The 57671-nt window shown below is 45.6% G+C and carries 54 protein-coding genes and 1 tRNA gene (2 of these 55 only partly in view); 24 read left to right on the top strand and 31 right to left on the bottom strand.

The features are described from left to right. From ACBP46_RS02100 to ACBP46_RS02060, 9 genes are all read right to left on the bottom strand, one after another. Positions 1-350: the start of an MFS transporter gene (locus ACBP46_RS02100; protein WP_371015081.1), read on the bottom strand. 871 nt of this gene lie to the left of the window's left edge; 350 of the gene's 1221 nt are visible here — the first part of the coding sequence; it begins with the start codon at positions 348-350; the stop codon falls past the left edge of the window. A 75-nt stretch (positions 351-425) separates the two neighbouring features. Next, on the bottom strand, positions 426-878 hold the full coding sequence (locus ACBP46_RS02095; RefSeq protein ID WP_371015080.1) for a DMT family transporter: 453 nt from the start codon (positions 876-878) through the stop codon (positions 426-428). Between the two features lie 65 nt (positions 879-943). Then, a complete protein-coding gene (locus tag ACBP46_RS02090) occupies positions 944-1501 on the bottom strand; it encodes an adenine phosphoribosyltransferase (RefSeq protein WP_371015079.1) in 558 nt (185 codons plus the stop codon). A gap of 97 nt (positions 1502-1598) precedes the next feature. After that, a complete protein-coding gene (cydC, locus tag ACBP46_RS02085) occupies positions 1599-3263 on the bottom strand; it encodes a thiol reductant ABC exporter subunit CydC (RefSeq protein ID WP_371015078.1) in 1665 nt (554 codons plus the stop codon). Next, entirely contained in the window at positions 3260-4966 is a 1707-nt protein-coding gene (cydD, locus tag ACBP46_RS02080) for a thiol reductant ABC exporter subunit CydD (RefSeq protein ID WP_371015077.1), read from the bottom strand. Before cydD ends, cydC begins: the two co-directional genes overlap by 4 nt. A 17-nt stretch (positions 4967-4983) precedes the next feature. Next, positions 4984-5106, bottom strand: coding sequence for a cytochrome bd-I oxidase subunit CydX (cydX, locus tag ACBP46_RS02075; RefSeq protein WP_371015076.1), 123 nt, complete (start codon positions 5104-5106; stop codon positions 4984-4986). Between the two features lie 11 nt (positions 5107-5117). Further along, positions 5118-6278 carry a cytochrome d ubiquinol oxidase subunit II gene (cydB, locus tag ACBP46_RS02070; protein ID WP_371015075.1) on the bottom strand — a complete coding sequence of 387 codons (1161 nt, stop codon included), beginning with the start codon at positions 6276-6278 and terminating at the stop codon, positions 5118-5120. A gap of 10 nt (positions 6279-6288) precedes the next feature. Beyond that, the gene (locus ACBP46_RS02065; protein ID WP_371015074.1) at positions 6289-7857 is read right to left on the bottom strand and encodes a cytochrome ubiquinol oxidase subunit I; all 1569 of its coding nucleotides are present in this window, start codon (positions 7855-7857) and stop codon (positions 6289-6291) included. Further along, positions 7854-8417 carry a GbsR/MarR family transcriptional regulator gene (locus tag ACBP46_RS02060; protein ID WP_371015073.1) on the bottom strand — a complete coding sequence of 188 codons (564 nt, stop codon included), beginning with the start codon at positions 8415-8417 and terminating at the stop codon, positions 7854-7856. The genes ACBP46_RS02065 and ACBP46_RS02060 overlap by 4 nt, the downstream gene beginning before the upstream one ends. Before the next feature lie 237 nt (positions 8418-8654). On the opposite strand from ACBP46_RS02060, the gene ACBP46_RS02055 reads away from it, so the two are divergent. From ACBP46_RS02055 to ACBP46_RS02010, 10 genes are all read left to right on the top strand, one after another. Then, positions 8655-9650 (top strand): KpsF/GutQ family sugar-phosphate isomerase, encoded by a 996-nt coding sequence (locus tag ACBP46_RS02055; protein ID WP_371015072.1) that lies wholly within the window; start codon positions 8655-8657, stop codon positions 9648-9650. After that, positions 9650-10258: a KdsC family phosphatase gene (locus tag ACBP46_RS02050; RefSeq protein WP_371015071.1), complete on the top strand. Its 609-nt coding sequence runs from the start codon at positions 9650-9652 to the stop codon at positions 10256-10258. Before ACBP46_RS02055 ends, ACBP46_RS02050 begins: the two co-directional genes overlap by 1 nt. Beyond that, positions 10258-10860, top strand: coding sequence for an LPS export ABC transporter periplasmic protein LptC (gene lptC, locus ACBP46_RS02045; protein WP_371015070.1), 603 nt, complete (start codon positions 10258-10260; stop codon positions 10858-10860). The genes ACBP46_RS02050 and lptC overlap by 1 nt, the downstream gene beginning before the upstream one ends. Beyond that, a complete protein-coding gene (gene lptA, locus ACBP46_RS02040; protein WP_371015069.1) occupies positions 10853-11416 on the top strand; it encodes a lipopolysaccharide transport periplasmic protein LptA in 564 nt (187 codons plus the stop codon). The genes lptC and lptA overlap by 8 nt, the downstream gene beginning before the upstream one ends. Positions 11417-11418: 2 nt before the next feature. After that, positions 11419-12180: an LPS export ABC transporter ATP-binding protein gene (gene lptB / locus ACBP46_RS02035; RefSeq protein ID WP_371015068.1), complete on the top strand. Its 762-nt coding sequence runs from the start codon at positions 11419-11421 to the stop codon at positions 12178-12180. Between the two features lie 185 nt (positions 12181-12365). Then, on the top strand, positions 12366-12698 hold the full coding sequence (gene hpf / locus ACBP46_RS02030) for a ribosome hibernation-promoting factor, HPF/YfiA family (protein WP_371015067.1): 333 nt from the start codon (positions 12366-12368) through the stop codon (positions 12696-12698). A gap of 147 nt (positions 12699-12845) precedes the next feature. Further along, on the top strand, positions 12846-13325 hold the full coding sequence (locus ACBP46_RS02025; protein ID WP_371015066.1) for a PTS sugar transporter subunit IIA: 480 nt from the start codon (positions 12846-12848) through the stop codon (positions 13323-13325). After that, positions 13309-14247: an HPr(Ser) kinase/phosphatase gene (gene hprK, locus ACBP46_RS02020; RefSeq protein ID WP_371015065.1), complete on the top strand. Its 939-nt coding sequence runs from the start codon at positions 13309-13311 to the stop codon at positions 14245-14247. Before ACBP46_RS02025 ends, hprK begins: the two co-directional genes overlap by 17 nt. Before the next feature lie 12 nt (positions 14248-14259). Further along, positions 14260-15138 carry an RNase adapter RapZ gene (gene rapZ, locus ACBP46_RS02015; protein ID WP_371015064.1) on the top strand — a complete coding sequence of 293 codons (879 nt, stop codon included), beginning with the start codon at positions 14260-14262 and terminating at the stop codon, positions 15136-15138. After that, positions 15135-16100 (top strand): septal ring lytic transglycosylase RlpA family protein, encoded by a 966-nt coding sequence (locus ACBP46_RS02010; protein ID WP_371015063.1) that lies wholly within the window; start codon positions 15135-15137, stop codon positions 16098-16100. Before rapZ ends, ACBP46_RS02010 begins: the two co-directional genes overlap by 4 nt. Here ACBP46_RS02010 and rsmI read toward each other — a convergent pair. Beyond that, positions 16097-17023: a 16S rRNA (cytidine(1402)-2'-O)-methyltransferase gene (gene rsmI, locus ACBP46_RS02005; RefSeq protein ID WP_371015062.1), complete on the bottom strand. Its 927-nt coding sequence runs from the start codon at positions 17021-17023 to the stop codon at positions 16097-16099. The genes ACBP46_RS02010 and rsmI overlap by 4 nt on opposite strands. On the opposite strand from rsmI, the gene ACBP46_RS02000 reads away from it, so the two are divergent. The 6 genes from ACBP46_RS02000 to ACBP46_RS01975 all read left to right on the top strand — a co-directional run bounded on the left by ACBP46_RS02000 (position 17022) and on the right by ACBP46_RS01975 (position 21101). Then, the gene (locus ACBP46_RS02000) at positions 17022-17483 is read left to right on the top strand and encodes a YraN family protein (RefSeq protein ID WP_371015061.1); all 462 of its coding nucleotides are present in this window, start codon (positions 17022-17024) and stop codon (positions 17481-17483) included. The genes rsmI and ACBP46_RS02000 overlap by 2 nt on opposite strands. Positions 17484-17620: 137 nt before the next feature. Then, entirely contained in the window at positions 17621-18211 is a 591-nt protein-coding gene (locus ACBP46_RS01995; protein ID WP_371015060.1) for a phosphoheptose isomerase, read from the top strand. Further along, positions 18211-18930: a BON domain-containing protein gene (locus ACBP46_RS01990; RefSeq protein WP_371015059.1), complete on the top strand. Its 720-nt coding sequence runs from the start codon at positions 18211-18213 to the stop codon at positions 18928-18930. The genes ACBP46_RS01995 and ACBP46_RS01990 overlap by 1 nt, the downstream gene beginning before the upstream one ends. Before the next feature lies 1 nt (position 18931). Next, complete coding sequence (locus tag ACBP46_RS01985; protein WP_371015058.1) at positions 18932-19420, top strand: peroxiredoxin family protein; 489 nt, start codon at positions 18932-18934, stop codon at positions 19418-19420. Positions 19421-19503: 83 nt separating this feature from the next. Continuing rightward, complete coding sequence (gene argB / locus ACBP46_RS01980; protein WP_371015057.1) at positions 19504-20403, top strand: acetylglutamate kinase; 900 nt, start codon at positions 19504-19506, stop codon at positions 20401-20403. Positions 20404-20408: 5 nt separating this feature from the next. Further along, on the top strand, positions 20409-21101 hold the full coding sequence (locus tag ACBP46_RS01975) for a pyrimidine 5'-nucleotidase (RefSeq protein ID WP_371015056.1): 693 nt from the start codon (positions 20409-20411) through the stop codon (positions 21099-21101). Positions 21102-21187: 86 nt separating this feature from the next. Here the strand turns inward: ACBP46_RS01975 and ACBP46_RS01970 are convergent, their stop codons facing one another. The 6 genes from ACBP46_RS01970 to hemA form a co-directional block, all read right to left on the bottom strand. Then, positions 21188-21877 (bottom strand): dienelactone hydrolase family protein, encoded by a 690-nt coding sequence (locus tag ACBP46_RS01970; protein ID WP_371015055.1) that lies wholly within the window; start codon positions 21875-21877, stop codon positions 21188-21190. Positions 21878-21917: 40 nt separating this feature from the next. Beyond that, on the bottom strand, positions 21918-22490 hold the full coding sequence (locus tag ACBP46_RS01965; protein ID WP_371015054.1) for a UbiX family flavin prenyltransferase: 573 nt from the start codon (positions 22488-22490) through the stop codon (positions 21918-21920). Next, entirely contained in the window at positions 22483-22812 is a 330-nt protein-coding gene (gene grxD / locus ACBP46_RS01960) for a Grx4 family monothiol glutaredoxin (protein WP_371015053.1), read from the bottom strand. Before grxD ends, ACBP46_RS01965 begins: the two co-directional genes overlap by 8 nt. A gap of 8 nt (positions 22813-22820) precedes the next feature. Further along, positions 22821-23633: a peptide chain release factor N(5)-glutamine methyltransferase gene (prmC, locus tag ACBP46_RS01955; protein WP_371015052.1), complete on the bottom strand. Its 813-nt coding sequence runs from the start codon at positions 23631-23633 to the stop codon at positions 22821-22823. Positions 23634-23648: 15 nt separating this feature from the next. After that, positions 23649-24728 carry a peptide chain release factor 1 gene (gene prfA, locus ACBP46_RS01950; protein ID WP_371015051.1) on the bottom strand — a complete coding sequence of 360 codons (1080 nt, stop codon included), beginning with the start codon at positions 24726-24728 and terminating at the stop codon, positions 23649-23651. A 79-nt stretch (positions 24729-24807) separates the two neighbouring features. Further along, complete coding sequence (gene hemA / locus ACBP46_RS01945) at positions 24808-26085, bottom strand: glutamyl-tRNA reductase (protein WP_371015050.1); 1278 nt, start codon at positions 26083-26085, stop codon at positions 24808-24810. 199 nt (positions 26086-26284) lie between these two features. Here hemA and ACBP46_RS01940 point away from each other — a divergent pair. Beyond that, a tRNA-Phe gene (locus ACBP46_RS01940) sits at positions 26285-26360 on the top strand. Positions 26361-27460: 1100 nt separating this feature from the next. On the opposite strand, the gene ACBP46_RS01935 is transcribed toward ACBP46_RS01940, so the two are convergent. The 6 genes from ACBP46_RS01935 to ACBP46_RS01910 all read right to left on the bottom strand — a co-directional run bounded on the left by ACBP46_RS01935 (position 27461) and on the right by ACBP46_RS01910 (position 36769). Continuing rightward, entirely contained in the window at positions 27461-28171 is a 711-nt protein-coding gene (locus tag ACBP46_RS01935; protein ID WP_371015049.1) for a M48 family metallopeptidase, read from the bottom strand. 3 nt (positions 28172-28174) lie between these two features. Beyond that, positions 28175-31243, bottom strand: a complete 3069-nt coding sequence (locus tag ACBP46_RS01930; protein WP_371015048.1) for a type I restriction endonuclease subunit R — start codon at positions 31241-31243, stop codon at positions 28175-28177. A 12-nt stretch (positions 31244-31255) separates the two neighbouring features. Continuing rightward, a complete protein-coding gene (locus tag ACBP46_RS01925; protein WP_371015047.1) occupies positions 31256-32785 on the bottom strand; it encodes a Fic family protein in 1530 nt (509 codons plus the stop codon). A gap of 14 nt (positions 32786-32799) precedes the next feature. Next, positions 32800-34065: a restriction endonuclease subunit S gene (locus ACBP46_RS01920; RefSeq protein ID WP_371015046.1), complete on the bottom strand. Its 1266-nt coding sequence runs from the start codon at positions 34063-34065 to the stop codon at positions 32800-32802. Beyond that, the gene (locus ACBP46_RS01915; protein ID WP_371015045.1) at positions 34058-35782 is read right to left on the bottom strand and encodes a type I restriction-modification system subunit M; all 1725 of its coding nucleotides are present in this window, start codon (positions 35780-35782) and stop codon (positions 34058-34060) included. Before ACBP46_RS01915 ends, ACBP46_RS01920 begins: the two co-directional genes overlap by 8 nt. Positions 35783-36211: 429 nt before the next feature. After that, a complete protein-coding gene (locus ACBP46_RS01910; RefSeq protein WP_371015044.1) occupies positions 36212-36769 on the bottom strand; it encodes a recombinase family protein in 558 nt (185 codons plus the stop codon). 431 nt (positions 36770-37200) lie between these two features. Between ACBP46_RS01910 and ACBP46_RS01905 the strand changes: the two genes are divergently transcribed. Continuing rightward, complete coding sequence (locus ACBP46_RS01905) at positions 37201-40164, top strand: TrlF family AAA-like ATPase (protein ID WP_371015043.1); 2964 nt, start codon at positions 37201-37203, stop codon at positions 40162-40164. A gap of 287 nt (positions 40165-40451) precedes the next feature. Here ACBP46_RS01905 and ACBP46_RS01900 read toward each other — a convergent pair whose 3' ends face one another. Together ACBP46_RS01900 and ACBP46_RS01895 are read right to left on the bottom strand one after the other, a co-directional pair. Continuing rightward, positions 40452-40742: a transposase gene (locus ACBP46_RS01900; RefSeq protein ID WP_371015042.1), complete on the bottom strand. Its 291-nt coding sequence runs from the start codon at positions 40740-40742 to the stop codon at positions 40452-40454. A 29-nt stretch (positions 40743-40771) separates the two neighbouring features. Beyond that, positions 40772-42148 (bottom strand): tyrosine-type recombinase/integrase, encoded by a 1377-nt coding sequence (locus ACBP46_RS01895; RefSeq protein WP_371015041.1) that lies wholly within the window; start codon positions 42146-42148, stop codon positions 40772-40774. A 444-nt stretch (positions 42149-42592) separates the two neighbouring features. Between ACBP46_RS01895 and ACBP46_RS01890 the strand changes: the two genes are divergently transcribed. Continuing rightward, positions 42593-46102: an AAA family ATPase gene (locus tag ACBP46_RS01890; RefSeq protein WP_371015040.1), complete on the top strand. Its 3510-nt coding sequence runs from the start codon at positions 42593-42595 to the stop codon at positions 46100-46102. 4 nt (positions 46103-46106) lie between these two features. Here the strand turns inward: ACBP46_RS01890 and ACBP46_RS01885 are convergent, their stop codons facing one another. Then, on the bottom strand, positions 46107-46868 hold the full coding sequence (locus ACBP46_RS01885; RefSeq protein WP_371015039.1) for a hypothetical protein: 762 nt from the start codon (positions 46866-46868) through the stop codon (positions 46107-46109). Positions 46869-47027: 159 nt separating this feature from the next. Here ACBP46_RS01885 and ACBP46_RS01880 point away from each other — a divergent pair, with 159 nt between their 5' ends. Next, positions 47028-48983, top strand: a complete 1956-nt coding sequence (locus ACBP46_RS01880) for an alkyl/aryl-sulfatase (RefSeq protein ID WP_371015038.1) — start codon at positions 47028-47030, stop codon at positions 48981-48983. A 32-nt stretch (positions 48984-49015) separates the two neighbouring features. On the opposite strand, the gene ACBP46_RS01875 is transcribed toward ACBP46_RS01880, so the two are convergent. From ACBP46_RS01875 to ACBP46_RS01865, 3 genes are read right to left on the bottom strand one after another with little or no spacing between them, the layout of a single operon-like run. After that, a complete protein-coding gene (locus ACBP46_RS01875; protein WP_371015407.1) occupies positions 49016-49378 on the bottom strand; it encodes a chromate transporter in 363 nt (120 codons plus the stop codon). Further along, positions 49267-49644, bottom strand: coding sequence for a hypothetical protein (locus tag ACBP46_RS01870; protein ID WP_371015421.1), 378 nt, complete (start codon positions 49642-49644; stop codon positions 49267-49269). Before ACBP46_RS01870 ends, ACBP46_RS01875 begins: the two co-directional genes overlap by 112 nt. After that, positions 49598-49924 carry a chromate transporter gene (locus ACBP46_RS01865; RefSeq protein WP_371015406.1) on the bottom strand — a complete coding sequence of 109 codons (327 nt, stop codon included), beginning with the start codon at positions 49922-49924 and terminating at the stop codon, positions 49598-49600. The genes ACBP46_RS01870 and ACBP46_RS01865 overlap by 47 nt, the downstream gene beginning before the upstream one ends. A 233-nt stretch (positions 49925-50157) precedes the next feature. On the opposite strand from ACBP46_RS01865, the gene purT reads away from it, so the two are divergent. Then, on the top strand, positions 50158-51357 hold the full coding sequence (gene purT / locus ACBP46_RS01860) for a formate-dependent phosphoribosylglycinamide formyltransferase (protein WP_371015037.1): 1200 nt from the start codon (positions 50158-50160) through the stop codon (positions 51355-51357). A gap of 65 nt (positions 51358-51422) precedes the next feature. On the opposite strand, the gene ACBP46_RS01855 is transcribed toward purT, so the two are convergent. Further along, complete coding sequence (locus ACBP46_RS01855) at positions 51423-51782, bottom strand: carboxymuconolactone decarboxylase family protein (RefSeq protein ID WP_371015036.1); 360 nt, start codon at positions 51780-51782, stop codon at positions 51423-51425. Positions 51783-51948: 166 nt separating this feature from the next. Here ACBP46_RS01855 and ACBP46_RS01850 point away from each other — a divergent pair, with 166 nt between their 5' ends. After that, positions 51949-53361, top strand: coding sequence for a hypothetical protein (locus ACBP46_RS01850; protein ID WP_371015035.1), 1413 nt, complete (start codon positions 51949-51951; stop codon positions 53359-53361). Positions 53362-53417: 56 nt separating this feature from the next. Then, positions 53418-53966: a methylated-DNA--[protein]-cysteine S-methyltransferase gene (gene ogt, locus ACBP46_RS01845; protein ID WP_371015034.1), complete on the top strand. Its 549-nt coding sequence runs from the start codon at positions 53418-53420 to the stop codon at positions 53964-53966. 19 nt (positions 53967-53985) lie between these two features. Here ogt and ACBP46_RS01840 read toward each other — a convergent pair whose 3' ends face one another. After that, positions 53986-54855, bottom strand: a complete 870-nt coding sequence (locus ACBP46_RS01840; protein ID WP_371015033.1) for an MOSC domain-containing protein — start codon at positions 54853-54855, stop codon at positions 53986-53988. Positions 54856-55154: 299 nt separating this feature from the next. Between ACBP46_RS01840 and ACBP46_RS01835 the strand changes: the two genes are divergently transcribed. Then, positions 55155-56318: a linear amide C-N hydrolase gene (locus tag ACBP46_RS01835; protein WP_371015032.1), complete on the top strand. Its 1164-nt coding sequence runs from the start codon at positions 55155-55157 to the stop codon at positions 56316-56318. Between the two features lie 69 nt (positions 56319-56387). Here the strand turns inward: ACBP46_RS01835 and putP are convergent, their stop codons facing one another. After that, positions 56388-57671, bottom strand: partial view of a sodium/proline symporter PutP gene (gene putP, locus ACBP46_RS01830; RefSeq protein WP_209279760.1) — the 3' portion only. It continues 204 nt past the right edge of the window; only the last 1284 of its 1488 coding nucleotides appear in the window; its start codon lies off the right edge, out of view; the stop codon is at positions 56388-56390.

Raw genomic sequence — 57671 nt, 5'->3', positions numbered from 1 at the left:
AAGGTTAAAGCAGTACCTTGTAAGAAACGCCACACCAGAAACTGCTCGATACTGCTTGTAAAAATAATCGCCACACACCCCGCCACAAAAAATAAGGCTCCGCTTAAAAATACACGACGCCGCCCTAGCTGATCCGAAATAGGCCCCCAAAAAACCGCTAATAATGCCCCACCCAATATATAAGCGGACATAGAGGTAGGGGTCCATTCTGCCCCCACCCCAAACTCTTGCGTGACTGCCAACATGGCGGGTTGAACTAAGTCATTGCCTATATAAACAGCGGCCTCAAACAAGGCAAAGGCCAAAGGAAACAATAAGGCCCTAAACGTGAGGCTTTGATAAATCTGCATACAATAAGTCTTGGGTTTTAGTCTGCGTGCTAAAAATTTTGTTTAAATAAAGAATAAGCTTGTGTTGAATGAGAGCTAGCGTTTGCCAAAAACAAACACACTCAGCCCGGCGATCATAATAATGACCCCTACAATCTTATTCCAGCTTATTTCTCGTACAGGCATGTGCAATAGGCCAAATTGATCAATAAGCAAACCACAAATAATTTGTCCCAACACCATAAAAAACAACATGTTGGCTACGCCCAGTTTAGGTGCTAAAAAAATACTGGTGAACACCAACCCAGCACCTATCATACCCCCTGTTAAATACCACCAGGGTTGCTGTGGAATTTGACCTAAGGCCTGAATAAACTGACCTCTTCCTATCACGGCTGACATGCACAGCAACAACAGAGTGCCTGTCACAAACGACCAAAATGCAGCATAAATAGGTTGAGTAAAAAGCGCTTTACCTAGCTGAGAGTTAATAGCAGCTTGCATTGCCATTCCCGCACCCGCTGTAAAAGCCATGACTAAATACCACATAAAACACATCCAATGAAAAAAGAAAGCAGCTTAAAAGCTGCTTGATTGGGTTGGGACTAAAGCGATTAATTCCCTGGGTCGTCCTCGTGAAAAGTGCAAGCGGTAAATACCGATAACCCTGTGTCGCGTACCGCCTGAGACCCGCCTAGATCAGGCAAATCAATAATAGCCGCTGCCTCTACAGTGTTGGCACCGAGCCGTTGTAATAAACGGGACGCGGCAACCATCGTACCACCCGTAGCGATTAAATCATCGATCAATAATACGCGCTGCCCTGGACGCACCGAATCAGTATGAATTTCTACTGAGGCATTGCCGTACTCGAGAGAGTAATCCTCTGCAACAGTTTTAAAAGGAAGTTTGCCTTTTTTACGTACAGGAATAAAACCCAAATTAAGCTCGTAAGCCAGCACAGAACCAACAATAAAACCACGTGCATCAATACCAGCTATTAAATCTAAGCGCTGCTGCATGTAGCGATAAACAAAAAGATCAATTAAGACTCTAAACGCTTGCGGGTTTTGTAATACAGGCGTGATGTCGCGAAACGTCACCCCAGGGTGTGGCCAATTTGGCACGCTGCGTATGGTTTGACGAATATAATCAGCTGGATCAGTATGCATAACAAAAGTAACAACCACAAAAAAGCCCAAGTGCCCCATGCACCTGCGGCAAACCTATAAGTTTACACAATCGTCGTTAAAAGCGTCTATGAAGCTATTAGCGACGAATTAAACGTCCATTGGAAAGTTGATAACGATGTTGCACGACCCCTGCTGGAATCTGAGCATGCGTGACCATGATAACGGTACGGTTTTTAGCCAAATGATGCAAGTCTTTTAACCATGCATCTGCAGTGGCTTTATCTAGCCCCGCTGTTGGCTCATCGAGTAACCACACCGAGGCAGATGTCAACAAAGTGCGTGCTAGGCTTAACCGACGCACTTGACCAGAGGAAAGCGTGTTCCCCCCTTCGCCTAGCCAGCTCTCTAGGCCTCCCAACGCCGAGATTTGCTCGTCTAGACGGACTTGTTTTAAGACCTCCCAGAGCGCCTCATCTGTTGCTGTAGGATCACCTAATAATAAATTGTGGCGTACCGTACCCATAAAAACGGCTGAGTGCTGTGACAAAAAAGCAAAACGTTGATAGAGCTCGGTCGGATTGACCTGAGATACATCCACATCGCCATAACGTATTTGACCAGCAGCTAGAGGGTAAATGTGCATAATAGCTAATAGCAATGTGGTTTTCCCGCTACCACTTAGTCCTTCGATGCTAATACGTTGCCCTTGGGGTACTACCAAATCAATGTCCTCCAACACCTTTGCCCCTGAGTCATAGCTTAGACTGACATGTTCTAACTGTAGTGTGCCCTGCTCGGGTAGAGAGGAATAGTGGACTACGGTAGACTCAAGTGACGAGGGTGTGGAGGCATTGATCTCTTGCAAACGAGCCGCAGCAGCATGAACAGCGCCCAAGCCTGCAGCGCCTCGCATAATGGGCGCTATGATTTCAAATAGCCCCATGGCTCCTAATAACAACCCAACCCAAACAGGGGCAGATAGCTCTTGCTGACTGTCTGCACTGGCTCCTAGCCATAGTAGCGCTAATACCAGCATCCCCATTAGTAACTGCTGCAGCCAATTACCTAAACTAGTTGCAGCAGCCAAACGCTTTTGCGCTCTTGCTACATGTTGCGCAGCATCCTCAAACTGGTCTTGGGCCTGTTGGGTTACATTAAATACCAATAAATCGGCATGTGCGTTTAGGGCATCATGGGTCCAAGCCCGTAATTCTGCTTGAGCGAACTGCACCGCCTGCCCAGCTTGAGCGGTGCGCTTTGCAACCAAATACGGCAACACCCCTGCAGCTAAACACAGCACCACCAATAACACCCAGCCCAGTACAGGTAATGCCACCCCCATCAGCAAACTAAACACCACACCTGAAATCAGGGCAGTAAATACAGGGGCTACCAATAACAAGAAAAAGCTATCTAAACGTTCAATATCATTAATTAAACGAGTAATTAAATCGCCATCACGATACTGTGCTAATTGGGCAGGTTTTAAACTGGCAAGGTGAGCAAAACTTTGAGTGCGTATTTCGGCTTGTAAGTCTAAAGTGACGTGATGGCCCACAATGCGCTCGGCATACCTTGACGCAATACGCCACATAGACAAACCGCGCACTAAGGCTGACGGGGCAAACAAATTAAAACTTAATGTACTGCCCGCAAGAAAAGCACCGGTTAAAAACCATCCAGCTACTGACAATAAACCAATGCCGGCGAATACGGTTGATAAAGCCAAGCACAACGCCAAGAGCACAAGTCGCCAATGCTGTTTAACCCATGGACCTGCTAACTGCCACCATAGCTTCATAAGGCGTCTCGCTGCAGCAACTGTTGGTTCTCTAATTCCCACACCTGCCCTAACTGAACAGCCACCTCTGGGTCATGCGTTGCGATGATTAGGCAGCGTTGTTGAGCAAAGCGCAAAATAGCAGCTAAGACCTGATCACGAGTGGTGCTGTCTAAATGCGCGGTAGGTTCATCCAGTAAAATCACGGCAGGGTCCGTTAAAAATAATCGCGCTAAGGCTAATCGGTGTGCTTGACCTCCGGATAAACCGTGACCACGCGTTCCAAGCTGGGTCGCCAGGCCCTTTGGCAATAGACGCACAAACTGAGCCGCTTGCGCCTGCTCAAGAGCCGCCCATAATTGCTCATCTGTTGCAGCGGGTTGTACCCGCCGCAAAAACTCGGCAATGGTTCCTAAGCCAATAAAAGGATGAGGCCCAATCAACACCACATCTGTAGGGGAGCAACTGAACCCCACATGCCCTTTCACATAAGGACGTAAGCCAACCAGAGTCTCTAAAAAGGAAGTCTTACCTAAACCACTCGCCCCCATGAGGGCTACGTGTTGCCCACGATTTAAGGTGAAATTTGTGTTTTGGAGTAATAGTGCCCCTTTGGGCGACCAAAGCCGTAATTGTTCTGCTTGAATCAAAGGCTTTGAGGTCGGTTCATAAAATCGCACTACCGGGGAGCTGGGTGATAGCGGCAGCTCTTCGGTTAAAAGCGGCAACTGCTCATACAGCTGATGCAGCGCGTTAACCGCTACTTTAGCTGTGGCCCGATCATGATAGCTAGCCGCTAGCTTACGTAAAGGGTTATAGACTTCGGGAGCCAGTAGCAAACAAAACAGCCCATGCTGCAAACTAAACCCAGTGAAGTGACTACCCAACATGCCTAAATAGCTAAGGCCGATGTAGACCGCAACGCCCGCTACCCCTAAAGCGGCAAAGAGCTCAAGCACGGCGGATGAAAGAAATGCAATACGCAAAACTTTCATAGTGGTTTGGCTTAACGCTACGCTAGCTGAGCGTACTGAACGTACCTCGTCTGAGGTGCGCCCTAACAAAGCTAAGGTAAATAAGCCACGAATTCGATCGGAAAAAACCCCTGATAAGCGACTCAGCACACGTTGGTGTTTTTGGTTAGCGGCCTCGGCACGCATACCAATTAATGCCATAAACAAAGGAATTAATGGAGCGGTAACAATAAACAATAAAGCAACCACCCAATCCACCGGCAACACGACCAGAGCAATAGCTAAAGGAAGAATTACCGCACTCACTAAAGCAGGCAAATAACGCTGCAAGTAACCGTCCAGTGCTTGTACCTGATCTAATAAAGCAACAGTTAAAGCACCCACGGGGTGCTGTTTTGACCAGGCAGGCCCTTTAGATAGAGTTAAGGCAAAAAGTTGACGCCGTATTTGCAGCTTGATGGTTTCAGCCGCATGGCTAGCTGCCTGCTCTCCAGACCAATTAATACTGGCACGTAGAACAATAAGCCCAGCAATGGTAGCCATGGCCCCTAATAACTGGACGGGCGCAATAGAAAGACGGATGGCTTGGTCCAAGGTGTTAGCCAAGAACCAAGCCTGTATGATCATAAAAGCCCCATCTAGAAGCGGTGCGCATACAGCCCAGAACATGGCTGTAGGTGCTTGGCGCCCCACCCCTGAAAGCCAACGGCGTTGCACCGCAGCTTCCGATTTAGATTGAGTTTTAGACATACACACAGATGAGAGGGTTAAGGTTTAGTTAATGCTTCCTGTTCTCTTTTGCTAACTACACGTAGCTCGAACCACATCGCATTCAATATAGAAAAAGCACACGCTAAACCCAAGCCCAAAATCCAAGAAAAATACCACATACCATGACTCCTTAATAAGAGTGTGGGGCCGAATCAACCGACTCCGATGTTACTTTGCCGCGCATAATGCTATAGACCCAAGAGGTGTAAGCAATAATCAAGGGCAAAAACACCACAGTGACTAAAAGCATAACCCACAGACTCCAATGGCTAGCTGATGCATCAAAAAGAGTTAAGCTTGCTGCTGGCTGTGAAGACGAAGGTAACAAAAACGGATAGGTTGAAAACCCAAAGGTAAAAATCACACCTGCAATGCTGAGTGAGGACATAATCACGGCCAGTAAACTACCGCCACCCACTAAAACCACAGCTGCCAATGCACCCAACACACCCACTACAGGGGCTATCCAAGTCAGGGGAGCTAGCTCATAGTTCAACATCCAAGCGCCACTTTGTTTAGCGATCTCTTTAGTCGCTAGCAAAGGATTGGAGACGTCATTACCATTAATTAAGCTGGTATCAAGGCTATAGCCTGTTACAGAAGAGGCGATCCAAACACCACCCAAAATAAACACAACAAGGGCACCTAAGCCTGCATAACGGGCCCAGCGAGTGGCTAAACGCGCCACCTCGCCTTCTGTTTTCCAGCTTAATACCACCCCGCCTTGCATCAGCATAAGTAAGATGCTGAGCAAACCACTTAACAAGGCAAACGGTTGGAACAAAGCAAAAAAGCTACCTTCGTAAACAGGTCGGAGCGTATCTGGCTCGAAATAAAACGGAACGCCTAACATAACGTTGCCTATAGCAACGCCAAACACTAAGGCGCTAACCAGCCCCGACGCACACCAAATTGCATCCCAGTTTCGACGCCACGCCACACTTTCAATTTTACTGCGGTATTTAATAGCTACCGGACGCACGATAAGCGCGACTAAAAGCAGCATCATGGCTAGGTAAAAACCAGAAAAGGACAAAGCATACAACAAGGGCCACGCAGCAAATATCACCCCGCCAGCGACAATCAGCCACACTTGGTTCCCTTCCCAGACCGGACCAATTACGTTATAGAGTACTCGGCGCTCTGCATCTGTTTTAGCAACCAGGGGCAAAAGCATGGCAACACCTAGATCGGCACCATCCATGATGGCAAAGGCTACTAACAATACGCCTAGCAAGACCCACCAGACATGCCGCAAGGTGACGTAATCAAGTAATATCAGTGATTCCATCTTCGACTCCTTATTTGGCTAATGCAGCATCAGCCGCAAAATCAGTTGCAGGCACGGCAGGCTCATCTTCTGGGCCATGTTTGATGGCCTTAACCATGACTTTAACGCCCACGATAGCCAAAATGGTATAGAGCACAATAAAAATGCTTAAACTAATGGCTAGATCCGCCAGACTCAACCCAGAGGCCGCGTAATACGTTGGCAACACACCTTCGATAGCCCAAGGTTGACGACCAAATTCGGCCACAAACCAGCCACACTCAATTGCAATCCAAGGCAACGGGATGCTAAATAACGCAAACTTTAAGAAACGTGGTGAATGTGTGATCCGATCTCTGGAGGCCAAGTAAAACGCCACCATGAAAAACCCAATTAGGTAAACACCAATACCTACCATAATGCGGAAGGTCCAGAACAACGGCGCAACCTGCGGCACGGTATCCCATGCTGCTTGTGCAATTTGCTCGGGTGTTGCATTACGAATATCGTGTGTGTAGCGTTTCAACAGCAACGCATAGCCTAGGTCTTTCCAGTGTTCGTCAAAAAACGCCTGTGCATCAGCATCTGCTTTGTTATCCCGCAATGTCTGCAACGCATCGTAGGCAATCAAGCCACTTTTGATCTGCTCTTCGGCCATCGAAACCAACTCATTAATACCCAGCATAGGCTCAGTAACAGAGCGCGTGCCAATTAAACCCATAACCCATGGAATCTCAATGGCAAAATCATTGCGCCGTTCATTTTGATTAGGGATAGCGATTAAGTTGAAATTAGCAGGAGCAGGCTCGGTTTCCCACATGGATTCCATCGCAGCAATTTTCATTTTTTGGTGTTCCGTGGTGAGATAACCGCTTTCATCACCTAACACCACCACAGAAAGGGAACCGGCTAAGCCAAAGCTAGCAGCTACCACCATAGAGCGTCGTGCAATTTCCAAATGCCGACCACGCATCACATACCAAGCACTAACACCCAAGACAAAGACGGCAGCTAAGGTATAACCCGAGCTAACAGTGTGGACAAATTTTGCTTGAGCAACGGGATTAAAAATGACATCGACAAAGCTCTCTAGCTCCATACGCATCGTGTGCGGATTGAAGTGAGCCCCAGTTGGGTTTTGCATCCAACCGTTTGCAATAAGAATCCAAAGCGCCGAAAAGTTGGCACCGATGGCTACCAACCAGGTCACAATGAGGTGGCCGATTTTTGATAAGCGGTTCCAGCCAAAAAAGAAGACCCCAATAAACGTGGCTTCCATAAAGAAAGCCATTAGGCCTTCAATGGCAAGCGGCGCACCAAAAATATCACCCACATAATGACTGTAGTACGACCAGTTCATACCGAACTGGAACTCCATCACCACACCTGTCGCAACGCCAACAGCAAAGTTAATGCCGAACAGCTTACCCCAAAACATCGTCATGCGACGCCAGATATCCTTTCCGGTCATCACATAGACGCTTTCCATAATGGCAAGCAAAAAGGCTAAGCCCAGTGTTAGCGGCACGAATATAAAGTGAAACATAGCTGTCAACGCAAACTGCAAGCGCGACAGTGTCACTACATCAAGATCTATCATTTGGATTCTCCTGAACCGATTGATTTGCGCACTCTACCTGCCACCCCTAACACTTTCTGCACCTTAGCACCTAACCGCATTAGGCCTTGTAAGGTTTCAGGGGGTAAATGATGAACCTCATCGAACCAACCAGTGGCTAGCTCAATAAGCTCTAACATATCGGTAATACGTTGTTGTTCGTAGGCCTCTCCATCATTTTGAGGCTCTTCAAGCAGCAAGCCTCGCAATAACGTTAAGGTTGGATCAATTTCACGCTTACGCTTTTCCTCGACCAGTACACGGAAAATATCCCAGACATCATCAGGCGCTTGAAAGTACTCTCGGCGATCGCTGGGTTTGTGCACCATTTGCACTAAACGCCAGGACTGCAGTTCTTTTAAGCTCATAGAAACATTAGAACGAGATATACCTAAAGTCTCTGCGATACTTTCTGCATTTAAAGGCTCGGGTGACAAAAATAACAACGCGTAAATTTGTCCGACAGTGCGGTTCACACCCCAACGACCGCCCATCTCACCAAAGTGAAGAACAAATCTTTCAGCTTGTGGGTCTAACTTCATAAATTTCCAATTTTCAGTAATTACTGAAATTACAATACTTTCAGCATCATATAACTCTCTCTAAGGTTTTTCAACATTTACTGATACATAAGAAAGAATTAGTAGACTTTAGGATACGCTAGCGTAAAAAGTGGCTGGACTAAACGGAGACATTTAGACTTCCCCTTCTGGCTTCAATTGATTGTAAAATCTCAGTACTTCAATCAAATAATGGCAATAGATGCCTGCCTGTCTGTTATGAGCTCTATCACCTTGTCTTCATTTACGTCGGATGCTGCGCTTAGCTCCGCACAACGTACTTTTCACACAGAGATCAAAGCGTTGGCCGAGCTAGCGGCTCGGTTGGATCACGATTTTTATTTGGTGGTGGATTGTATTTTGCACTGCAAAGGCCGCGTCGTAGTAACGGGTATTGGTAAATCGGGGCACATAGGACGAAAAGTCGCTGCCACCTTTGCCTCTACGGGTACACCTGCTTTTTTTATGCATGCTGCAGAAGCCCTCCATGGTGATTTAGGCATGATCACAAAAGACGATGTGGTTATCGCCATTTCGTACTCAGGTACTGCAAGTGAACTGTTAACTGTTTTGACAACCACAAAACGTTTGGGCTGCCCATTTATAGCAATTACAGGTCATCAGAACTCGGATTTGGCTCAGAATGCAGACCTGCATTTAGATGTGCATGTTGCGCATGAAGCGTGCCCGTTAAACCTAGCACCCACCTCGAGCACTACGGCCACTCTAGTTCTGGGTGATGCGCTGGCCGTTGCCTGTTTAGAAGCACGTGGTTTTAGTCGAGAGGACTTTGCACGCTCGCACCCGGGCGGGGCACTGGGTAGACAGTTGCTTACCTATGTGAATGACATCATGCGTAAAGGGGATGCCTTGCCCTTAGTCAATGCCCAAACCTTAGTTACTGATGCTCTGGCAGAAATGTCAGCTAAGGGAATGGGTATGACCATTGTAATGGACAATGCTCGTCGCCCCATTGGCATTTTCACTGATGGCGATTTACGTAGGCTTATCGCGCGTTGTGGCGATATACGTCATCTAACCGTAGAACAAGGGATGACACCTCACCCTCAGACCTTGCCTGCTACCGAGCTAGCCATCAAGGCCGCTAACACCATGGACCGCTTACGCCTGAATCAAGTCTTGATAACTGATGCAAACGGGCTATTATTAGGGGCTTTACATATGCATGATTTACTTGATGCGAAGGTCATATAATGAGTCAATCTACCTATATTCCTCATCCCGTCGAATCGTTATTGCTCGCACCTATTGCAGCAGAAACCCAAGAGCGACTACGCAAAGTACGTTTAATGGTGTTTGATGTAGATGGCGTACTAACTGATGGCCGCTTGTTTTATAACGAAGAAGGTGAATGCTTCAAGGCTTTCCATGCGCTCGACGGTTATGGACTACGTTTGCTCCAAGAATGCGGCATTACCGTCGCCATGGTTACAGGTCGCCAAGGGGGCATAGTTTCGCGTCGGGCCAGCGAGCTAGGCATTAACGAGGTCCACCAAGGCATCCGTGACAAGGCCGTTGTGTTGCAGCAGCTCGCGCAACAATACAACCTTGATATGACCCAAATTGGTTTTATGGGCGATGATCTCATCGACCTTAGCGCCATGAAACGCGTAGGCTTTGTAGCTAGCGTACCTAATGCTCCGCAATATATCCGTCAACTGGCCCACTGGGTATCAGATATCGAAGGGGGCTATGGTGCTGCTCGTAAATGCTGTGATTTGATTTTGGCGGCACAGGGACGCCTAGGGCATTATTTTACTCAAAGCCCCCCTGTTAGCTTAATAACAGGTAGCCCCCAATAATGCGTGAACGACTCCCTTCTCTTGTGGCTTTGCTGTTGTTGGTGCTGCTAGTACTAAGCACTTGGTGGGCGGCTAACTATACATTAAATACCGTGGCACTAGATCCGCCTCGACGCCAAACACATGAGCCTGACACATGGGCTCAAAACTTTGTCATGCTGCGTACTAACGAAGAAGGGATTGCAATCAATCGTCTAGAGGGGACTTATATGCTGCACTACCCCGATGACGACTCCTACCACTTAGATGAAGCTATCATCACCCTTAATCAAATCCAAAATCCTATTATGACGGCACAGTCCGATAACGCTATCATGGATCAGGATGGGGCCCGCATCCAGCTTGTAGGCAATGCATTATTGCAGCGCCAAGCCGACGCCAACGGCGACGTGCTTTCAGTACGCAGCGAACGTATCGTACTTTACCCAAATCAAGATACAATGGAAACAGATGATCCAGCCGTGGTTAGAAACGGTTCACATACTCTCCAAGGAACCGGCATGACTTACAACAATACCACTCGGCAGCTACATGTACACCGCGATTCTCACGTCATCATGACCCCTACTGCTGCGCCACAGACCTCCTCTACCCATGATTAAACCTTTACTGCTCTCTCTTACTCTTTTGCTTAGCTTTGGTAGCACCGCTACCTGGGCTCAGGCTGCAGATCCTGACACAGTGATTTTGTCCGACTCGTTAGAATACGATGACATAAACCGTCTCAGTACCTTTGTAGGCAATGTCATCCTGACACGAGGCAACCTAAATCTCAAAGCAGATAAAATCGTGGTTAACGAAACTGCAGATGGGGCTCAGCATGCTGTAGCAACCGTCTCAAATAGCCCAAACGTACTTGTACGCCAAGAAAGTCCAGAAAAGTTTGAAATTATTAAAGGCGAAAGCCACAAAGCGGAATACAACAGTGCGACTGAACAGCTTACCCTCGTAGGCAAAGCCGTGATCACGCGCTATGTGTGTGGTACAGCTATTGATAGCATTAGCGGCGATCGGGTTGTCTATAATAAAAAAACTGACACCTACCAAGCCGTTAGCAATGCCCCCTCAGGCTCCGGTCAAAACCGAGTGCGATCGGTCGCACGCCCTCGGGCACACATTGACCGTGCCATTGCCGAGTGTCAACAAAAGTCTCATTAATTATGGCTAGCTCCCCTATTACTAAAGGCAGTTTACGTGCTGTAGGTTTACGTAAAACGTATGGCAAACGTACTGTAGTCAAAGACGTCAGCTTGCAGGTAGAAAGCGGTGAGGTCGTTGGCTTACTTGGCCCCAATGGTGCCGGTAAAACCACCAGTTTCTATATGATTGTAGGGATTGTGCCAGTCGCGTCTGGGCGCATCGAAATTGATGGTACGAACATCACCACCATGCCTATGCATCAGCGTGCCCATTTGGGCTTGTCGTACTTGCCCCAAGACGCTTCCGTATTTAGACGATTAAATGTAGAAAACAACATACGTGCCGTCTTAGAGCTGCAGCGCGATAGTAAAGGCCGTGGTTTAACTCGTTCGGAAATCGAAGAGCAGCTCAATCACCTCATCGATGAGCTGCAAATTAATCATATTCGACACAATACCGCCCTATCGTTATCGGGGGGTGAGCGACGTCGTGTGGAAATTGCCCGAGCGCTTGCCACTAACCCTCGTTTTATTTTATTAGATGAGCCATTTGCGGGCGTGGACCCTATTGCAGTCATAGAAATTCAACGCATTGTCCAATTTTTAAAATCACGCCAAATCGGGGTGCTAATTACCGATCACAACGTTCGTGAAACCCTAGGCATTTGCGACCGCGCTTATATTATTAGTGACGGTTCTGTTCTAACCAGCGGACACCCAAATGAAATTATTCATAACGAAGCGGTACGAGAAGTTTATTTAGGCAAAAACTTCAAAATGTAAGTAACTCGCATCGGGTTTTCAACACAATTAAATCAGGTGTGAGCGAGTCTTTTTCGGTTGATATTCCTCATAGCTTTTTCAATAAATTTGGGTATACTGAAACTGTGTAAATAACAAAAAGGAGGTTTTACAAATCGACTTTTCTATGCGCTTTTATGCGTTTTTATTCACACACAGGAGAAACTATGATTCTGAATATCACCGGCCGCAACCTTGAAGTCACCCCCGCTATTCGTGACTACGTGCAAAATAAAATCGGTAGACTCAACAAACACTTCGATACCGTAGTCGAAGCACAAATCATACTCTCAGTCGAACGTCTCAAGCATACCGCCGAGGTCACCCTGCCTGTGACAGGAAAAAGCTTACATTGCTCTGACTCCGAAGAGTCCCTCTACGCTGCTATTGACTTACTCACGGATAAGCTCGAACGCCAAATCATCAAATACAAAACAAAAAATCAGGCCCATCCCTCGCATCATACTGCTCCCAAACGGCTTGAAAGTTCTTTTGCTTAATTATTACCACTTTTACCCTACACCCATAGGGTGATACACTCACCATAAGCCCCGCAGCACCTTTGCACGGGGCTTTATTATTTCGCTAACATCGTATTAAATGTCAGTGTATATTGCTAGTTAATTAATCACCCTATAATGGCAGCTATGAACTTACTGTCACGCATACTCCCCCCCTCCAATATCGTGCTTGATATTGCTGTTACGAGTAAAAAACGCGCTTTTGAACAAGCCAGCCTACTCTTTGAAAATCACCACGGCATTTCTCGCACTGCCATTTTTCAAAGCCTTATTGCACGTGAGCGTTTAGGCTCCACGGCCTTAGGGCACGAGGTTGCTGTACCACATGGCCGTATCAAAGACCTTAAAGACCCGATTGGTGCCTTTATGCGACTGGCCGAGCCCATTCGCTTTGATGCTAGCGATGGTCGCAGCGCGCGTTTATTATTTTTTTTATTGGTCCCCGAACACGCTACGCAAATTCATTTAGATTTACTTGCTGAAATTGCACGCCAAATGTCCGATAGCACGTTACGTCATGAGCTAGAAATTGAATCCGACCCAGTTGTGATTCATCAGCTCTTAACGACTTCTATAGGAAACGACTCGCATGCTGAGCATTCATGAGCTGGTTAGCGATAACCAGACTCGTCTTGATTTTCAATGGTTAGCTGGCGAACAGGCCGCGCTAACCATTGAGTTAGATGTTGGGATGGCCTCAGCAGACTTAATTGGTCATCTCAATTTAATTCATCCACGTCGCATTCAGGTCTTAGGCGTGGAGGAACTTAATTACTACCACAAATTTGACTCAGCCAAACGGCAGTACTATCTTTCTGAGCTCATCGACGGCGGTGTGCCTGCCTTAATCGTTGCAGGTATCAGTCAAGCTCCAGACGAACTCATTGCCTATTGCGCTCAGCACAATATTCCTCTACTTAATACCCAGCGCGATGCCGCGGAACTCATTGATGTGTTGCGGGTCTACCTAACTAAACGTTTAGCCCCTTCTACTTTAATGCATGGCGTTTTTTTAGATGTTTTAGGCTTGGGTGTGATGATTACCGGCGAATCCGGGCTAGGCAAGAGCGAATTAGCTTTAGAGTTAATTTCGCGCGGTCACGGTCTTGTGGCCGATGATGCCGTTGAACTGTCTCGTACCGCGCCCCATATTATCGAAGGTCATTGTCCGCCTTTAATTCAAAACCTGCTCGAAGTACGGGGCTTGGGCTTGCTCGACATTCGCACCATTTTTGGTGAGACCTCGGTTCGGCGTAAAATGCCTTTACGTTTAATTGTGCACTTGCTGCGCTCTAATGCAGATAGCTTTGAACGTTTACCCATTCAACAACAAACCCAAACGGTATTGGGGGTTGAGATTCGTCAGGTAATGCTTCAAGTCGCTGCAGGCCGTAATCTAGCTGTGCTTGTAGAGGCCGCGGTACGAAACACCATATTAAGTATTCGTGGTATAGACACCATGCAGGAATTTATGCAGCGCCAAGCGCTTGCTATGATGGAGAGCAGTCCCCCTTCATCCTCCTCGTAAAATTGGGTTCTTATGCTAAAAGTTGTTTTAATTACTGGTATTTCAGGGTCGGGAAAATCGGTTGCGTTACGTCTGCTCGAAGACACCGGCTATACCTGTGTAGATAATTTGCCTGTGCCTTATTTACACGATTTTGTAGAGCGAGCCATCCAAGTAGGCCTAGAACGTGTGGCCGTCGCTATTGATGTACGTGCCCCCGGCGATCTACACCAGTTGCCAGACATCATTCAAACGCTGCGTTCCCAAGACACGATCCAACTCAGTGTTTTGTTCTTAGATGCCAATGACCACACCCTAACTCAACGGTACTCTGAGTCACGTCGTCGTCACCCGCTCACCGATCGTTTGCGCACCGAAGGCCAGTCTCCTTCATTACAAGCATGCATAGACGCAGAACGTAGCATGATGGCATCGTTGCGTGAATCTGAGCACACCATTGACACCAGTGACCTAACTCCCGGTCAACTACGTGCTTGGGTACGCGACCTGATACAAATTGACCGCTCACCAGTGGTGTTAACCTTTGAGTCATTTGCTTATAAGCGTGGAACACCTGGTGACGCCGACCTTATTTTTGATGTGCGCTGTCTACCCAATCCACATTACGATCCAGAGCTACGCCCCATGACGGGTAAAGACGAGCCCGTAGCAAAGTGGCTGTCCCAGTTTGGAAGTGTGGAAAATATGGTGAATGACATTGCTAGTTTTGTAGAGCGTTGGTTGCCCTTATATATGCAAGACACACGCAATTACTTAACGGTAGCTATTGGCTGTACTGGTGGGCAGCATCGCTCTGTTTACGTAACAGAACAGTTAGCATTGCGTTTTGCACACCATCCTTCTTTATTGATACGACACCGAAATCAGCCCCCTGTTAACTTACCCCTATGACTTCGCGTTTTTTTGTTCTTTGCTCTTTTTGCTTTCTTCTCAGTCTCATTTTTGTGGGCTGCTCTAGCGGCCCTAAAACAAGTCAAAAAAGCACCACAGGTGGTGGCTACTACCAAGACGATGGCCCAGGTTTAGATACTCCTAAGAACCTACATGCTATTCCCAATGCCACACCGCGCATTGAAACACATGCTCCTGCTAATATGCGTCCTTATACGGTTTTAGGCAGGAGCTACACACCTCTTTCTGCAGAGCAACCGTTTAGACAAACCGGCACCGCGTCTTGGTATGGCAAAAAATTCCATGGGCGCAAAACGGCCAATGGTGAAATCTACGACATGTATGCCATGACAGCGGCTCATCCTACGTTACCTCTGCCCAGCTATGCCAAAGTCACTCGACCCCACACAGGACAATCCGTTATCGTACGCATCAATGATCGTGGCCCTTTTCACAGTAACCGTATTATTGATTTATCGTATGTAGCGGCAGCCAAATTGGGCTTAATTGCCCCCGGCAGCGGCTCTGTTATTGTTGAAGCGATTACTCACGATGATATCCGAGCTGGACGCTATGTGGATGACACCAGCCCCACCGATATGCCCGAAGACTTAGGCCAGTTTTTGGCTGGTCTTTCACCTAATAAAACAGAGTCTAGCCTTGGCTTAGAAATACGTCCTCCTGCCGATCCTCCTACCCAACTGCGGCCTATTGCTGGAAATGGCTTGCCTTTAGTCTTTTTGCAGTTTGGTGCCTACCGTAATGCTCAAAGCGCCACCGAGCTTGCTGCACAAATCAATCGCGATGTGGGTGCATTAGACTACAGAGATGCCCATATTGAGCCCACAGGCGATTTATTCCGTGTACAGATGGGCCCATACGCGAGCCGCGCTGAAGCGCTAACGGTAGCCCAAGTCATTGAGTCTGAAACGGGTCACAAGCCTACCTTGGCTGTGCGTTAATCTTTGTGGGCCAATACCCAGTCATAGATTAAATCACGGGGTAAACCGGTGGCTTTAACTGCTACTTTTACGGCATCGCGAGAAGATACATGCTCAAGCAAGGCTTTAAGCCAATTTTGTGTCGCCGAGTCCAGTTGCGTGGTTTGCTCTGTGGTGGGCTCTGCATGAAGTATCAGTACAAACTCGCCTTGCTGGTGATAACTGTCTGACTCAAGCCAAGCCAATGCTTCGGCTAAAGCACAGGTATGAACATGTTCAAAACGCTTGGTGAGCTCACGGGCAAACGTAATGTGGCGCTCAGGAAAAAGCGCAGCCATGTCGCTTACAGCGACTTTAATGCGGTGCGGGCTTTCAAACATTACAACCGGCGCAGCTGTTTGAGCCCAGTCTTGAAGCCATTTTTTACGTGCCATGCTCTTGGGTGGCATAAACCCAGCAAATAGAAAGGCGGGGTTTTCATCGCTAGTAACACCACTAGCCATTAAAGCAGTAATCACTGCCGAAGCCCCTGGTATAGCGACTACGTTATAACCGGCCTTGCGTACAGCTCTTACAATACGCCCGCCTGGGTCACTAACAGCCGGTGCCCCCGCATCGGACACCAACGCCACCCGTTCTCCCTGCTCTAGGCGCGCTACGATCTGCTCAGCCACCTGAGCCTCGTTGTGACGGTGTGCGGCAATTAATGGGGTTTGGATGCCCCACGCTTCTAGTAGTGGACGCGAGGAACGCGTGTCCTCGGCTGCAATCACATCACAGAGACCCAAGCAATGCCAGCCGCGTAGGGTGAAATCACCTAGGTTACCTATAGGCGTAGCCACCACATATAGCGTATGTTTAGGCCATGCTTGCGATTGCACGCGCTCTGCAAGGCGTGTCAAAAGCTGTATTCCTTGTTCTGTGGTTTGCATAGTACTACTCATGAAAAAAAATCTCAGTCCAGAGGCGCTTGCTCGAGAAGCACAACGCCAACGCTTAGCGCGAGTCAAAACAGCTCGCCGGCCCCGCACTACATCGCCACGTCTTTCCACAAGTCAAAAAATTGGTTTTGCCAAAGAAAACCAAGCCGCTGCGTTCTTAGAGCAACAGGGTTTGGTGATATTGGAAAAAAACACACACTCTATGTACGGGGAAATTGATATTGTGGCACGATCTTTCACTACATTGGTTTTTATTGAGGTGCGCTACCGCCATGACGCTTATTATGGTGGAGCGCGATCCAGCGTCTCTCTAGCCAAACAGCAACGCATTAAACGCTTAGCCCAGCAATTACTGCCTCAATGGACCCATTTATACTTTGACGGTCACACGCCTTTTTGTCGGTTTGATGTGGTTGCCTTCGAAGGTAACACCCTGCATTGGATTCAAGATGCATTCAGGTAGCATTCCACCTTCGCGCCGTTATTCATTACAATACGACTAAACGTAGTGTTTTTAGCATCGCCTTTTTACCAAATGAAATTCTTGCGACCAGCTATATCGAGCACCCTATTACTTTTTACTACATGCCATAATTAACCATGGACTTAACAGCTTTAATGCATTCGCACTTTCACGACTCTGCTGCCACGCTTCAAACTAGTGCGGTAGAGCTTGCCGAACCCTTAGCCGCTGCAGTAGAGCTTTTATTCGCTACTGTAGCCAATAACGGCAAGGTTCTCGCTTGTGGTAATGGCGGCTCCGCAGCCGATGCTCAGCACTTTATTGCTGAGCTGGTTGGACGTTTTGAGCGTGATCGCTTGCCTTTAGCTGGAATCGCCTTAAATACAGATACCTCCATCCTAACGGCAGTAGGCAATGACTATGGTTTTGATGCGGTGTTCGAACGTCAGGTTGCAGCGCTAGGTCAAACCGGTGATATTCTGGTGGCAATTAGCACCAGCGGCAACTCCGCCAACGTTATTCGTGCCATTCAAGTTGCTCACGAACGTGACATGGTTGTCATCGCCTTAACCGGCAAAGGCGGTGGTCAAATTGGTGAAATGCTAGCTGATACTGACATTCATCTGTGCGTGCCTCATTCTCGTACCATGCGTATTCAAGAGGTCCATATTGTACTGTTACACGCTTTATGTGATGGCATCGATGCCTTACTGCTTGGAGAACCCTAGTGTTTTTAAATGCTCTTCCACGCTCATTTCGTTATATAACTCAGCTCACCGCTCTTACTGTTGTAGTTGTACAGCTTAGCGCTTGCGCTCCACTAGTATTAGGTGGGGCTGCGGCAACTACGGCAGTGGTTGCCACTGATAGACGCACTGCCGGCGAACAAGTAGACGACAAAACCATCGGTGTCAAAGTCAGTGTCGAGGCCAATCAAATTCTTGGCGATCGCCCTGGTCGGGTCAACGGTTCTTCCTATGGTGGGCAACTTTTGCTTTTAGGCGATGTACCTACTGCTGATGACAGTCAGAAAATCGAGGCCGCAGTTAAAAAAATCGATAGCGTCAAAGAGGTAATCAATCGATTACGAATAGGCCCTGCCACCGAGCTTAGCGTGCGCACCAATGACAGTTGGATTACAACCAAAGCCACTACAGCCCTGATTAACGCCAAAGACGTCCCTAGTCGTACAATTACGGTTAGCACAGAACGTGGCGTAGTGTATCTCCAAGGGCGCGTCACAAAAGCTGAAGGCGAACGCGCCGCCAAAGCAGCCTCCACCGTCAGTGGTGTTACACAAGTTGTGAAACTTTTTGAGTATGTCAGTGCCGAACGAGTATTGCTTCCTCAATCAGCCAATGAAGCAAATCCCTCTGCTACGTCAGAGTCCAGTACACCGAGCCCCAGCACGACATCGAACGAGCCTGAGGTATTCACCATTAACTAACATGATCTTTCGCTTTCTTTTTATTGTTTTATTGGGCCTAAGCCTATCTGCCTGTAACGACGCTTTATCTTCTGCCCAAGCGCCAGAGTTCAGCGGTCAGTCGCTAAATGGCGACAGCATCACTTCAGATGCTCTGCAAGGTAAAGTAACACTGGTAAAATTTTGGGCAACCGATTGCACAACATGTGTGGCACAAATGCCAGACAATATCGAATACTATAATCAGTATCACGATAAAGGTTTTGATATTATTGCTGTAGCGATGAAGCACGACCCCATCGAGTACGTGCGTAACTTTACCGAAGCTCGTCAGTTACCTTTTACCGTGGTCAGCGATAAAGACGGTGCCATCTCGCAGGCTTTCGGAGACATCCGCATGACACCCACCGCTTTTTTAATTGATAAAAAAGGCCGTGTGGTAAAACGCTACTTAGGCAATTACGACAAAACCGCTTTTATCCAAACCCTTGAAAAAGCGTTAGCCGGCTAAACTCAAGGGCAGCAACACCTACACATTCCGGAGGCTAAGGCCTCCGGATTTTTTATTATTTGTTTATAGCACCCCAAATCGCCATGACACAAAACGCCGACCAACCTAGCTACTCCCCCACCGTAAAAGCCGACGTGCTTTCCGAAGCCCTTCCTTACATTCGTCGCTTCCATGGTAAAACCGTGGTGGTTAAGTACGGCGGCAACGCCATGACCGAAGAGCATCTGCAACGCAGTTTTGCTCACGATGTGGTCTTGCTAAAGCTGGTAGGCTTAAAACCCGTGGTGGTTCATGGTGGTGGCCCCCAAATCAACGATGCCTTACGCCGTGTGGGCAAAGAAGGCACGTTTATCCAAGGTATGCGTGTAACGGATGCTGAAACCATGGAAGTGGTTGAGTGGGTGCTAGGCGGTCAAGTCCAACAAGACATCGTCATGATGATCAACGAAGCAGGCGGTAAAGCCGTTGGTCTCACCGGCAAAGACGGTCAATTAATTCAAACCAAAAAGAAATTCCTACCGGACGAAAACAACCCTGAAAATCTCTTAGATATTGGTTTTGTGGGGGAAATTACACGGGTTGAGCCAGCAGTAGTTAAAGCCTTACAAGACGACGAGTTCATTCCAGTTATTTCTTCTATTGGCTTTGGTGAAGACGGGCGTTCTTATAATATCAATGCCGACGTAGTCGCAGGCAAACTAGCCGAAGTCTTAGGCGCAGAAAAGCTGATTATGCTTACAAATACACCCGGTGTGCTTGATAAAAATGGTCAGCTTTTGCGTCAGCTTTCTGCTCAAACCATCGATGAGCTCTTTAAGGACGGCACAATTTCAGGTGGTATGCTACCCAAAATTTCTTCAGCCCTAGAGGCGGCACGCCATGGCGTTAATTCCGTTCACGTTATTGATGGGCGCGTACCTCATAGCTTATTGCTAGAAATCCTCACCGACAAAGGTGTAGGCACTATGATTCGCTCTCATTAATACGCATGAGCTCAGCTACAAGCAAACAGCCAACCCCTGTTTGGCTGTTTGATTTAGACAATACACTGCATAACGCATCAGCAAGCCTATTTCCCGCCATTGACGGGTTGATGACCCAAAGCATCGCTCAACTCTTAACCATTCCTGTTGCCCACGCAAATCAGTTACGTCATGACTACTGGCAGCGTTATGGTGCGACACTTATTGGTCTCATCAAACATCACGGTATCTGCCCTGAACAATTTTTGCATTTAAGCCATGACTTTGATGTGGTGGATCAAGTGCTATGCGAGTCTGGTTTAAAGCGTCATTTACAGCGTTTACCGGGGCGCAAAGTGCTTTGTACCAATGCACCAGCCAACTATGCTCACCGCGTATTAAACGAGCTAGGTATTCAGCCTCTGTTTGAACGTGTCTTTTCCATAGAGGACATGTTTTTACAGCAGCGCTGTCACCCCAAGCCATCCAGACGCCTCATGCAACAGCTTCTAAGTCGATTAAACGTACCCGCTCACCATGTTATTTTTGTGGATGATACCTTGCGCAACCTTAAAGTAGCGCATCAATTAGGGATCCGTACTGTGCATTTTGCTCACCCTGGCACTCCCTTTTCTTCCACCTATGCGGGACGGGCCCCTTATATCGACTTACGCGTCAGCTCAATTAAAGAATTGGGGCAACGCTACCCTTTCGGTTAACTTTGCCCTAGCGACCTGATGTATAAACGCATAAAAAACGCGCCTGCATGGCGCGTTAAAATTTTAAGACAAGAATATGAACCGATTTACACGTGTTTTTTAATAAAGCTTGCAGAGCGCTCTAGCGCTAATTGATCGGCCTCAGCCTGATAATGAGCACCATTAGGCCGTGCAAACGCATGATCGGCATCGGGGTAAACATAGGACTCCCAACCCGCACGTTGTGCTACATCGGCTTCGATCACACTACGTACTTCGGCAGGCACATAGCTATCTAACTCTGCAATGTGCAATAGTGTGGGTGCAGCATTGGATTGAATGGTGGGCAAAGTTTTTTCTAAGCTAACCCCATAGTAACTAACGGCAGCTTTAATTGGACTATGATTGGCAAACAACACCACCAGACGACCGCCCATACAATACCCCACGCTTACGATTTGCTCATGACCTAGCTTTTTAGCAAGCTGAGCTCGTGCGCTTTCTAGGTCAGATAGAGTAGTGTCTGTATCCATTTCCTGCATCAGCTCTACACCTAACTGAAACTGTGCATTATTAGTGGGATCAAGCTCTAAGCCCGGCTCGGAGCGAAAAAACAAGTCAGGACACCACACATTAAAGCCCAAGGCGGCCCAGTCTTTTGCTAACTGGCGCATGGAGGAGTTCACACCAAAGATCTCTTGAATTAAGATCAAACCTGGTGCGTTTTTGTCTTGAGCTAACACCTCGAAGGCTTTCATCTTTTGGCCATCTGCAGTGGTAATTGTTACATAACTCATTATTTTGCTCCTTTATTAAATCTATTCGTTTTATTACGGGCTATAAGCCGGCCCAAGCTGGCCCCTCGAGTTCTAAACCAAGGTGCTCAAGCATGCGTACTACGCTGTGATCGACTAGCTCGGTAATAGTTTGAGGCTGGAAATAAAAAGCAGGTAGCGGGGGAAAAACAACCGCGCCCATTTCTGTAACCGCTGTCATATTGCGCAAATGAGCTAAGTTAAACGGTGTTTCACGTACCACCATCACTAAACGTCGCCGCTCTTTGAGCACAACGTCTGCAGCACGGGTAATAAGATTATCAGCCAAACCATGTGCGACGGCGGCTAGCGTGCGCATAGAACAAGGCACAATAATCATGCCATCGGTTTTAAAGCTTCCACTGGCTACTGTAGCGCCTATGTCTTTAAAGTTATGCACCACGTCTGCCAACTTAACTAAGTCAGCTCGCTGCATCGCTAGCTCGTGCTGTAAATTCAGTAACCCAGCGGGTGAAACGATTAAATGCGTTTCCACATTGGGCACCTGCTTTAACAGGTGCAGTGTACGAATGGCATAAAGGGCGCCTGTAGCGCCCGTTATTGCCACCACAATCCGTTTCTTGGGATTAGGCATCAATAAGACCATGTTCACGCAATAGCGTTTCTAGCTCGCCGCTTTCAAACATCTCGGTCATGATATCAGAACCACCCACAAACTCGGATTTGACATAGAGCTGAGGAATGGTTGGCCAGCTGGAGTACTGCTTAATGCCTTCGCGCACCTCATCGTCATCAAGCACGTTGATGGTAACAACTTGGGTTAACCCAACCGCACGTAGGATTTGAATAGCACGAGCGGAAAAACCACACTGAGGCATTTGGGCAGTACCCTTCATAAATAATACTACAGGGTGCTCAGTGACGGTTTCACGGATAAAATCTTGGACTTCACTCATAATGTTCCTCAGGAGTAAGCGCCGGTGACACGAGGAATACCGGCTAAATCAAAAATACTGGTCGGCTGACTAAAGTCGGCCTGTGCGAACAGGTTACGCACCAGCACGGCCTGATCCCAGCCATGCTCTATCCATATAGAGCCCGCTTCGGTTAAATAAGGACGCGCCCCATGAATAATAGCGCGGATATCAGCTAAGCCATTTTGCTTGGCTCGCAACGCTGTAATGGGCTCAAAACGTAGATCGCCTTGTTCTAAGTGGGGGTCACTGTCTGCAATATAAGGGGGGTTGGACACAATAATATCAAAGGGTGCCTGCCCTACTACTGCATCGTACCAACTCCCTTGCAAAAACTCGACTTTGGCATATAAATTGTGGGCATTTTGTTGAGCAATAGCTAAAGCCTCTGGGCTAAAGTCAGTCGCCACCACCACGGCATCAGGCCTAGCCAAAGCAATAGAAATCGCCACAGCACCACTGCCCGTTCCTAAGTCCAGCACACGTACTGATGGCTTGCCTTTAATCTGCTCAAGCGCATGCTCGACCAAGAGTTCGGTTTCGGGCCGAGGTATAAGCACCGCAGGGCTAACGATGAATTCGTATGCCATGAACTCGCGCTTACCTAAAATATAAGCCATTGGCTCACCGTGTAGGCGACGTTGCTCTAGCGCCAAATAACGTTGCACAGCATCAGGGGACAAAGGATCGGTATCATGCGCAATGAGCCAGGAACGAGTTACCCCTAGCACATGTTCCCACAACATTTTCTGTTCTAAACGGGGTAGCTGACTTTGTGTAAAAGCTACCTTCAGCGTCAGCATAGTCTGCACACCTACTTATTCGTGAGCCAACGCGGCCAGCTGTTCTGCCTGATGCTCGGTTAATAACGCATTAATTAACTCGTCTAAGTCACCATCCATAACATAATTTAATTTATGCATAGTGAGGTTAATGCGATGATCCGTAATACGTCCTTGGGGGTAATTATAGGTACGAATACGCTCGGAGCGGTCACCCGTGCCCACCAAGCTTTTACGCTGCTCAGCTTCTTTGGCTTGCATTTCACGTAACTGCTGGTCTTTTAAACGCGCCGCTAATACCTGCATTGCTTTGTCACGGTTGCGGTGCTGGGAACGGTCATCCTGACACTCTACCACCAACCCAGTAGGCAAGTGCGTAATGCGCACGGCGGAATCCGTTTTATTAACGTGCTGCCCACCCGCACCGCTGGCACGGAACGTGTCCACACGCAGATCGCTTGGGTTAATGTTGATTTCCTCGGCCTCATCGGCTTCGGGCATAATCGCGACCGTGCAGGTTGAAGTATGCACTCGGCCCTGTGCTTCAGTTTCCGGTACGCGTTGTACACGGTGAGTGCCCGACTCAAATTTGAGCTTGCCATACACACCGTCCCCATCAATACGGGCGATGACCTCTTTGTAGCCGCCCATCTCAGAAGCGTTGGTCGACATGAGCTCGACACGCCACCCCTGATGTTCAGCATAGCGCGTGTACATGCGCAATAAATCACCAGAAAAAATCGCACTTTCGTCGCCACCTGCTCCGGCACGAATTTCCAAGAACACACTACGCCCGTCATTAGGGTCTTTAGGTAACAATAATAATTCGAGCTCGTCCTCGATCTCAACAATGCGTGTTTTGGCGATTTGGTATTCTTCTTCGCCCATTTCTTTCATATCGGGGTCACGCATCATTTCTTGGGCAACTTCCAAGTCACCTTCCGTGGCCACATATGACTTAAAGGCCTCTACCACCGGCTCTAACTCAGCTCGTTCACGAGAAAGCTTGCGAAAGTTGTCCATATCCGTAGCAATTTCCGGCTCGGAAAGCATGGCATCGACTTCAATTAATCGGTGAGACAATTGCTCTAACCGATCTCGCATAGTGTCTTTCATAATTTATTCTTGATAAAAATTAAACAACCATAGCCGGACGTGGCTCGAGGAGCAACGTCGATTAAGAATGATAAAAGTGCTAACGGCTACGTGTTTGGGATGGAATCAAATGTGGAACTAATTGCAATAGCTGCTGACGCTGCTCGCCTTCGCTATGATGCAACTGAGTTAATGGACCGTGCAAGTATTTTTGCTGCAGACTGTGAGTAAGCCACTCGAGCACCTGCTCGGGATTTTCACCACGTGCCAACATGCGCTTGGCTCGATCTAGTTCGTGATTGGACACCTGCTGCGCACGGTCTTGGAGGCTAACTATAGTAGGCACTAGCTCGCGGTTTTGTAGCCAATGCATAAAATTTTGAACACGTGTATCAATAATGGTCTCGGCCTGTACCACGGCAGCTTGGCGCGCATCGCTGGCTTTTTGAACCATACGCCCTAAGTCATCGACTGAGTACAAATAGGCATCAGATAGACGAGCGACCTCGGGCTCGATATCACGTGGCACTGCCAAATCGACCATAACAATAGGACGATGACGGCGCTGTTTAATCGCGCGCTCGATCATACCTAGACCCAATATGGGCAAGGTACTGGCCGTACAGGAAATAATGACATCGTAGTCAGCAATGCGCTCAGGCAAATCGGCTAAACGCATAGTTTGTGCATTGTCAAAACGTGCAGCTAAGCTTTCTGCGCGCTCTGTGGTGCGGTTTGCCACCATAATGTGTTTAGGCGAAGTAGCGGCAAAATGGGCCGCGCAGAGCTCGATCATTTCACCCGCGCCAATAAAAAGAATATTGGTTTGGGATAAATCGCCATACACTCGCTGTGCTAAACGCACTGAAGCAGCCGCCATGGAAACAGAGTGAGCACCAATAGCTGTTTGGGTGCGTACCTCTTTGGCTACGGCAAACGTACGTTGAAATAGTTGATGTAGCAGCGTGCCTAGCGCGCCAGCCTCGTTAGCAACCCGTACAGCATCCTTCATCTGCCCTAAAATTTGAGGCTCGCCTAAGACCATCGAATCTAGCCCGCTAGCAACACGAAAAGCGTGGCGCACCGCCTCGTTATGCTCGTAACGATAGAGATGAGGGGTGAGGTCGTCAGACCGCAAGCTATTAAAGTCAGCAATCCAGCTGGGCACATGTTCTATAACATGGGGCTCGGCCGCACAGTAAAGCTCGGTACGATTACAGGTTGATAAGATGGCTGCCTCGCGCACCCCAGAACCAAATGTAGAGCGCAAGGCCTCGAGCGCAGGACGCACCACATCCAAAGGAAAAGTCACCCGTTCTCGCACAGAAACCGGTGCTGAGACATGATTTAGACCAAAGGTGAGAACATCTATAGACATGGACACAAATAAAAATTCAAAGGGGTGGCGTACTTGTATTTATATGATTATAATCCCCCAACGCTGATAACTGAAATCTATGGTGCATTCCGTAGGATCTAGCCTAAAAAACTGTTGTTTTTACCGTTTTTTTAAATAACTAGACAAATTCAAAAGCGTTGTGATATAGTAATGTTTTTGGTGCAACACAAAGCCAAACGGCCTTGTAGCTCAGTCGGTAGAGCAGAGGATTGAAAATCCTTGTGTCGGTGGTTCGATTCCGCCCAAGGCCACCAAAGAATTCAAACAAAAAGCCCAGTCAAACGACTGGGCTTTTTGCTGTCTGAAATAAATATAAGTAGTTTTGTAAGTGAGTTGATAATAGCTGTAGTGCAAATCAAAAGTTACTCACATGCATTATCTTATGCAGCCCTCTCTTTTTAGTATCTATAACATCTACTTATGTGGTCAGCTATGACCTGCTTTGAGGGGATTAGCGGTCAAAGATGACTAGCTTTAGTGTTGTACACAAGTCAGCAGTGAACATAGTCAATCTGACCTGTGTATAACTTCTAATACAGTGTTTTCTTCGCAATACTTTCTTTTATACTCAGCAACTGCTCTGAAAAAACAGCTGAAAGATCTTCAATAGCGCTATTACTAAACAAAAAAGAGATGACTGATTAAATTTTTTTGGTTTACTCATTAAAAAACTCTCAAAATAAATAGGAAAATCAACAAGAGTCTGCAGACATCAACTATTTTGAATGAGTAAAAAAAATCGTAAGGTCGTCTAATGCCCCCTTTTGGACACTTAAAAAATAAAAAACACCTAAAAAGGTGTTTTTTTAACTCCTCGTCATAAAAAGAGGAGATTTTCTTCAGTTTTAGAGCATATAGTTTGCTCTATCTACTTCACCGTATGCGAAATATATGCGATAAAAAACAAAATAACGTAAAAAATGGTGATAGGGATCAAGGCCATCAACATAGGCTTCTCCTTTATCGATGTATTTTTTTAGCTCTAGAAAAACTGTTAAGAGTCCTAACCAAAAACCTAAAAATTAGTTTAACATTGAGCAGTGACGATAAAAACACCGTCAAAAAGCTCTGCTAAAAACCACTTCAAACACTCCCTTAAATAGTTAAAAATTAGCCAAATCAAGTTCAAAAAATACCTCATTTTCTCAAGAAAAATATCTTAAAAAACATCAAAAAATTCTTGTTTATATTTGGCAGGTTTAATAACCAATAGTTATCAAAAAAGCGATTTTTCAACTCGATTAAGTAGTAAAAGGGCCTAAAAATTTTCGCATGCGAAAATTTCATGTTTTCAAAACCTATTTTTTCAGCAAAAAATCGACTGTTATAAACCCCATTGTTTTGCCGTAATTTGCTAGATTTTTAACCGCTCAGAATTCTCTTTCAACCACTGTCTACAAACCTGGAAATCCGGTATTATTTTTGACATTTCCTGCCAAAAATCGGGGGAGTGATCATGGTGAATAAGGTGACATAATTCATGCACGACTACGTAATCCACCATCCGATTTGGTGCCAACATAATACGCCAGTTAAATTCAATTTCGCCTTTGGCTGTGCAACTGCCCCAACGCGATGAAAACGTTTTAATAGTCACCCTAAGCGGCTCCACGCCAATCATTGGCGCATAGCGTTTTACCTTTTCTTTTATTTTTTGCGATGCTTGGCGTTTATACCAGCGCACTAAGGCATTGCGAATCATATGCGGCTGCTGACTGCCCTCAGGCGTTTGAACGACTAATTGCCCCTGCAAAAGTTTCACAGGCACAAAAGAACCTTGCTCGACTTTAAGTCTATAGTTACGCCCAAGATAGGGAAATGCCTCGCCCGAAACAAACTGTTTATCCGTAACTGGAGCCAAAGCCCGCTGTAATGCCATTTTTTCTTTAATCCACAGGCGTTTGGACACCAGAAGCTGATCAATTTTTTCCACACTGATACTAGCAGGCACAACCACCGACACAGCCCCCTCTTCGACTCGGATAGAGGCGGTTTTACGACGATTTGTACGGATTATTTCAGCGATAAAGCCATTACCGTCTCGGTACTCAGAAACACCCTTCATCAATTACTTACTACCAAAACGCGTTCTAGCTAACTCTAAAAAACGATCTTGCACTACTTTCACTAAGGCAGGGTCACTATAGGAGCACTCTAAAATGGCGCGCTTGATTTCCTTTTTCATGCGTCTCACCTCGTCCATCTTGTCAAAAAAATCAACAATCTGCGTGGCCTCATCAAACATAGCAACTAACTTTTGACTGGTGATTTTGATTTCATCATGTACTTTTTCAGTCAGGCTGTCCTCGCCACTATGGCGAGTTACCTCTGCCATCAAGATATGATAAAAGGCCAACTCGGTATCGGTTAGCCCTAAATCAGCGGCCACTTGAGCACGTTCAGACTCAATGTTATGACACAAATCCCAAAGTAGCTCTACCTGCTGATCCCACTTGCCATTGTACTTTTCAATAATTTCTTGCAGGCGTAAGCTAAGTGACTTGTAGTATTCCGGATCCTCATCCAAGTTAACCGTAATATGATGTTTAATCGCACTTTCAATTTCTGAGGCACGCGACTCTAGAGACTTAATCTCATCTACTGATTGCTTAAAATTCGCCGCTAGCAAATCCACCGGTGGTATTTTTGGGTTTACACCGGTGCTAATAATATGATCCTCCACTAACTGACGTACCTTTGTACCCACATCGTCAATATTAAGCTCGGGTTCACGGTAACGGTTACGTGCGGCATTTTGTACCTTGCCCCAGAGCTTCAAATCACTTAAAAATGGCTTAACCGCCATATCAGGTAGCACCACATCCATTTGTTTCGCAAAACGCTTAAAAGCTAGCTCAAACTGCTGGCGCACCTCTTCATCTTTAAGGAATAAGACATAGTCATCAATATTATCGCTCTTTAGTGTGCTAAACACCTGTGCGACACGAGTATGAGCGGCTTTTAGTCTGGGGATTTCATCTTTAAGTGTATGGTACGCTCCTTCCACATCTTCACTGCTGAACATCTCTAAGGCTTCTTTCAACGCATCAGTCAACCCATGATAGTCCACCACGTACCCCACCTCTTTACCCTTATAAGTACGATTCACCCGAGCAATGGCTTGCATTAATGTATGCTCTTTTAGGCCACGATCGATATACATCACTTGAGCAATCGGCGCATCAAAACCTGTCAGCAACATATCTTTTACAATCAAAAATGCCGTTGGATCTTCTTTTTCCTTATCCACGCCAAAAGGCTTGGTGAAATTCCTAATCACCTGTTTTTGATGTGCAGCATTGGTGTAAGGGGTGTAAATAGCATCATCATTATGCTTGCCAGAGATAATCACTTCCGAAGGTGGTGCGCCCAATTCATCTAATATTTTTTTAAATAGTACGGCGGCATAACGACTACCCACCACAATCATGCCTTTAAACCCATCAGGTTGAATCTTTTCTCGATAATGATTTAGCAGGTCTATACATACCCAGCGAATACGTGCGGGCGCTTCGCGTACTGCGCGCTCCACCCCATATTTTTTCTTGATTTCTCGTTTTTCCTCATCCGTGTAATCCTTAAAATACTCATCAAATAACGCATCTAAGGATTTGCCCATCACCTCGCTTTGTACCTGACGGCCCTCGTAAATAATACGTACCGTCGCACCGTCTTCAACTGCTTCATTGATCTTGTATTGGTCAATATAGCCACCAAAAGCCTGATCCATTTTCTGACTTTTAAGCAATGGTGTACCTGTAAAACCTATTTTTGGTGCATTGGGTAAAGCGGCGTTAATGGTGGCCGCTAAATTGCCAAACTGGGTACGATGCGCCTCATCCGCCAAAACGATGATCTTGTCGCTAACGTTTAGATCCTTAAAATCATCCTCAGCCTCGGCTTCTTGGAATTTTTGCACCATTGCCGTCACAATATCGGATGAATCTCGCTGTAATAGCTCTTTTAAATCCGCTACCGAACTGGCGTTATAAATAGTCTCGTTTTGCGCCGCCCTAAAGGTATTAGACAGCTGGGAGTCAAGTTGAGTGCGATCTGTCACAAAAACTAATTTGTACTGCCGAAGCTCGGGATCACGACGCATCTTTACCGCTAACATCACCATCGTCAATGACTTGCCTGAGCCTTGGGTATGCCAGATAATCCCAGACTTTTCTTTACGACCTCTACCCGTTTTCAGCCGCTCTATGACCTTATTCACCGCTCTAAATTGCTGGTAACGGGCAATTTTTTTCACCAAACGCCCATCCATCGGCTCAAAAATGATGAAATTGCGAATCAAATCTAAAAAATTAGCCTTGTTAAACATCCCAGCTAGTAAACGCTGCTGCTCGGTCAGCTCCATACCTGGCACGGCTGTTTGCTCTATATAAGCAGGCATGCTTAAATCTGACAAGACAGAAGTGTTAGCGACCGATGACATGAGCTGTAGCTTCACCTCGGCATCACTATACGGATACGCATCCTTCCACGCACTGTAATGCTGCGCATTAGAACTAATCGTCCCTACCTTGGCCTGATCCCTGCATGTACTGACCATGAGCTGGTTGTACCAAAATAACCGTTGCGCCCCCTCATCACTGGCTGGGTCTCGTAAATTTGCATAGCGCCGTAGCTGATTAATACCCTCGGCAATCGCATCCGCCACATAGGGCGACTTACATTCAATCACCGCTAAAGGCAGACCATTTACAAAGCAAACCATGTCAGGAATGATATTTTGCGTTACCCCTTCCACCTTAAACTGAGTCGTACACAGAAACTCGTTATTAGCGGGATTATCAAAATCAATAATCTTGACCGTCTGCCCCCTACGTCCTTGCCCTAAATCCTGTTCAACCGATAGGTAATTAACCAATATATCGTAAATGGATTGGTTGTACTCCATCAAAGCGGCATGATTTGGATGGGTGAGCTCACGCATCACTTTAGTGAGGTTTTCCTCACTAATCCACGGGTTCAACCGACGTAAAGCTGCCTCAAGCCGCTGCACCAACACCACATCACGTAAAGAACCACGCTCTGCAGCCAAACTAGGGCCGGGCACATAATCCCAACCTAATTGCTGAAGTTGCTCGATGGCAGGGAGCTCTACTTTGACTTCTTCATCATTAAACATAGTGACTCTAATCTACAGTGATACGACCAGTTGCCTGCCCAATGAGGTCAGGCGATACGTTTGCTTAGGACTACGAGGCGATTCGGGCAACGTCATTTCTATCAGTCCACTCGAAATTGCAGGTTGCAAATGATTTTGTACAAAAGTACGACGATGCTTTAGACCCGAGATCGCCATCAACTCCTTGGTGCTTTTATCCCCTTGTCGCAAGGCCTTCAACAAACGAGCGACTTGGTCGGTTACTTGGTCGGTTACTTGGTCGGTTACTTGATCTGTTTCTGCAAAACCCACATGAATAGGCAGCCGAATCAAAAAATAACTGCGCTCCTCGTCCGTCTCAAACACAGGCATAGGCGAGCCATTGCTCTGCATTACACGTAAGATCTTTGGCAAACCCGTAGAGCGCCCTTCAGTTAAATCTAATTCTTTTAAAAACTCACCAATGCGACGATTTCTATAACGGCGACTGACCGCTTTACCAACCTGCAAATCATCTAAACGGATAGAGCGATCCGGCCCCGGAAAACTCAAAACCATTAATTCGTGAGCATCAATGCGGATCTCAATGGGCTCACGTATTTCATACGAACGGTGATAGACCGCATTGACCACCGCTTCCTCGATAGCCGCATAAGGAAAATTCCAGAATCGATCCGCCTCGGCACGATCCGGATGCTTGACCACTGCCTCTTTTAAGTACTGCGTTTTAATAAAGCCGAGGGCTTGACGCGTAATCTGCGCTAAGGGCCCCTTAAACTCTTTTTCCTCAAAGCGATCCCCACCTGCGCCATCAGGGAAATACACCACATCAATCTGCGTAGCTGGAAAAAACTGCTCGGGCTGGGGATTAAAAAATAACAAGCCTACATTCTTAGGAAATAATGCCTCTGGAGGGCCACCCGCAATGTTCATACGCACTGCCAGTTCCTGCATAGGCAACTCAGCGGCCTCAACAGCCAATTCACTGCCGACTTCGTGTAAATAGTCACGGATCAAAGTCGGTGATAAATCAGCTAAGGTAGCCGTTTGCCTATAGCGATCATCAAATGGTACGGTTGCGGTCAACGACAAGAGCTCACGTTCCGTATCCCCCGCCGCTCTGACTGTACTGGTATGTTTACGCACATAAAACGCCCAATCGGACTTTTTATCCGTTACGTTTGTTTTGGCTTTATACGGTCGTGTTTCTCCACCAGGGGCCCATAAAACCAAAATGCTCTTCCCCTGCACCTCATACACCGCACTTAGGGGATGATAAGGTGGCTGCATCGCCGAATTACCCAAATTAAGTAGCTTTTTTTGAATACTATCAATTTGCTCGGGCAATAAGCCTACGGGAGGCAACACGGGCTGACCATCTACCTCTGCCACCCCAATCACTAAATAGCCCCCACCTAAGTTCTGGAAATCATTCGCAAAAGCACACAGCGTATGCAAGATGGACTCAGGGTTCCAACCTTCTTTGTACTCAATACGCTCACTTTCCACGGTGCGTTGATGGAGAAGGTTATCAATATTGATGGGGAGTTTGTTGGTGTGCATGATGTACTTTTTTCTTAATCCACATTGACGCGGACTGTGCCAGTGAGGAGATCTTGCATGAGGGCTTTTTTTATTTTTTCATTAGATTTTAATAAAAATGTACTTTTGTTAATCATTGATTGTATTGATGAAATTTTAAGTTGAATTTCCCTCTGTTCTTTAAGAGAAGGCACTAAACATGGAATATCTTTTATATCCTCTATATTTATTCTAGTTACTGTTGTCCCAACAGACAGTTTATATATAGCTAGTTTTGCAAGCTCTGATGTTATATACAATGAAAAGTAATCAGGATAAACCGTATCTGTTTTTGGGCGTAAAAGAACCATTCTTTGTCCCATACATAGCTTTACACCAGCTGGCACCATACATGCCTCACCTGCAGGAGCCTCTCTTGTGAGCAAAACATCTCCATAAGATGGGACTGCTCTTTTTGTCCACTCACTAAAAGCTTCACTAGTAGTAAATCTCATATCATCATAAACAAGCTCACCATCACGCACATTACTGGTACGTACGACTAGAAACTCAGAGCTTTCAACATATGGTGCTGTTTTATGTTCACAGTCAACAACCTCTTCGACAATGAGTTCTAGTGGTAATACTTTCCAATCAAGAGGTATCCGCCCCACAGGCGAATCCTTAAACTCAGTATGCCCAATGCCTTTGGTCAGCAGTTCCTGCATCATGCCGGTTTTTAGGTTTTTCAACTTATCGATCTGTGCACGAGTTTTTTCGATTACGTCATCGACGGAGGAAAGGATAGCGGCGATTTTTTGTTGTTCGGGGAGCGGGGGTACCGCTACTTCGATATTGCGGAAACTGCTTTTATTAATGGCTTTCAGTGTTGTATTTGCACAGCTCTCAAGTAAACTTTCTTGAAACTGATCACTAGTAATTACCTGAAAAGCAAAGTCCTTATGCATCTTGTCTGAGAATTTAACAAGATACATATTGGGTGCAAGAGTCATCGGGAGAAAATAAGCTGGAACTCTATATGCCTTTCCAGCGCTTCCAACATTTGCAATTACGATGTCACCCGGAAAAAGCTCTGATTTTCTTAGGAAATCAAAACCTTTTCTATCTGTAAATCGCTCTGGAGCGAAGTTTGATTTTTCTAAATCAGTGGTGCGTACAAGAGCTGCGTAGTTTGGCGAACTGTAATAGGTAACATTTTCCTTGAGCGCAGCAAAGCTACCATTCGCGGTGTAGTCGGTTAAAACTGATATAAAATCACCAATCGGCTCAACACTCCAATTATTAGAAACTTGCCTACTCATACCCCAACTCCACCAAATACGCCTTCATCACTCGTTCAGCCTCAGCCACTTCTGCATCCAGTTCTTTCAACGATACTCTGTACTTATCCCACCAACGTTCCAGCTGCTCAATCACTGCCGAAGATACCTCTCCAACCACCTCACGAACTTTCTGTTTGCTGTCTATCTCAGGTTTGAACTCGTAGTAATCCGCATCACGCAGTACAAAGACGCTCATCACATCAAAGTCTCCCAGTATTTCCTCACGGATATATTCACTTTCTACTTCGCGTACAGGGATACCGCCGTGCAAGATCGCACGCACATCAAAGATCTCGGGTGGTGGGCTGGTGTCGGCATAACGACGAATATTCAGGTTGTAATCGTTGTCTGCAATTTCCTTTAAGGTAGCGACTTTGGAGTAGCGTTTGATCTCCGCAAAGTCCTCAAAGGTTTGCACGATTTTCTTGATGTCTTGTGGACGCAAACTATTTTGATTTTTGCCTTCTTGAAACTCGAGTTCGCCATTGATAAAGAGCACCTTAGCTTTACGATCAGCGGGTTTGTTTTTATTGATGATCAACAAACAAGCAGGAATACCTGTGCCGTAGAACAAGCCCGAAGGTAAACTAATCACCGCTTCGAGCAAATCATCATTTAGGATGCCTTCACGGATACGTTTTTCACTGGCTCCACGGAACAGCACACCGTGCGGCATCACCACCCCTGCCATGCCCTCTGCATTGAGGCTAGCAATCATATGCTGCACAAAGGCCAAGTCACCCGCATCTTTGGGTGGTGTACCGTAGGGAAAGCGACCATAGGGATCATTGTCCGCCTCGTCCTTGCCCCATTTTTTTAAACTAAAGGGTGGATTTGCAATCACACGATCAAAGGTCATCAGCTCACCGTCTTGCGTATGCTGTGGGCTACCTAAGGTATCCCCTTTACGAATGTCTGCACTGTACACACCATGCAAGAACATATTCATCTTACATATCGCCCACGTGTTCAGGTTCATCTCCTGACCAAACAAAGACAAGTTGGCTGGATTTTCACCGTGTTTTGCTAAGTAGTTTCTGGTTTGAATTAACATCCCGCCCGACCCCACTGTTGGGTCATAAATACGCATACCGGGCTGTGGTTTCAACAAACTAACCAATAACTGCACAACCTCAGACGGCGTGTAAAACTCTCCCCCCTTTTTACCCGCACTATCCGCAAACATTTTTATTAGGTACTCATAGGCAGTACCCAGCAAATCTGAACGCTCAAAATCTTCATTGCGTAAACGATAACGACTAAAGTGGCTTAATAAATCACGTAGCTTTTTATCAGACAACTTATTTTTGATATTGAAGTCGATGGAAACCAATACCCCCTCTAGAGCGGGGTTATATTCCTCGATGGCTTCGGTGGCCTTATTCAACGCAGCACCAATATCGTGTTTTAAGTCTTTTAAAGCCTCCCAGCGGGCCATAGGCGGGATATAGAAGGTCTGGTCATACTCATCCTCATCTTCTGCCAACTCAAGCGCCTGTGCCTCTGTTTTACCGTTTTCTGTGTAGTACTTGATCACCCCCTCTTTGGCTTCATCAAAAGCATCCGATAGACGCTTTAAAAACATCATGCCAAAAATGTAGTCTTTGAACTCAGAGGCATCCATGTTGCCACGCAAAATATCTGCGGTTTCCCAAAGGAAAGATTCAAGTTGTTGTAGAGTGATTTTTTGATTCATTAAACGGGGGTCCATGTACAAAGGGAACAACGTAATCGTGGGCTTCAAACTAAGCCTATGATTTAAAAATCAAGAGATAGGTAAAACTGCGGATAAATCGTAAAAATAAAAAGCTTTACTTACCACTGTATTGTTTATGTGGCGACAAAAATCTTGTCACCATAATAATAAGAACTTTTGTTAATTATAAAAAAACGTACTAAAAAACTTGTCACCATATAAATATGGTGAAAACACTTATTAGCATATAAAAACTCCTAAAAATTAGGAGCATTGTCTTGTCTCCCTATTATTATGGTGACAAGGTTATTTTTTACCAAATACTCAAAGTAGGCTTGAGACACTAATTTATGACCGAGTTTTGAAGGTAATTTACTACTCAGAACAGAGTAGTCAAGAAGAAAAATGAACTTGTACCACACCTCTTAGCTATTTTTTTAAGCGTGCTAGAGCACTATTTAATGTTGTTCTACTCACTTTAAAATGCTCAGCGACTTCTTTTTTCGTCATATAAGGGTCTAACAACATGGCAGTAGCCTTTTTAATATCTGCGTCAGATAACTTCGGTTTACGCCCTCCTTTTCTTCCTCGGGCTCTTGCTACCTGCAAGCCTGCCAATGTTCTTTCTCTGATCAAACTGTACTCGAACTCAGCTAACGCACCAAAAATATGGAAAACCAGACGGCCACTAGGACTGGTTGTATCAATAGCTTCAGTTAACGATTTAAACCCGATATCACGCCCCTGAAGATCATGAATAATAGCGACAAGATCTTTAAGAGACCTCGCTAACCTATCTAACTTCCAAACCACAAGCGTATCGCCCTTTCTTAAAGAGCGTAAACAAAGAGCAAGCTCAGGACGATCTCGACTGGTTCCTGTTACCTTCTCTTGAAAAACATCTTCACACCCAGCCTCTCTCAACGCATCCAGTTGTAAGTCTGGAGTTTGATCCTGATTACTTACTCGAGCATATCCAATTAACATAAAACGCACCTTTATTAGACATAGATTTTTGTACGTGATTTTTGGACATTAATCAAGCAAAAAACCGCTTTTCGGAGATATTTCTTGAACGTCCAAAAAACGGTAGTTTTCTGGATAGTTGCAAATATGCTTTTCCGTACCTTAAAAAACCACATTAGAGTGCTATTATGTTCATCAACTTTCAATGCTGTAATGTTACAAATGAAGCAACTGGTTAAACATTACTCGTAACACTACAAACGATTACCACCTAGATCTTCAACTTAACACGCTTATGCTGGCTAGGTGCGGTGTAGCTTACAAGGAAACGCTGAAGAAAGAGAGTACTAAACTTAAGCATTACAGAAATACGCTGCGCTCAAGAGATACTCGCTCAAGAAGGCTAAGACAAACAGTACGGCTAAGCTAGAAAACTATGGAGGAGGAAGGTAGTGAGAAATACAATTAAAGAGTCAACATTTCCTGAAGGCTCTCAATGGCGTCGTTGGGATTTGCACGTTCACACTCCCGAAAGCAAGTTAGGTGCGTCATTTCCCGGGGTAATTTGGGATGATTATGTTGACAGTCTTGAGCAGGCAGCTGAAAAAGAAAAAATCGCTGTTATTGGTGTAACGGATTACCTGTCAATAGACGGATACGAGAAACTCTTAGCAGCGAAAAATGATAAAAATAACCCACGTCTGAATTCTGTACATTTACTTATCCCCAACATAGAACTAAGAGCTATGCCAGCCACAAAAGACGGAAAGGCTCTAAATATCCATATTCTAATAGACCCAACTGCTAAAGATCATGTGGAAAAAATTAAGCGTGCCCTCCGAAACTTGAAGGTTGAGTATACTTCTAATGAAGGACGTCACTCCTATGGTTGTATAAGAGAGGATTTGATCAGTTTTGCAAGAGCGCAAAGTTCAAATTTATCAAATGACGATGCAGCCTATAAATTTGGAATTGAACAGTTTAAACCATCCTACGAAACCATCTTAAAATGGCTGGATAGCGAGGGCTGGCTCAAAAACCACTCTCTTATTGGAATCGCAAACGGTAAGGATGGTATAAGCGGGTTGCCTACAGACGGCTTTTCTGCCACACGCGATGAGTTATTAAAAAATGCAGACTTTGTCTTCTCTGGGAATCCTAATGACCGAGCCTACTATTTAGGGACTAAAGCTGGTATCTCAGTTGATGAAATTGTGCGTATGTATAAAAGTTTAAAACCATGCCTACATGGCTCAGATGCACATGAACTTCATAACCTATTTAAACCTGACAATAATCGATACTGCTGGATCAAAGCGGACCCAACATTTGAAGGGCTTCGCCAAATTTTGTGGGAACCTGAATGTCGAGTTCACATCGGTTCGACGGATCCAAAATTGTCAGATGCCAGTCGTGTTATTAAAGAGATTAAGATTAAAAATGATAATGGTTGGTTTGACGAAGCCTCTATTAAGCTCAATTCAGGGCTTGTAACTATTATTGGAGAAAAAGGTGCGGGAAAGACTGCGATTGCCGATTTAATCGCTTTCGCTTCTGGCGTACCTGTAGACTCTCAGTCTCAATCATCTTTTATATTCAAGGGACGACTTCACTTGTCAGGAATGGGAGTAGAGCTAAGCTGGGGCTCAGGATCAAAAAGTGAGGGTACTCTCATGGATAAACCACATAGTACTGCTAAACCATTAGTTAGGTACCTCTCCCAGGATTTTGTAGAACGCCTTTGCTCCGTAGATCATCAAGGCGGAGAGTTGCAGAAAGCGATAGAAGAAGTTGTATTCTCCCATTTGGACGAGGTTCATAAAGAGGACCACTCATCGTTTGAAGAGCTCAGAGGAGCACGTGAATCAGCCTCACAAGCTCGTCAAGATGATTTTCGAGGGCAGATTTACTCTCTTCATCGCGAAATAGACAGGCTTCACTCAAGTATCGAACAACGCTCCAACAAAGTTAGGGCCCGCGACCAAACTAGCCAACAAATTCAGGAAATGAAGAAGCAGTTGCCTTCCATTGTTCAGTCTGCCGACAGCCAATCCCTGAAACAACTAGAAGAAGCACAGGGCCAACTTAAGGCTATCGAACTTGATCTATCAGAAAAAAATAGAAATAAACGCAACATCGAGGAATTCATCCGATCATATTCGGAACTAAAGGAGAGGAGCAATCGTCAAGTTAAAGACTTAATTAATGCGTCGCAGCTGCAATCTTTAATAACAGACGAGCAAAAAGAGGCGCTTATGCCTTGCTGGGACACTTCTATCGAAGACGAGCTCCAAATGCTATCGACAAATATTATAGAGGCTATCACTACGCTGCGTGGCAGCGAGGATACTCCCAAGCCAGATGGGAACAGCTTATATGACATTAAAATGCGCATTGAGACGCTACAAGAGTCGCTTAGTCAAGACGAAACTAACCGAAAAAGGCTGTTAGATTTACAGAAGCAAATCAATGACCAGGAAGCAACAGTCCAACGCTTGACTCGTGAGATCAACGAAATCGATGGACTCTTGTCAACTCAACTCTCACAAAAAAACCAAGAGCGAAATCGGTTTTATTTAAAGTTTTTTCAAGCTTTATCAGAAGACGAACACGGACTGCAAGAATTGTATGCACCGATGAAACAACAACTTGATCGGCTTGGATCTGAAATGAAATTTGAGCTTACTGCAGGATATAAAGTTGATCACGTTAGTTGGCTGGAAAGAGCTAGCCGTTTCTTTGATGGTCGACGACCCTCAGCATCCTCTAAGAAGGATGATATCGAAAAGTTTGTTATTGATGTGTTGTCACCAGCTTGGGAAAGTGGTGATAAAGAGAAGGTCGAAACGGCAATAAATCAATTTGAACAGTTGGTAAGCCCACTAGAGTTCATGAGGTTGTACGCATCTCCCAGCTTAAAGCTAATCGAACTACTAGATTGGATGTATTCCACGGATCACGTGGGTACAACATATAAAATTAAATATGGCGGCACAGCGCTAGAGCACCTATCTCCAGGAACGAGAGGTATTGCACTTTTAGTGCTGTACCTCTTAATGGATGAGGATGACAGACGTCCCTTGGTGATTGATCAACCCGAAGGTAATTTAGACAACTCCTCTATCTATTCTCAGTTAGTACCCTATATCCGAAAAGCAAAAGAAAAGCGACAAATAATCCTTGTTACTCATAACCCGAACTTGGTGGTGGCTACGGATGCTGAACAAATCATTGTTGCGCTCGCTGAGCGGTCTTCTTCCCAAACGTATCCAGAGCTCAGCTACATTTCAGGATCCTTGGAGCATAATGAAATTGACGCGAGATTGAGGGGAATCCGTCAGACAGTATGTACGTTGCTTGAAGGTGGAGACCGCGCTTTTAAAGAGCGTGAAGGTAGGTACTCTATACGTCAATGATTGAGATGTACGCGGCAATGTTTCCTTAATCACATCGAGTCTTATACGCTTTAAAGATATTTTCGACCTTAATATGCAATTATCTTAGGACTCGAAAATACATCTTCATAATATCGTTAGACTCAAGGTTACATCTTCCTAAGAAAGAAAAAAGCCCCCAACCCTTAGAGCTGGGGGCCTTATTCCGATTAACGGGTGCTTATGTAGTGGCTTGAGTCTGTGGTCATCTACAAGCTATAGACTAATACTATTTAACTGTTAACATTGGGTCAAATAGCAGCCATACCTCATTCATCTTTATGATGCATAGAGCTACTTCTTTTCTCAGTAACCTCACGCTCAATTTCCGCTCTCAAGCATGCTTCTACGTACATTTTTCTAAGAAGCTTATTTTCAATTTCAAGCTCTTTGAGACGAGTCACAGCTGAAATATTTATATCACTATATTTAGTGCGCCACCCGTAAAATGAAGCGCTACTCATCCCATGTTCACGGCATAACTCAGCTACAGACATGCCATCCTCAGCTTGCTTTAAAATCGACATAATTTGGCTCTCTGTATACCTTGTTTTTTTCATTACTTATCCTCTTTTGTAAAAAACAGTCTCTACATAACTACGCTATCGTGAGCTGACTCTGCTAACGGCTGACGAGTAACCAATGTCTTTTCGGTCGGATAATCCAACTCAGCTTGCTCAACGATCCATCGTTCAAAACGAATATGATGTCTGCGTAAAATATCAACGGATCTGAATTTATAATATTTTTCTGCAGTCGCACTAGGTTTATGCCCCATGATCTGTGCAACAACCCCCTGTGGCAAATCAACCCAATCGCTTAGCGTCGCAAAAGAACGTCGTAACCCTTGCAAAGTAATTTTAGGTAATCCAATTTTCTCGCAAAGAGCGTCATGCGTAATATTTGGCGAGACAAGCTTTCCAGAGGCACTACGTTCGCTATAAAACACCCAGTCACTAGCACGAGGGAGCCCTTTGAGTAACATAGCCACATACGGTGTTAAGGGAATTTCGCGCATATCCTCCACTTTGTCACGAAGGCATATTTTCTGCCAACGAAAATCCACATCGTCCCAAATCAACGACGCGAGCTCGTTTCGTCGTGCCCCAGTCAGAAGTAATATCTGTAAATAAGCACTCAATACTGCATTTGGCAGTTGTAACACCTCTTTAAACCAAGAAGTGAGCTGCCCTTTTTCCAACAGAGTTGTTTTCCTTTCTGGCTTGCCAAGCACATCTCTAAGACGACCTGAGCTTGCAGCATTTACGTGAACAATATCTCGATACTTTGGCTCTGATGCACACCAACGTAAAAAAGCTTTTAATAATCTAATTCCCAGTCGTGTTCGACCAGGCCTAGTCTGGGCCTCTTGCCTAGCCCACTCCAATACATGGTCATCATTAAGATCTTTTAACTTAATACCCATTAGGGAGAAGAGTGGACCAGCTATTGTGTATTTTTCTTTAGAGCGCGAACGTCTTTCACCACCTGCTTGGGCTAAGCTCAGGTGATCTCTTAATTGAAGCTCACTCCAATGGGGCGTACGTTGTTGAATGTAATCAGTCCAAGCTTCTTCAACTACCAGCTGATTTGCTCTTTCTTGTTGTTCGATTAAAAGCTCTTGCTCTCTTTTTTGCTGTCGTACTTTCCTCGGATCAATATCGTCATCGAGCATGCACTGCAAACTACGAGCTTTCTCTTGTGCCTGTGCTACGGTCCAATCTGTTACGCTACCTATCGTGATACGGAGTGCTTTGCCACGAAATCGACTTTGAAAAATAAATGACTTTTTACCGCCAGCACTGACTCGCACAGCCAAATGCCGGGGGTCTTCTGCCCAATAGAATTCCTGAGTTTTTTCCAGTGGCAAGGGAAATTTCTCTATTCGATCTTTTGTAAAACGAATTCGCGTCATTATTTTAAATCTCATTCTGTAAGCACGTTTGTAAGCGAGTAACGTCAACATACACGAACAAAATTTAATTATCAAACTCGACTATTTTAAAAAAATATCTTTAAAATCAATAGCTTAATTGAAAAATATCAACCTACCTCAACCTCATTCAACCTAGCTTAGAACGGATTGAAAATCCTTGTGTCGGTGGTTCGATTCCGCCCAAGGCCACCAAAGAATTAAAACAAAAAGCCCAGTCGTTTGACTGGGCTTTTTGTTTTAGCAATCCTTAAAATGACAAAACACTTTCATTATAAAACTTAGCTTATATAGCACAGGCATTGGTGTGTTCATTATTCTTTTAATAAGCGACGCATTGTGCTTGTATCTATTAAATAGCTATAAAATCATTCCTCTGTGTATTTCCATCCATAACAGATAAAATCAAGTTATTACAAAAACCCTTGGCTTAGTTGAAGTGAGGAGCAATTAGGTCATTTTTTATGGGCGATAAAAGTGATACACATTCAATTGCTAGGTACTTTTCGTTTGTTTGTTGATGGGCAAGATCTTACGGCTGAGCTCCAATACGATAAAGTCAAACTACTACTTGCTTTACTGTGTCTACAGAAAGACACAACTTATACTCGAACGCAACTTGCTGACATGCTGTGGCCTGATCTGGCTGAGGAACAAGGGCGCTCACGTTTAAGGCATGCCTTGCATCGTTTACGCACCGCTTTAAATAAAGGCACAGATCGAGTCGCTTTAGGCAATCGAAATCAGCTCCAACTGCAGCAGACCACATTCACAGTGGATGCTTTGCAATTAGTTCAGCTAACTGACCTGCCTAATGATGAAGCTCGCACACCAGACTCTTTGCTATTTAGTGGCGAGTTTTTAGGCTCAATAAAACGGTCCTCCCACCCCGATCTTGAGGCTTGGTATATGGCTTGGCAACTACGATGCCAACAAGCTTTGCTACGTTTTAGGCAGGACTATATAGCAACGTATCAGACGCAACCTGAAGTCATGCTCAAGCTTGCACATCAATGGTCCCAGCAAAGTCCTCATGAAGAACACTATCACCGCTGGATTATTCAGGCTCACACGCAAAACGGTGATCACCACGCAGCACTTTTAGCTTATCAGCTCTGTAGCAGTTGCCTACAACATGCTTTCGGATCCCAGCCTAGCGCTGAAACATTTGCTTTGCTTAAGCCCTTCGAAAGCCGCCCTGTATCACGTGCAAGTCTTTTAGAGAATGAGCAGTATTTACCATTTGCTACTGTTGCCATCGCAGTATCGTGGCAACACTTGACTGAGGACTCCTTTTGGAACCCCCTCCAAGTAGATCCTGAAGACGCACTTTTATTAATTCAGGAATGGAAAGAGAAAATTCGGGAAATAGCCAATCAACATCACGCCTGGATATCAGACAATCACTCTACTCTATTTGCCCATTTTGGCTATCCTCTTTTGTTAGATAGACCCATTCCATACGCTATAGATCTCGCGTTAACTCTATGTAAAATTAGCGTTCCACCTGAAATTAAGCTTGGCCTTGCATTACATGCAGACACGGGTTTACTCAAGGAAAACCATGCCTTACAGGGGGACGGCTTGATGTATCAAGCCATTATTCCACTTGCTTGGGGAGCTATGCATCGGCAAATTTTACTTAGCCCACAAGCAGCGGCACGTATGTCGGCCTGGTCTGTGTCTACTACTCTATGTGGCGAGCAACGACGGTATGAATTAAATATAAACGCCCCGCGACTGCCCACTGTCAAGCGTATGTATGGCCGCTCGCCCGAGTTTGATGCGCTTTATGAGTTATGGTGCGCGCAATCATCGCTGACTACACTGTCTACTATTCATTTGTATGGGCTTGCTGGCTTGGGAAAAAGTCAGATTGCCAGGTCTCTTCTTACCCTTATTCAAAGAGGACAAGGTCGCACTCTCTTTTTAACGTCCTCACAGCAAGTAGAGCTTGACCCGATCAGCACATGGCTAAAAGCTGAAATTAAGGCACCTCAGCATTTAAAATTAACTGAAATTGAAGTTCGGCAAACTCTCTTTCAATTACAACTCTTAAAAACACCTCTCTCGAATGTAAACCAAAACTCCTTACGGCAATCTCTTACGCTATTACTCCAACATTACAAAAACCCACAGCAACCACTTTGTATTGTTTGGGATAACGCCGATTTAAATGACCCCACTCAATACTATTTGTTAGAGACCCTGAAAAGCGTTTCAGAAGCAGGCCTTGTTATGCTGATTTGCATTTCTCGACAAAAACAAAACCCTGCTTTTTTTGATTACACGTTGGAGATTAAGCCCCTTTCTTCTACGCACTCGAACCATTATATTCAGGCGCTTAGCCGGCCATTAAAGATTCCCGCTGCTGTCAAAAAAGAAGTAAAAATGCACGCTATGGGTAACCCCTTGGTTATTGAGGAAATGATTCATTTATATCATTTAGGTTTGCCTTTTTACTATGTGCCACGCATTGCGGATTTGCTCTCAAATCAACTCTACTCGGCACCAAAAGTGCTCAGGGAATTAGCTTTTTTATGTGCTTGTGTCGAACAAACCACCTACACCATGGCAGAACAAATACTTGGCTTAAGCCCCGATGAGGCTAGCGCAGCTTTCGATCAGCTTATTATTATGGGTTTAATTAAAGCAAAAAAAACCTATTTCCATGTGTATTCTCAACTGCATAAATCGGCCTTGATACAAGTAATAACCCGACAAACCAAAACGCTGATTTACACCAAATTAGCGCATTTTTTTATAGAGCATCAATACCCTGCACATCAAATCGCTCAGCAATTGCACCAAGCTCGAAATGCTGAAGCAACTCGATGGTGGCGACAGGCAATTCACGATGCCCTACAACAAGGCTTTACTCAACAAGCCGAACATTACCTCACAAATGCACTACAAAGCTATCGCTATATCGAAGACTCTGAGCTACGGCAACATTATGAGATTGAGGGATATGTCGCCCTAGGCTCTTTACAGATTTCACACTATGGCCCTCTTTCTCCTCATACTATTGCAGCGTATGAGAAAGCGGCTAGTCGAAACCAAGATAAAAACCCAAGCAATGCCTTAACCCTAATTTGGGGGCGCTGGGTAATAACACACAGTGAAGGTCAGTTACTCGAAGGACTCCAACTAGCCAAGCAACTTCAAAAACAATCCTTACAACACCGTAATATTGTCTGGTATGGATGGGCTTGTTATGCTGAGGCTCAATACTACTTCTGGAAAGGCAATGCGTTTCAGGCAGAAAGCCTCTTGGTAGAAGCGATTCAAGCGCTACAGCACAGCGCAGAACCCGCTCCAGCCTCAAGCACATTGGGGGTACACTCTATTGCTTTAGCCTTTAGCTCATTAGCATTAGCTCAAGCAATACAAGGCAAGTTCGATATTAGTCGTCAAAATATAAAACAGGCTATACAAAAAGCAAAATCCAGTGGGTCAGCAATCTCGTTAACTCTTTGCCATATACAGCTATTGCGGATTAATTACCTACAACAAGACCTCAGTGAGCTTTTGTCTCATAGCCTACACCTAGCACAAAGCTTAGTACAAAATGCGCCGCAAAGTATTTGGCATTGTATTGCCCAAGCCTATATAACTGTTTCAACCTGCCTTTTAAACCCAAGCTCGCTATTGCCGCTGGATGATTTAAAAGCCATGATTACACAGATCGAACAGCACCTGCCCTTAGGCCAAGATGCTTTCCTTTGTTTGGTTTCTCATGCTTTTATCGCATCAGGTCAACTAGGTGTAGCAGAAGAGCTGCTTAATAAAGCACATCATATTTGCACCCAACGTCAATCCTATCTGCTTCTGCCAGAAATACTTTGTTTACAAGGTGACATTGAACGGGCGAATAACCGTCATCCACAAGCTAAAAGAGCTTGGCAGACGGCTCTACAAGCAGCACAAAAACATCAACTCTTTTGCTACGAAGCGTGGATCGCAAAACGGCTACAACCCACCTGATTTTTTAAAATTGGAAATTTATGCCTGTAAAAATCTGCCATTTAGGTACACCTACTCCCTTGGTGGCAACCGAGTACTGAGGCTCAATAAAAGCATTAATAGTTTTATTGCCCTCCATGCGCATGACCTTACCTAAACCTAAACCAATAGGCATAAAATGGGTGTGATTTTTTAAGTCAAAAGTCCAGACACCACTTGATCGTAGGTAAAACTCATTAGATAAATTGTAAAAAACAACTGGCTGTGCTGTCATCATTCGTACACTTTGTCTTGACGAGCTACCAGCAAACGATTGTTGATAAGTGACCAATCCTCCCATCAACCCCCAAGGCCGAGTCGCTACGATGGCACCTGCAGTCCCAATCTGCCATTTCCCTTGTCCCGTATAGTCATTAGACGCCGTGGGAATGACCAATAATGGCCCTGCACCGTACGAAAAATTCTCATTTGAGCTCATGAAAATATCCATCAAGCTCAAATCACCTAAGCCAGATCGATTACCCAAGCGATCATAATGCAAGGATACGACTGGTAAATTAAACCGCCACAGCTGCGGTAAGCCGAAGGTCTTATTAGGCAATACTCCCCGTAAAATGGCTTGATTGGCCCATGAGTGTTCTAACTCATTGAGTTTGGGAACATAGTAATCATGCAAGCTTAATAAGGGACGTGGATTTAAGGGATTATTAGCTTCGTTTTGTAGTTGAGCCTGCACACTGCCCAAACCCATCAGCAACCCCACGCCTACTCCTAGTATGTTTTTCATTATGCATACACCCAGATTCAGAACCAAAACTACACTCTACGACCTCAGCGTTTAATAAACATTTAATAATTTTTCATACTGACTAAACGCACTGAGCAAAAAAAAGCTCTCATACGTACACTTTTTGTATTAATTATGACTCTTTACGTTGAGGCTCTCATGCGCAAGTTTGTTGTTCTCTCTTTTTGTATCTTAGGTTTAGGACTTAGCCCTATCGATTTATGGGCTGCCCCGGCTAGCTCACATACTGAATCCCATCAACAGCAAGTACTCCAAGCTCTGCCTTTTCATGATAAGGACGATTTTCAACGAGCTGAAAAAGGTCTTATTTACAGAGCCCCCTCATTGACTATTAAGGACTCAACAGATCGTACAGTTTGGGACTTAAGTAGCTACAAGTCATTTATCAAACTGGACGCTCAAGCCCCTGCTAGCGTCAATCCAAGCTTATGGCGTATATCACAATTGAATCTTTTAGACGGCCTTTATCAGGTAACCGAAGGAATATACCAAGTACGCGGCTACGACCTTTCAAACATTACCTTTATACGTGGTGCAACAGGGTGGGTTGTATTTGATGTGGGTACTTCTAAAGAAACAGCCGCCGCCGCGTATGCACTTATCACAGAGCAGGTGGCTGCATTACCTATTCGTGCCGTTATTTATAGTCACCCGCATGTAGATCATTACGCAGGCATAAAAGGAATAGTAGATGAAGCGGATGTACTATCTGGAAAAACAGCCATTATTGCACCTGAAGGATTTATGGAACACGCCATCAACGAAGGAGTTATTACAGGTAATGCAATGAAAAGACGCGCCACCTACATGTATGGTGCTTTTTTACCTCGTGGACCTGAGCATAGTGTGGGATCTGGGTTAGGTATGACAAACCCATTAGGCACGATGACTTTGATTGCTCCTACAGAATCCATTCACAGTACGGGTCAAAAACAGACCATTGATGGAATAGAGATGGAGTTTCAACTTACGCCTGGCACGGAAGCACCTGTAGAAATGAATATTTACTTACCACAGTACAAAGCTATGTGGATGGCTGAGAACACCACCAACACTATGCACAACGTATTATCTTTGCGTGGGACACAAGTGCGGGATGCAAAACAATGGGCTTATTATCTTAATGAAACTCTAGACCGCTATGGCCCTGATATTGAGGTTAAGTTTCAAAGTCATCACTGGCCGCTTTGGGGCAACAAAGCCATTGTGGACTACCTTTCTCATCAACGTGACCTTTATAAATATATACATGACCGTACTGTCAACTTAATGAATAAAGGATATACAGGCGAAGAAATAGCCGAGCTGATCGAGCTACCCACAGCGCTTGATCAGCGTTGGGATAGTCGTGGTTACTACGGTACGTTGAAGCATAATGCCCGAGCTGTATACCAATATTACATGGGATGGTATGACGGTAACCCATCCAGTTTAGACAGCCTACCTCCTGCTGTTGTTGCTCAACACTATTTAGACTACATAGGAAGGGACACCTTATTAGAAAAGGCTAAACAGGACTACGAGGCAGGAAACTATAGATGGGTTGCCACCGTAGTCAAGCATGCTGTCTTTGCAGACCCAGAGGATACTGAATCCAAAAACTTATTAGCAGATGCATATGAGCAGCTAGGCTATCAAGCCGAGTCAGGTCCTTGGCGCTCTATTTATTTGCAAGGAGCCCTTGAGCTCCGACAAGGAAAACCCACTCTTACTCCTCCTGCTAACACTAGCTCTGATGTATTAAAGGCGATGAACCCTGGTCTTTTATTTGATTTTTTATCTGTTCGTCTAGATGCAGAGAAGGTAAAAGACCAAGATCTCATTCTGGCTTTTAATTTTATTGATTTAGATAAAACGTATACGGTTTCAATAAAAAACTCCGTCTTAAATTACTCAACTAAAAGCAAGAGTCAACCACAAGTCACATTACGGCTAAATAAAGAGACGTTCAATCAAATTCAACTCCAACAGCTAAATTGGAGAGAAGCCATACAAGCAGGTACAGTAGAGCTAACAGGCGACCCTCAAGTATTAATGAGTTTTGCGAATCTCTTTGAAAGCCCTGAATTGTGGTTTGCAATTGTGACTCCATAACTTTTCTTACAAAGCAACTCTTGAAAGGGGGATTAAAGCAGGACTCCCCCCAGCACGCCTCCCAACACCACTACTAACCAAGGCGGACAACGCATCCAAGTCAAGGCTATAAACGCCATGGCAGCCCATAACACGTCAAAAGGACTGTGAATATTACTAAACCAAATAAGATGATAAAAAGCAGCGAGCAATAAGCCCACTACAGCGGCTTTAATGCCGATTAAAGCCGTTTGGGAGTAAGAGTTTTGGCGCAAGCGCTCCCAAAAAAAGATCGCCCCAATCACTAAAAGAAAAGAAGGTAAAAAATAGCTATTACTGCTGCCACCATCCCCTCTAACCATCCGTTGGGCGCAGTGGACATGGCTGCGCCTAAAAAAAGACGCAAAGATATACAAAGGACCAGATACCACTTGGGCAGCACCACATGACCGCCACCAAAAACCAACGAGCCCGCTCTAAAAAACGTATCAACTAGCACGGCTGTATGGTTTGCAAAATTATGAGCTAACCAAGGTAGACCCAGCAACAACACAACAAAAATCAGCAAAGCCAATTGCTCCATGCGCAGACTGACGTGAAGCGTTAAGGCTTCGTTATGATGTGACGTGATGGGTTTAAATAAGAGTGCGCCTATTGTTGCCGCCCCCAACATAATCAGCACCTAAGCCCCAATCCACGTAAAACGCAAGACTAGGCCAGCAGCTGCAAGCATGATCACGCTGCGCGCTACAGCACGACATAATTGCCTTGCCATACCCCAAATTGCTTGCGCTACTACTGCCACAGCTACTAGCAGAACCAGGCAAAAGCTGACATAAGGCAATAAGCTCGGCATAGTTGCATTCGGATAACCAAGCCCGTTGTTTTAAAAACTCATCTCTAAAAAAGCCTAGATGGACCACAGAACCACCAAAAGACGTTAGACCCAAACAAAAGAAAATAAAAAAAATAGATCCAAAACATTGATTTGTGTTTGAGCTGAAAGACCTACTGCGCCTGAATAAAAATCGTTATTAAAGTGACTACACAAAAACTCATCATAGCCTAGCTTTATGTGGATTTTTTTAACGCAAGTGTTTCAAAAAACTTACTGTTTGAATCATTTAAAGCACTACCGCTTACAATAGCTTTTTGATTCTATTTGGCGATACGCTTTTTATTGATGGAGTATGTAATGAAACCACTAGGCACCCCGCTACGCCATAGTGCAACTAAAGTGATGTTGTTAGGCGCTGGTGAGTTAGGCAAAGAGGTGATTATTGCGTTGCAGCGCTTAGGTGCTGAAACCATTGCTGTTGACCGCTATGACAACGCACCTGGACATCAGGTGGCGCACCATGCTTACACCATTGATATGAGTGATGAGCAAGCACTGCGTACAGTCATTGAAACCGTTAAACCAGATATTATTGTGCCGGAAATTGAAGCCATTGCCACATCGGTATTAGCAGAGTTTGAACATGCACAAAAGTTACGTGTTATTCCTACTGCACGCGCTACCCAACTTACTATGGATCGCGAGGGCATTCGTCGTTTGGCGGCGGAAACACTTGAGGTTCCCACTAGTCCTTATGCTTTTTGTAATACCTTAGACGAGTTAACCGAAGCCATTGAAAGTCGTATTGGCTATCCTTGCGTCATCAAACCGCTCATGAGCAGTTCTGGCAAAGGTCAAAGCAAAATCGCTTCAGCTGCCGATATCGAGACAGCCTGGCATTACGCTATGGATGGAGGCCGCGTTAGCCAGCAGCGCGTTATTGTCGAAGGCTTTATTGATTTCGATTACGAAATCACGTTGTTGACCGTACGCAGCCTTAGCCAAGGTCAGGTAGTGACGGATTTTTGTGCGCCTATTGGACATCAACAAGTCGATGGCGATTACGTGGAAAGCTGGCAACCTCAGCCCATGAGCACCGCTGCGCTTCAAAAAGCACAAGCCATTGCTCAATCCGTCACACAAAATCTAGGTGGTTTAGGTGTGTTTGGGGTTGAGCTTTTTGTGCGTGGTGATGAGGTCTGGTTTAGCGAGGTCAGCCCACGTCCACATGATACAGGCATGGTGACCATGACGACCCAAACTCAAAGTGAATTTGAACTGCACGCGCGTGCTATTTTGGGCTTACCGGTCGACACCACCTTACGCTCAGCAGGCGCTAGCTCAGTGATTTATGGTGGAGTGGATACGGAAATTGTTATGTTCGAGTACGTGGCCCAAGCTCTACTCGTACCGCAAAGTGATGTGCGTTTATTTGGAAAACCTCAAAGCTTTAAGCGCCGTCGTATGGGCTTGGCTCTGGCTGCGGCAGATGATGTAAATACTGCACGCGAGCGTGCCAAACAAGTCAGCTCGACGATTCAAGTCAAACCCGCTTAATAGTATCAAGCAGATCTTTTTCATTACAAAGAGCGCCCTAGTGGTGCTCTTTGACCTAAAGCCAATTATGAATTTACCGCTTTGGCCTCTGAAAACTCGTTAAATGCGGTCATAGCATTGGCTGCATGCATCATAGAAGGCCCCCCGCCCATATAGATGGCTACACCTAGCATTTCTTGTATTTCAGCCTCGGTAACACCTAAATCTACCAATGCTTTGGTATGAAAACCTGTACAAGGATCGCACCGCATAGCCACGCCCAAGACCAAAGCAATAAGCTCTTTGGTTTTAGAGTCTAAGGTGCCTTCCACATTTGCTGCTTTAACCATAGCGCCAAAACCCTCCATGACTTGGGGTATGCCACTGCGTAGTGAAGCGAGATTACCGCCAATGTCTTGATTTAATTGATGGTATTGCTGTGTCATTATAAATCTCCACAAATAATATACATATTAATATTATATAAACCCATATTTAATTCAAGATTTGAACCGACTCGTAACTAAACCATTCTTTGTTTAGCAGAACATAGGTAGTCTTATAAAATTATTAAGCTCGGCCAAAAATTCATTTTTTATAAAAAACATCACAATGAAATTAACAACTTTAAGCGCCGCGTTATGCGGAGCGCTCTTAACGGGTGCCGGTGTCTATGCATATTTCCATTACGCCCCTGCCTCAGACTCGTCTACCCTCACGGACTACCCAAGCTTGCAGCTAAATCAAAAGCAAACAGGGGAAATTACTAGCCAGAGCTTGCTAAATGTGAGCAATGGCGTACGCAGCACCGTGTATGACATTCAACTTAATGCCAATCAATTAGTTAAAGTTGAAGTTAAAGGGCCGTTACGCGCGCAAATTAGTGCTCTGCACCAAAATTTACTTGTTGAGCGTACCGATTCAGATAACCATTGCTTTGCTTGCTCTACAGATCAGTCCGCAACGACTCTGCTTTTCAAGGCTCCTGCTACGGGATCATATCAGCTTGCTGTCAGTGGCAAAGATACCGCCTCATTTGGTCCTTTCAGCGTGCAAGTCAGCGAACTCAAGCAATTTACTGGTACGCCGCTTACGGCTCAGAGTGACCTATTCGATTGGGCTCAATCCGCTTCCCTGACGTATCCATTACACATAGCAGCAGATGGGCTGTATGTGATGGATCTTAAAGCTATGAATCCGGCATTAGACCCTTTTCTTAGCCTTAAAGCCGTTGATGGCACAGTTATTGCGCAAGACGATGACGGCGGAGAGCAGTTAAATGCGCGCCTAAGCCGCTACTTAAAAGCGGGCGATTACCTACTTGAAGCCACCTCCGCCATGGGAGATGAGCAGTTTTCAGGGGGGATTGCCTTGAGCATACAACAACAAGAATTAAGCCCCGAGTCAATACAGCTCAACACACAAGGGGATGAGCTAGTTTTAGATGGACAACCTCGCTCTGGCTTATACAGCAATCAACCTATTTCTTTTACATTCCACTTAGACGCTCCTCAGATTGTTACCGCTCGATTACATAGCCCTACATTTACAGGAAGTTTACAATTAGGTCCTTATCACAGCCGTAACACCCCCAACAGTGCGCAACAAATCCGTGCTTATCTGCCTGCCGGTACGCATACTCTTGAGGTCAGCGGTGATAATCAATCCGGTCTTTACGAGCTCTCTGCTTCCGCTGAGGTTATTGCTCAGCCGCTTTCTAGTAAAACGCTACGCCCAAATCAACGCTCCTCGCAACGTTTACATCCCAATATAGATGCTGACCTTTTCTCCGTGTCGATTACCCAAGCGGGAAACTATGTGATTCGCATGAATGCTGAACGGTTTGATACGTACTTGCAGTTGTTGCAGAATAATAATCTGATAGCAGAAGATGATGACAGCGGTGGTGATTTAAATGCGGCAATTTCTATGTGGCTAGAACCAGGAGAATATCAACTCTTAGCCACTTCGTTTGATAGTCAAAGCCAAACCCAATCCTATGAAATCAGTATTGATGAGGAGTAACTAACGCCTCTTGTTCAATAAACCATAGGCAAAAGCACAGACATGGCGCTAAAATCATGAATGAAATCAATCTGCAAGGGGAAGTGATGTCTGTGCTAAATTTATTCGAAGAACGCCTTTCCACTCCCATTGGCGAGCTTATTGTCTTAATGGATGCGGACGGTCGAGCTAGGGCTATTGACTGGTCTGAATACAGCACACGTATGCAACAGCTATTGGTGCGTCATTATCCTCGGACATCTATACACATTCAGCCAGCCCCTAAGCCCAGCCCCGCCACCACCGCACTACAGCATTATTTTGCTGGTCAGCTAGAAGCATTAAACACCGTGGCCTTTTTTGTTCAAGGCACCCCTTTTCAAGAACAGGTATGGGCTGGCTTACAGCATATTCCATGCGGCACAACATGGAGCTATAAACAACTGGCTGAATACATACAACGCCCCAATGCCATGCGAGCTGTAGGTACCGCAAATGGCGCGAATCCCATTAGCCTCGTTATACCGTGCCACCGCGTTATAGGTAACAAACACCAACTAGTCGGCTATGCCGGCGGCCTTGAGCGTAAAAAGTGGCTACTACAACACGAAGGCGTGTTGCTTTAATCTACCGGTAAATGCCTATTTAAAAAGTAAACTCTGCTTGCAGAGTGTGGCCTACGTCTAACACGGCGTCAGCTGCTGCACTGTACAAAGCGGCATTCACCCCAAATGTCACCCCTTCTATGGTGCGTCTGCTATCACGCAAAGCCAGTGCAGGCTGTAGACCCATCACACCGTTGCTAGGATCCACATTCGGCATAGGACAACGCGTACAGTTTTTTAACTTAGCAAACTGTAGTGACGCGTTACCTAAGCTTAACAGGTGGTCCTCATCGTAAGCCTCTAAACCCTGAATCACAATATTGGGCCTAAATCGGTCCATGCCCACCGGCGCGGCGCCCTGCTCGTTAATCAGTATATTTAATTCTGTTAATGAGGCTTCATTACAAATCAAAAAAGGAAAACCATCTGCAAAACCAAACGTCGTTTGGGCTAAGCCTGCCGTATGAGCAGGGACCGTGTCTGCTTGCAACCACTTCCGAACCCATGTTTGATTAAGTCCACGCTGCGCCTGAGTGTGAACACGCAGCAGGCGGCACGGTTGCTGTAGATACTGGCTCCACCAATCTGTGGCGGACTCACCTTGATCCGCTCCCCATGTTACGTCATCCCAAATCTGCACGCGCGTCGCGGGTGTATGTGGTCTTGCCAAGCTTAACCTGAGTTCTGGCATGTGCGGAGCGTTTAAATGCAAGTATTGATCGCTTAGGCTAGGCTGCACTAATACCATTTGCGGTAGCGTGCGCTGTGTTAGCATTTGCCCCAGCTCATCAACCACCACCCATTGTCTATCCCACTGTAAACCGTGGTAATCAATAGCACTGTGCTCTAGCTGAATACCCGCACACGACTTCACGGGATAAGTAATTAACTGTGTGATGGTGACGTTCACTGTTGACTCCGTAATAAGTAAAACTACGCGTTAAAATGGGTTGTAACACACGTGGATGGCCGACTGGTTTTACGTGTATAGGAACGCAAAGTGTATCTATCAACCCACGGCCATAAAATGTAAATGCAAAGCGACTAACCTACTTTTCTACAGAGGAGCTCTATTCCTCTTTTTTTAATTCGTAATCCATAGTACAAGTAAGTCACTACCCGTTGCCTAACTTGATCGAAGCGAGAGAATTTTGGCTCCGTCCTTTATCACGGCAGGCTGTTGCTCCTTTTCTTTACACTACGCCACCTATGAAAAAGTTTGTTTTAAAGAAAATAGCAGTTGCCACTACAGCAGCTGTACTTCTTGGTCCGGTTCAAAGCCTGTTTGCTTGTACCTCGTTGTTGTACACCGATGCCAACGGTGCTCACTATGCAGGTCGCACTTTAGAGTTGCCCTTGGAAATGCCGTACCAAGTACGGTTTACCCCACAAAATACAACATTTGGATCTGAGGCCGCTCATCACCATGCATTAGATTTCAAAAGCAAATATGCTTTTCTTTCTATTAACGTGCCCGATCCGCTAAATAAAGAGCTTAAAGTTGTTGATGGCATGAATGAAAAAGGCTTGAATTTTGGTATGTTGGCCTATGCGACCACGGATGGGCCCGCGGATCACTTTCAAACCAACCAAGCGGTGTTGTCAGCTATAGACTTAGGGGCATGGGCGTTAGCTCGGTTTGCTACTGTTGCCGAGGTAAAAGAAGCCTTAGAAACCCAACCGGTGCTGGTTACTGCGCTGCTACCCTTGGGGCTAATGAAAACCCCTTTTCATTACACGCTGCATGATGCAACAGGGGCATCTATTGTGGTGGAGTTCAGCAATGGTCAACAACACGTGTATGACAATCCCGTTGGGGTCATGACCAACAGTCCTTCATTGCCTTGGCATTTAACCAATTTAGGTAATTACACTTATCTGAACAATATGGATAAATCCACGGCCGAATTTAATGGTCAGCACTTCAGCCAGCCGGACTCAGGTATTGCTACTGAGGGTTTACCGTCCTCAAACACGTCGGTAGGCCGTTTTGTACGAGCTGTCTATTATTCTCAGTTCACCGAGAAAGTAAAAACACCTGAAAAAGCGGTGAATACACTCGCTCACATTATGAACAACTTTGATCGCCCCCGTGGCGCTACGGTGTATTCGCGTATCGGTGCAAGCGCTATGGATATGTTGGCTCCCTCTGTTGGTGACAACCCAGATCATATTTCTGAGTATACCTCTTGGATTACTCTTAGTGATTTGCAACAAGGTCATTACTACGTGCGCACTTACGCCGACCTAAACTACGGCCGATTGGATTTAGCTCCGCTCATAAAAAACGGTAAAACCAAGCAAATTGCACTCGATAAACTTGACCACACCAAAGGCTTAGATCTTACAGAGCAATTACTGCAGGCGTCCTAAACGCTAACACTCCATAAAAAAGGGTAGTCAGCATAATGCTGGCTACCCTTTTTTTAAGTTAATGCTCGATTACATTTTTTGGACTTCGGATTGCACCTCGTCAAATACGCGGGTCACACTGGCTGCCGGAGCAGGACTCAGTAAACTTACAACATAAATAGCCAACGCGCCCAAAACAAAGCCAGGGATAATTTCATATAAGCCAAACCAAGCGAAATGATTCCAAAGCAAGACCACAACAGCACCTACAACCATGCCCGCTAAAGCGCCGGATAAGGTCATACGACGCCAGACCAATGAAAGAATCACTACTGGACCAAACGCAGCCCCAAAGCCAGCCCATGCATAGCTGACCATAGATAAGACTCGGCTCTCTGGATTCCAGGCCAATGCAATGGCTATTAAAGCGACTGCTAACACCATCAAACGTCCAAACCAAACGAGCTCTTTATCGCCAGCATCGCGACGTAAGAAAGTTTTATAGATGTCTTGGGTTAGCGAGCTGGAGCACACTAATAGCTGTGCAGAAAGAGTGCTCATCACTGCGGCTAAGATCGCTGCGAGTAAAATACCTGCTATCCATGGGTTAAATAACAAGATAGACAGTTCGATAAACACACGTTCTGCATTAGCCGTTACACCAGCGGCTTGTTCTGGGTGTGCTTCAAAATAAGCAATACCAAAAAAACCAACAGCTACCGCACCGGCCAAACACAAAATCATCCATGTCATGCCAATACGGCGTGCGCGAGGAATACTTTGTACGGAGTCGGCCGCCATAAACCGCACCAAAATATGAGGTTGACCAAAATAGCCTAAGCCCCATGCTAGAGCAGAAATAATCCCCACTTTAGATACATCTGATAATAGATCAGTACTACTGACGTTTAGAGCTTGCGCTGCACCCACGGCCTCGCCAAAACCACCGGCATGATGCATCACGATGAGCGGAGTCAAAATCAACGCCGTGAACATAAGAGAGGCTTGAATGGTGTCCGTCCAGCTGACCGCCAGAAAACCCCCAATAAACACATAAGCAATAGTACAAAATGCCCCAAGCCAAATTGCAGTGGTGTACGACATGCCAAACATGCTTTCAAATAAGCGCGCTCCGGCCACTACACCCGAGGCGCAGTACAAGGTGAAAAATACCAAAATTACTATGGCAGACACAATACGTAAGATATTTTTGTTGTCCTCAAACCGATTAGAGAAAAAGTCGGGCAGGGTTAAGGCATTGCCCGAGCGTTCCGTATAAACACGTAAACGAGCGGCCACAAACAACCAGTTAAAATACGCACCGATGATTAACCCAATGGCGATCCATGAGGCAGAAATACCGGTGCTGTAGAC

It is taken from the genome of Paenalcaligenes hominis, from assembly GCF_041359055.1.
GTDB classification, from domain to species: Bacteria; Pseudomonadota; Gammaproteobacteria; order Burkholderiales; family Burkholderiaceae_B; genus Paenalcaligenes; species Paenalcaligenes hominis_A.
The sequence above is the reverse complement of the archived record's forward strand: the minus strand, read 5'-3'. Positions and strand labels throughout refer to the sequence as shown.

Excerpts from the sequence above, each read along its gene's own strand:
- ACBP46_RS02095 (WP_371015080.1), bottom strand. The coding sequence starts at position 878 with ATGTGGTATTTAGTCATGGCTTTTACAGCGGGTGCGGGAATGGCAATG.
- ACBP46_RS02090 (WP_371015079.1), bottom strand. The coding sequence starts at position 1,501 with ATGCATACTGATCCAGCTGATTATATTCGTCAAACCATACGCAGCGTG.
- cydC (WP_371015078.1), bottom strand. The coding sequence starts at position 3,263 with ATGAAGCTATGGTGGCAGTTAGCAGGTCCATGGGTTAAACAGCATTGG.
- cydD (WP_371015077.1), bottom strand. The coding sequence starts at position 4,966 with ATGTCTAAAACTCAATCTAAATCGGAAGCTGCGGTGCAACGCCGTTGG.
- cydX (WP_371015076.1), bottom strand. The coding sequence starts at position 5,106 with ATGTGGTATTTTTCTTGGATTTTGGGCTTGGGTTTAGCGTGTGCTTTT.
- cydB (WP_371015075.1), bottom strand. The coding sequence starts at position 6,278 with ATGGAATCACTGATATTACTTGATTACGTCACCTTGCGGCATGTCTGG.
- ACBP46_RS02065 (WP_371015074.1), bottom strand. The coding sequence starts at position 7,857 with ATGATAGATCTTGATGTAGTGACACTGTCGCGCTTGCAGTTTGCGTTG.
- ACBP46_RS02060 (WP_371015073.1), bottom strand. The coding sequence starts at position 8,417 with ATGAAGTTAGACCCACAAGCTGAAAGATTTGTTCTTCACTTTGGTGAG.
- ACBP46_RS02055 (WP_371015072.1), top strand. The coding sequence starts at position 8,655 with ATGAGCTCTATCACCTTGTCTTCATTTACGTCGGATGCTGCGCTTAGC.
- ACBP46_RS02050 (WP_371015071.1), top strand. The coding sequence starts at position 9,650 with ATGAGTCAATCTACCTATATTCCTCATCCCGTCGAATCGTTATTGCTC.
- lptC (WP_371015070.1), top strand. The coding sequence starts at position 10,258 with ATGCGTGAACGACTCCCTTCTCTTGTGGCTTTGCTGTTGTTGGTGCTG.
- lptA (WP_371015069.1), top strand. The coding sequence starts at position 10,853 with ATGATTAAACCTTTACTGCTCTCTCTTACTCTTTTGCTTAGCTTTGGT.
- lptB (WP_371015068.1), top strand. The coding sequence starts at position 11,419 with ATGGCTAGCTCCCCTATTACTAAAGGCAGTTTACGTGCTGTAGGTTTA.
- hpf (WP_371015067.1), top strand. The coding sequence starts at position 12,366 with ATGATTCTGAATATCACCGGCCGCAACCTTGAAGTCACCCCCGCTATT.
- ACBP46_RS02025 (WP_371015066.1), top strand. The coding sequence starts at position 12,846 with ATGAACTTACTGTCACGCATACTCCCCCCCTCCAATATCGTGCTTGAT.
- hprK (WP_371015065.1), top strand. The coding sequence starts at position 13,309 with ATGCTGAGCATTCATGAGCTGGTTAGCGATAACCAGACTCGTCTTGAT.
- rapZ (WP_371015064.1), top strand. The coding sequence starts at position 14,260 with ATGCTAAAAGTTGTTTTAATTACTGGTATTTCAGGGTCGGGAAAATCG.
- ACBP46_RS02010 (WP_371015063.1), top strand. The coding sequence starts at position 15,135 with ATGACTTCGCGTTTTTTTGTTCTTTGCTCTTTTTGCTTTCTTCTCAGT.
- ACBP46_RS02000 (WP_371015061.1), top strand. The coding sequence starts at position 17,022 with ATGAAAAAAAATCTCAGTCCAGAGGCGCTTGCTCGAGAAGCACAACGC.
- rsmI (WP_371015062.1), bottom strand. The coding sequence starts at position 17,023 with ATGAGTAGTACTATGCAAACCACAGAACAAGGAATACAGCTTTTGACA.
- ACBP46_RS01995 (WP_371015060.1), top strand. The coding sequence starts at position 17,621 with ATGGACTTAACAGCTTTAATGCATTCGCACTTTCACGACTCTGCTGCC.
- ACBP46_RS01985 (WP_371015058.1), top strand. The coding sequence starts at position 18,932 with ATGATCTTTCGCTTTCTTTTTATTGTTTTATTGGGCCTAAGCCTATCT.
- argB (WP_371015057.1), top strand. The coding sequence starts at position 19,504 with ATGACACAAAACGCCGACCAACCTAGCTACTCCCCCACCGTAAAAGCC.
- ACBP46_RS01975 (WP_371015056.1), top strand. The coding sequence starts at position 20,409 with ATGAGCTCAGCTACAAGCAAACAGCCAACCCCTGTTTGGCTGTTTGAT.
- ACBP46_RS01970 (WP_371015055.1), bottom strand. The coding sequence starts at position 21,877 with ATGAGTTATGTAACAATTACCACTGCAGATGGCCAAAAGATGAAAGCC.
- ACBP46_RS01965 (WP_371015054.1), bottom strand. The coding sequence starts at position 22,490 with ATGCCTAATCCCAAGAAACGGATTGTGGTGGCAATAACGGGCGCTACA.
- grxD (WP_371015053.1), bottom strand. The coding sequence starts at position 22,812 with ATGAGTGAAGTCCAAGATTTTATCCGTGAAACCGTCACTGAGCACCCT.
- prmC (WP_371015052.1), bottom strand. The coding sequence starts at position 23,633 with ATGCTGACGCTGAAGGTAGCTTTTACACAAAGTCAGCTACCCCGTTTA.
- prfA (WP_371015051.1), bottom strand. The coding sequence starts at position 24,728 with ATGAAAGACACTATGCGAGATCGGTTAGAGCAATTGTCTCACCGATTA.
- hemA (WP_371015050.1), bottom strand. The coding sequence starts at position 26,085 with ATGTCTATAGATGTTCTCACCTTTGGTCTAAATCATGTCTCAGCACCG.
- ACBP46_RS01935 (WP_371015049.1), bottom strand. The coding sequence starts at position 28,171 with ATGAAGGGTGTTTCTGAGTACCGAGACGGTAATGGCTTTATCGCTGAA.
- ACBP46_RS01930 (WP_371015048.1), bottom strand. The coding sequence starts at position 31,243 with ATGTTTAATGATGAAGAAGTCAAAGTAGAGCTCCCTGCCATCGAGCAA.
- ACBP46_RS01925 (WP_371015047.1), bottom strand. The coding sequence starts at position 32,785 with ATGCACACCAACAAACTCCCCATCAATATTGATAACCTTCTCCATCAA.
- ACBP46_RS01920 (WP_371015046.1), bottom strand. The coding sequence starts at position 34,065 with ATGAGTAGGCAAGTTTCTAATAATTGGAGTGTTGAGCCGATTGGTGAT.
- ACBP46_RS01915 (WP_371015045.1), bottom strand. The coding sequence starts at position 35,782 with ATGAATCAAAAAATCACTCTACAACAACTTGAATCTTTCCTTTGGGAA.
- ACBP46_RS01910 (WP_371015044.1), bottom strand. The coding sequence starts at position 36,769 with ATGTTAATTGGATATGCTCGAGTAAGTAATCAGGATCAAACTCCAGAC.
- ACBP46_RS01900 (WP_371015042.1), bottom strand. The coding sequence starts at position 40,742 with ATGAAAAAAACAAGGTATACAGAGAGCCAAATTATGTCGATTTTAAAG.
- ACBP46_RS01895 (WP_371015041.1), bottom strand. The coding sequence starts at position 42,148 with ATGTTGACGTTACTCGCTTACAAACGTGCTTACAGAATGAGATTTAAA.
- ACBP46_RS01885 (WP_371015039.1), bottom strand. The coding sequence starts at position 46,868 with ATGAAAAACATACTAGGAGTAGGCGTGGGGTTGCTGATGGGTTTGGGC.
- ACBP46_RS01880 (WP_371015038.1), top strand. The coding sequence starts at position 47,028 with ATGCGCAAGTTTGTTGTTCTCTCTTTTTGTATCTTAGGTTTAGGACTT.
- purT (WP_371015037.1), top strand. The coding sequence starts at position 50,158 with ATGAAACCACTAGGCACCCCGCTACGCCATAGTGCAACTAAAGTGATG.
- ACBP46_RS01855 (WP_371015036.1), bottom strand. The coding sequence starts at position 51,782 with ATGACACAGCAATACCATCAATTAAATCAAGACATTGGCGGTAATCTC.
- ACBP46_RS01850 (WP_371015035.1), top strand. The coding sequence starts at position 51,949 with ATGAAATTAACAACTTTAAGCGCCGCGTTATGCGGAGCGCTCTTAACG.
- ogt (WP_371015034.1), top strand. The coding sequence starts at position 53,418 with ATGAATGAAATCAATCTGCAAGGGGAAGTGATGTCTGTGCTAAATTTA.
- ACBP46_RS01835 (WP_371015032.1), top strand. The coding sequence starts at position 55,155 with ATGAAAAAGTTTGTTTTAAAGAAAATAGCAGTTGCCACTACAGCAGCT.